Below are 57,671 nucleotides of genomic sequence, written 5' to 3' on the forward strand. Positions count from 1 at the left end.
GCATCTTCAATTGAAAATATTTATTTAAAATCAGATCCTTACAACAATACGCAAATAACAACCAATAAGAATGAACGCGCACCCCTTCGGGAAGGAGCCTAATCATGAGCCAGGAAACATTTGGCCGCCTGTTGAGCGCTTCAACCAAGGAAGAAGAGACACCCGAAATTGCCGCAATGAAAGCGGGCAAAGCGAAAGGTCTCTCCCCTGAAGCAATTGCAATGGCTGCAAGTCTTGCACATGACACCATCTCCCAAAGCGTTCTTATTGGCAGCGTCAGATTGACAGACGCGCTCATTATCGCGCTTTCCGGCTACATCGCGCTCTATTCGGTAACCTCAAATCTGGTTCCGGATATGATTGCCGCGCTCGCAATGTTCGCAGCGCTTCCCTTCACGATTATGCTCTTCCACATCAGTGAGATTTATGAGCCAAAGCGCCTCGCTCGCCCTAGCTCGCAGGCACTTCGTTTGTTTATGGGCTGGACGATCGTTTTTGCTGTCGGATCTTCGTTCTCCATGCTTGCAATTCCTAGCAGCAGCCTTCCACATGATGCGCTTTTGCGCTGGTACGGTCTCGGCTTTGTTTCGCTTGCAGTATTTCACGTTGTTCTCAGCCATTACACCAGCAAGTGGGTAAAGAACGGCCAGCTAACCCGCCGCGCTTTGCTCGTTGGTGGCGGCAATGCAGCAGCAGACCTCATCGCGGACCTTGAGCGCCAGCCAGACAACGATATTACCATCTGCGGTATCTTTGATGATCGCGGCAATGATCGCTCTCCTCCAAGCGTTGCGGGCTATCAAAAGCTTGGCTCTATCTCTGACCTTGTGGAATTTGCCCGCATCGCAAAAATCGACATTCTGCTGGTCACCATCCCAATGCGCGCTGAGAAGAGAATCCTAGAACTTCTTGAAAAGCTTTGGGTTTTACCAGTTGATATTCGCCTCTCCGCTCACTCCGAGAAGATGCGTTTCAGAAACCGTGCCTCATCTTTCGTCGGAACAATTCCCTTCGTGGATGTAATGCAGAAGCCGATTGCGGACTGGGATTACATCTCCAAGCGTATCTTTGACATCGTAATCGCCAGCGCGTCTTTGGTGGCCTTGTCTCCGGTTTTCCTCATCACTGCGCTGATGATCAAACTGGATAGCTCAGGCCCTGTGATCTTCCGCCAGAAGCGGTACGGCTTTAACAACGAGCTGATCGAGATCTACAAATTCCGTAGCATGTACCAAGACATGACGGATAAGAACGCTGCCAATCTGGTAACCAAGTCCGACCCTCGCGTTACCAAAGTCGGCCGCTTTATCCGCAAGTCCTCGATTGATGAGCTACCACAGCTCCTCAACGTGCTTCGCGGTGAACTTTCCCTCGTCGGTCCTCGCCCGCATGCGCTTTCTGCAAAGGCTGAAAACCACCTCTACGAGCAGGTTGTTGATGGCTATTTCGCCCGCCACAAGGTAAAGCCGGGTGTAACCGGATGGGCGCAGATTAACGGCTGGCGCGGGGAGACAGACACGCAGGAGAAAATCCAGAAGCGTGTTGAATACGACCTGTACTACATCGAGAACTGGTCGGTTCTGTTTGATCTCTACATCCTTATCAAAACACCGTTCAGCCTGCTGAATACCGAGAACGCCTACTAGGACCACCAGTGCAAGTTAACGTCACCAAACTGGCCGGATTAATGCCGCTTCGCATTCCCCTCTCGCGGGAAGCGTTTTTGTGCAGCTGCCTGTTTGCAACGCTTGCACTAAGCGGTCTTGTGATGTTCGAGCCCTCTCCATACGAGCTGATGATCGCCATCCTGCTTGTGGTAAGCGTGATTGTTGGCGTTAGCTTGCGGCGCGACCTTGTTCCGCTGATCGGCTTGATAAGCCTTTATAACGTCGGCGGGTTGATGACTATTGGTGTCGCCAACGACACAAAATACGCAATCACATTTGCAGCGATCAGCCTATTCCTCGCGGTCTCGGCGATTCTGTATGCGGCCATTCTCTCCGACAAGCCAGAGCGATGGAAAACCATTGAGACAGGCTACATCGCAGCGGCTGTGTGTTCGGCGTTTCTGGCCATTCTTGGATACTTCGATGCGTTTCCCGGCGCTTACGATCTCTTGACCCGTTATGGCCGCGCCAAGGCATTCTTCAAAGACCCGAACGTATTCGGTCCGTTCCTTGTTCTGCCTACCTGCTTCATCATCTACGATATTTTGAAGAAGCCTCTGGCAAGCTCTCTTGGCAAAATGGCCCTGCTAGCCGTTCTGGTGTTGGGTATCTTCCTCTCGTTTTCACGCGGTGCATGGGCGCTTTTGTTCATCTCTGCTGCAGCTGTTTACCTGCTGACATTCATCAATGAGCAGTCGGTAAAGGGACGCAACAAGATGCTAGGCCTGCTGCTGCTGGCAGCGTTCTCGCTTGTGGGCTTGTTGCTAGCTGCGCTGTCGGTAGAAAGCGTCTCATCCATGTTTTTTGAACGGGCCAAGCTCGTACAAAGCTATGACGCTGATCGCTTAGGCCGCTTTGCCCGCTATCTACTTGGTATTGAATTCATACTAGATAAGCCGTTTGGCGTTGGCCCCGGTGAGTTTGGCAAAGTCTTTACTGAGGATGAGCACAACGTCTACCTGAAGGGCTTCACCACCTATGGCTGGCTCGGTGGGCTCTCCTACATCACACTTGTAGGCCTTACGCTTATCAAGGCCGTTCCATTAGTGTTTAAGCCACGCCCTTACCAGAAGTACACAATCACGCTGCTCAGCGTCTTTGTTGGTCACATCGCTTTGGGCATGCTGATCGACACCGATCACTGGCGTCATTTCTATCTGCTTCTGGGCGGTCTATGGGCTATTATCGCAATGGAAACAGCCTACTCGCGGACCCACGCGTTTTCCACTAGAGGGGCAAACCCATCCTATCTTCAGGCTTGATAGACCAAATCGAACAAGGTACTTAAAATTATCAAGGGGTTGGCATGCCTATTTATGCAAGCCACTTTCCAGACTGAAGGAATTTCGGGCAGTAGCGCAGCCTGGTAGCGCACTACACTGGGGGTGTAGGGGTCGTGGGTTCGAATCCCGCCTGCCCGACCATTTCTTTCCAATGCACACGCCGACTGCCTGAGGCTTTTAAATGCCTCGGACGTCGATGCGCGGCCAGCTTCCCGACATATAAGTCTTTGCCCTGATTAGAATAACTCCTCCCTTCCTCTAGTCTTACCCTTTGAAGAAAGACATCAGGAAAGCTGGGAGGCTCCATTCCGTCATGTCCAAGCCATGCATAATCTGCGTTGCCATTACAGGCGCAGTACCGACGAAAAAAGATAACCCTGCCGTTCCAATCAGCGTTCCAGAGCAGATCGAAAGCACGCATGAGGCTTTTGAGGCTGGCGCGTCCATCGCCCACTTGCATGTGCGTGATGATGAGGGAAAACCAACTGCGGATCGGGACCGCTTTGCTCAGCTTAAAGAAGGCATAGAGAAGCACTGCCCTGGCATGATCATTCAGCTCTCGACGGGAGGCCGTACCGGTAACGGCAAAGACCGTGGTGCGATGCTGTCCCTAAAGCCGGACATGGCCTCTCTTGCAGTGGGATCAAACAACTTCCCCAACCGCGTCTACGAGAACCCGCCGGACCTAGTGGCATGGCTTGCAGATGAAATGCGCGAGCACAATATCACGCCGGAGATTGAGGCCTTCGACCTCAGCCATATCATTCACTCAGCTAGAATGAACAAGGAAGGCTTTCTGCCGGGCAAGCTCTATGTGCAGTTCGTTATGGGCGTGAAAAACGCCATGCCTGTCGATAAGCACGTCTTCGATTTCTACGTCGCAACGATGGAGCGCTTGGCACCTGACGCGAACTGGTGTGCAGCCGGTATTGGCGCAGGGCAGCTATTGGTCAACGAATGGTCCATCGCTGCTGGTGGCCATACCCGCACGGGGCTAGAGGACAACGTTCGCCTCAACAAAACCACCCTCGCCCCTTCCAATGCAGCGCTAGTGAAACTCACCGCTGATCTCTGCGAGAAGTACGAGCGCCCCGTCGCAACGTGGCAGCAGGCTAGAGAGATTCTCGGTATTCCATTCACAGGCTAACAAGCCTCACACCAATCAATAAAAAAGGCCGGTGAAGCACCTCAGCTCCACCGGCCTTTTTGAATCCTAGAACAAGGACTTGCGCTTAAACGCTCTCATGCCAGTTTAGGTATTTCTTCTCAATCAGCTCGATAACGAGCGAGAGAAGATAGCCGATGAGAGAAAGCAGCAGAACGGAGACCAGAACCATGGAAACGTCGGCAGTTTCCTGACCAAGGCTGAGAAGGTAACCGAGGCCACCACGCGCGCCCATCAACTCACCGATAACAGCAGCAGTCACAGCCAACGTTGCACCAACCTTCATGCCAGCAAACAGCAGTGGCAAAGACTGAGGCAGCTCAATGCGAATGAGGCGCTGCCAAGGGCTAAGACACAGGATCTGAGCCAGAGAGTTGAACTCAGGGTTCATGGAACGCAGCGCGCTGAGCATATTGGACAGAACCGGGAAGAAGGTAACAATCGCAACAAGCACAATCTTCGGCGTCATGTCGAGGCCAAGCCACAGCAGAAGCAGCGGCGCGATTGCAATCTTCGGAGCGGTCTGAATGAAAACGATAACAGGGTTGAGCAGCAGCTCAACAGCCGGAACGCGGAAGAACACCACAGAACCGAACACGCCTGCAAAGGTACCAATCACAAAGCCGATGAGAATTTCGGTAACGGTGATCGGAATATGGCTGAACAGGTCAGCTTTTGTCGTGAGGAACCAGAATTTCTCTACCAGCTCCAGTGGGTTTGGAACCAGATAGGACGGCACCTGAAACAGTTCGCAGGCCAAGGTCCATAGACCCAAAAACACAGCAAGAGAAATAACGGCACGAAGCATTGGCTAACTCGTTCTTATTTGTTTTTGAAAGCAGTAGCCGCCTCGCCAAGCTAGGCTCAAGCGAGGCGGCGCCAAACCAGTAACTGGCTTATTTCAGCTTGGAAGGCAGCTCGACAACCAGATCAGCTGCGTCGAAACCTTCTGGGATGGTTTCAAACTTCAGAGCGGTGTCGATGGATTCCTGCCATGCAGCGCGGTCGCCGTAGCCCAGTTCGAACTTACCGGTGTTTTCGGAGGTCCAGAGGGTTTTTGCGAAGATTTCTTCGATGATGGTGGTTACCATTTCTTCCTGACCAGCAAAGGTCGGGGTGTACTCAGCGATCACCAGTTCAACTTCCTTAGCAACGTCGCCTTCAACAATGTGGTTGATAGCTTTGTTGAGTGCTGCGATGAAGCCCGCAGCAACCTCAGGCTTTTCAGCAAGAAGAGCTTCGGAGGTTACGAGTACGTTGCCGTGGGAAGGCAGGTAGTCGTCAGAAGCGATCATGCCAGGGTTTACGCCTTCAGCCTGCAGAGCGAAGTAGCGCAGCATGGAGAACACGATTGCATCAACCTGATCAGACTTCAGAGCGTCAAGAATTGCACCGGTACCAACGATTTCAACGTTTACGTCGTCGATGGTCTTGCCTTCTTTAGCCATCATCACCTGAAGCTGGATGTAGTTCGGGCTACCGTAAGAAGTTACAGCAACTTTTTTCCCAGCCAGATCAGCTGCGGTTTTGATGCCGCTGTCCTGCTTGAACAGAACTGCACCAATACCCTGCTGGTAGGTGGAGTGAATTACCTTCACAGGCAGGCCGTTTGCGCGTGCTGCGATAACCGGATCACCGTTCGGGAAACCGAATTCAACGTTGCCAGCTGCAATGTTAGACAGAATGCTTGCGCCATCTGCGTAGAGGAATTCTACATCAAGGCCAGCTTCATCGAAGTAACCGTAGTGCTCTGCCACGAACATTGGCAGGTAATAAGGAACCGCAGCACCTTCGATCTGAATGGTAACTTTTTCGCTTGCGTTTGCCGCGCCAGCAAAAGCAACAGTTGCAGCAAGAGCTGCAGCAGCGCCAACCTTTTTAACTGCAGAAAGCAGGGACATTTCCATCTCCGTTTTTATTTGGATTATCGAGCACCAGTGCGTTTGCATTTGAAATTGGGGCCACTGCAAACGCGCCGGATGTCTGTCTGTTGTGTGCATTCCAGCCCGAAAGGCGCAAAACCTTTCGGGAATTATTTAAAAACCGGCAAGAACTGCGCGGGAGGCAGCTTCCGCACCAAGTCTGAGAACGTTCGTCTGGGTGCCTTCGTAGTCTTCCAGCCAGCCGTTGGAACGGCGATGGGCGTGTACCGCCATAACAGCGCTGGTGCACATGCCCAAAGCGCCGCCACAGGCGAAGACCACTTCAGCTTCCATTTCCGCGCCGTCTGCACCGCGCGCCATGAAGTCATCAAGAACAGATGGGTAAGCAGGACCGCCCGGCGTAGAAGGACGACCTTGTGCACGGTAGTAACCGTCAGCAGTCACGCATGTGCCAACACGGCCTGGCAGGCCAAGGGCTTCACGCGCCTCGTTCATGGTCTTGGTCATTTCCTCATGCGCCATCACAAACTCCCCTTCCGGAGCGTAGTGACGGGCCACACCGCTGTTTGCCAATGCGCGGCCAGCAATGAGAAAGTCGCCAAGGTTCAAATCATCCGCAAGCGCACCCATGCCGCCGGTACGCACCGCGTAGCGCACACCCATAGCGGCCAGTTCGACCATTGCGATTTCGGTAGATGCGCCGCCAATACCGGTGGAGCAGATGCCGATGAGAACACCATTATAGGTGCCTGTACCCATCCGATACTCACGGTTCTGACCGATAATCTGGAAATCGGAGAGAACCTTTTCAGCCTTGTCCACGCGGCCCGGATCACCCGGCAACAGGAAGGCTTTAGGCATAACATCAGGCTTCGGCAGATGTGGAGGCACATCGCCCTTCCACGGCCAGATTGCAGAGCGCTCAATCAACGCCATGACAGGAGCCACCTTTCAAGAGTACCAAGGAATTGGTAGATCAAAATGCCCAGAAGAGCGGTCACGATCACCATGGAGAACAGCAGCGGCGACTTATAGGTCGCGCCTGCATAGGTCATCAGATAACCAAGACCGATACTGCCGGAGAGCCATTCAGCAAGAATTGCGCCGATGGTCGCCTGAACGGAGGCCACTTTAAGACCTGCGAAGATTTCAGGCACAGCAGATGGCAGTTCAATGCGGGTAAGGCGCTGATAGGTGGTCAGCTTCAAAATGCGGGACAGGCTGATCATGTTCTCAGGAACAGAGCGCAGGCCCAGCATGGTGCCGATCATCACCGGGAAGAACACCAACGACACCACCAACACAAGCTTGGAAGCAAGACCAAGGCCGAACCACAAAATGAAAAGCGGAGCCAGAGCGATCTTTGGCGCTGTCTGGAAGAAGAAGATGTAAGGAGAAACGATCTTTTCTACCTTTGGCATCTTAGCCAGAATAAAACCAAGACCAAATCCGCTTGCAGAGCCGATAGCAAAACCGGTCGCGATAATGGAGAGCGTGTAGCCAAGGTGCTGCCACAGCGTTTTGCCAGCGTGTTTCACACTACCGGAAAACAGCTTTACCAGCTCTTCAGCCACCACAAGCGGTGATGGAAGAATGAAGCGCGGAACGTTTAGCAGCTCCACATAAGCCCACCACAGGCCAATAAGCGCAAAGGGCGTTACAAACGAAAACACCCAACGTTGCTGGGATTTCGTCATTTCAGTTCCTTACGCAGTACGGAGAGCCAGTGATGGAACTGAGGGTTGTCTTTCAGCGCCTCGCCGCGTTCCACATCATACTTGATGTCATGAATGGTGCGGATACGGCCCGGACGAGCACACATCACAGCCACACGGTCAGAAAGGTATGCGGCTTCTTCAATGGAGTGGGTCACGAACACGATAGTCGCGCCAACTTCCTGCTTGATACGCAGGAGCTCGTCGTTCATGCGGTCACGGGTCAAAAGATCCAGTGCGCCGAACGGTTCGTCCATAAGCACGATACGCGGACGGTAAACAAGTGCGCGGGCAATTGCTGCGCGCTGGCGCATACCGCCGGAAAGCTCTTTCGGAAGCGCGGAGCCAAAGTCGCCAAGACCTACCAGCTTCAGCATTTCCATAGCGCGTTCGTTACCTTCAGCTTTGGATACACCAAACGCATCCAGCGGGAAACGAACGTTGTCGCGAATGCTCAGCCACGGCAGAAGCACAGGCTCCTGAAACACAAAGCCAACATCAGAACCGGAGGTCGGAGCGCCGTCTTTCCAGATCAACTCGCCGCCGCTTGGCTCAATAAGACCGGAGAGAATACGCAGCAAAGTAGATTTACCGCAGCCAGACGGGCCGATAAGGCTGAGAAACTCGCCTTCTTGAATGCTCAAAGAGGTGGGAGACAGAGCCTGTACTTCCCCACCACTGCGAGTCGTGAACGTTTTGGTAATGCCCTCGGCGCGCACTAGTTCCATGCCAACTCCACTCGCTCGGGGCACTTATCCGCGCCCCGCTTAGGGCCACCGACGGCCCTTTGTAATTATCTCAAGCAGCGACCATTCCGAGCAAAGACGCCCCCTTCCCCATTGGGAAGTAAGCGTAAGAGAGTATTCTTGCTCTATGGAATGACACGCAAAATTTCAGTTGTCTTAGTCAATGGTACCCCAAATGAAACTCGGCAAGAATGCGTACTGACGTAGTTCACCACAAGAACATGCCCCTAGGAGATTTGGGATAAAGCAGACATATTTTTGATGTTACCTCAAAAGCACACTGCCGCCGCACTGTAGACGCAACGTAAAACTGCAAGCCCATAACGTATTGATGCAAACCAGCGATCGTTTGATTAGAAGGTTTTTTCTGTTGATCTAACGGGACGATCGTTTCCTAGCGAACTGACCAAGCGCAATTTAACAACCAATAATTGTGTTTATTGATAACTAAACCAATCGCCACCTTTTTTATTTAGGTTCGACCGACTCGCCCCTTGAAACTTGGATAAATGCAGTGGAACTGCATACATCCTCCCTCCGATCAGCTTCCACTCGGAGTCGGGAAACAAGCGCTATTTCGCCTTCACCACCAACGGATCTTGATCGAAAACAGACTTTAGCCGATCCGTTATCCATTGTGACGCAGGCCCGCGTGAACCAGATTTCGGTGTAATAAGCTCGGCCGCTGCAAGCCAAGGGTGGCGGTCAAACTTTACATCAAGGCGCTGCAACAGCCCTGCTTCAATATCCGGCTCAACCATGTGCAGTGGAACGTACCCCCAGCCAACACCCGCCTTCGTGAACTCCTTCAGCATGAAAAAGGTATTCGTACGCCAGACGCTAACCGATAGCTGCGGGAAGTGGGAAAGCTCTACCTCCTCAACGCCCTGAACGATAAGCTGTCGGTGCCGAACCAGATCATCTACGTCCGGCTTTTCCATCATTGCTAGCGGATGACTTGGCGCGACGGCGACCACAAATGGCAGTGAGCCTAGATATTCGATCCTATGCTCTCGCGGTATTCCCGGATTAGTGAAGCACATCCCAACCTGCGCCTGCCCCTCAACCACAAGCGGCTGCACATCAGGGCTGGCAACAATCTGCACCACAAGCTCGGTTACTGGAAAGTTCTCAGAAAACTCTAAAAACATCTGCTGCATCTGGGGCAACAGAAGCGCTTCATCAAGTGCGATCGTTAAACGGGTCTCATCCCCCTCGGATAGTGCCGCAGAAGACGCTTCTAAGTCATAGGCGAGCTGCACCATGGCTTCAGCCATCGGCAACAGCGCTCTTCCCTTTTTCGTAAGGACAGGAGAGCGAGAGGAACGATCAAAAAGCTGGCAGTCGAGATCAATCTCCAAACTGGCAATACCTTGGCTGACAGCAGACTGGGCTTTGCCAATTTTTCGCGCAGCGGCGGAAAACGAACCAGTACGCGCTGCCTCAACGAACATACGCAGATACTCAAGACTATACATATCAGCATCACTTATAGGTACTAACTAGATACAATCTAGATTACAGATATAAGTCGCGGCAAGTCCATTGCTCCAAGAGACAACAATGAAAACAAAAGAACGGATCTTCCACTCACTTGCATTTGAAGCACTGCTAATGGCAACGCTCGTGCCCCTAAGCTCCATCCTCACGGGTCACTCAGGCTCCGATATGCTGGTTGTTTCCGTAATTATGGCTGTAATCGCTATGATCTGGAACTACATCTACAACGTGGGTTTTGATCGCTTGTTTGGTGCTGAAAGAATTACGCGCGGCGTACGGCTTAGAGCGCTGCATGCTGGCGGTTTTGAAGCAGGCCTTGTGCTTATCACGATCCCGATGCTGATGTGGCGTTTGAAAATCGGCTTTATGGATGCCCTTATTCTGGACATCGGTATGGTGCTCTACGTCCTGTTCTACACCATGGTGTTCAACTGGGTTTATGACGTGGCCCGCCACAAAATCAAAACCCGCAAGCTGGAAACACAAACAGCAGCAAACTGAACAAATGACAATGGGCGCCGATGAGCGCCCATTTTCGTTGAACCTGCCATCATTTCACATGACGGCCAGTGCCATCTCCAGAGCGAACCCATTTTCGCTGCCTATTGATAGCCATCTTGGCATCCACCGCCTGCGAGAGGTCATGGCCATTTATATCGGCAAGCCTGTGAAGCAAAATCATAACATCTGCCGCTTCTGCCACGATCTCTCTAGAACTTTCATTGGCAACGATAGCTTCCTCAAGCTCGGCAAGCTCTTCCCTCGCCCGTTTGACGAGATCAACAGGATCACTCACTTCACCAAAAGCAGCGTCTGCCCAAGTGCGGATAGAGTGGCTTGTCTCATTCATGGCTATTCAATCCCTTCTCTTCCGCTGAAACGAAAAAAGGGCCGGAAACCCGACCCTCTCATACTTATGGGACTACACTCAGCTAGAGCGCGCCTGATCAAGCATTCGCTTACACTCAAGTAGCTCGAACAATGTGGCCTGAAGGTTCCGGACATCCTCTTTAGAAAGTCCTTTGCCGACAACCTCTGTCCGCTCGCCACCGCGAAGTCGCTCGATTAGGCCAAATGCCCCGCTGTGCTGCTGAGGTGCAGGGCGATAGTCATCATCATCCTCATTGTCTGGCAGAACCCCGTCCGGAAGCTCTCCTAGTTCATCGTCCTCTTCCGCATAGCGCACAGGCGCATAGCGCTCGTCATTATCCAGATCTTCTTCCAGAGCGTCGGCGAACTGTTCTTCCAGATCATTGTCATCATAGATGTCCTGATCATCACTATCGTCATAACCACGATAGTCGGAAGTATCCTCTTCAACAGCTCCAGAGCGACTTTGCGCCTTAGGAAGAACCGGCATAACGCCGCTTGCAGCAGACATCACGAACTTTACGCCTTGTTCGCGCAAAATCCGCTGTACGCCCTTGATGGTGTAGCCTTCTCCGTAAAGCAGATGACGAATACCCTTCAGAAGCTCAATATCTTCTGGTCGGTAATAACGCCGTCCCCCACCCCGTTTAAGGGGTCTGATCTGCGTAAAACGGGTTTCCCAAAAGCGCAGAACGTGTTGCGGCAGATCGAGATCAGCAGCAACCTCGCTAATGGTTCGAAAGGCGTCTTCGCTTTTAGTCACTTAAACCGCTTGTCTTTATTATATTAATTGGTTTTGTGCGGGTCTTAGGAACCGTCTACGAGCGCGTCGTTAATGCGTTGTTTTAGAACGTTGCTAGGTTTGAATACCATGACGCGGCGCGGAGAAATCGGAACTTCCTCACCAGTCTTCGGATTTCGGCCAATGCGTTCGCCCTTGGAGCGGACGACGAACGAACCGAATGATGAAAGCTTAACAGAATCGCCACTAACAAGGCTGTCGGAGATTTCCGAAAGTACTTTTTCCACCAGTTCCGCAGATTCGGTTCTGGAGAGGCCAACCTTTTGGTAGACGGCTTCACACAGATCCGCACGGGTTACGGTATGATTACCCATAGCTCACTCCTCAAGAAAGCCTTTTAAAGCCTTTTTCCCTAGAAATCAGGATTATTCTCAAGGGGATACGGTATTCACTTAAAGCTGATTGGTCAACAGGCATTGTGCAACAATTAAACCCAAGGTGACCTAACTGGAGTTTACCCTGAAAAGTAGAAGGCGGCTGTGGTAAAACCACAACCGCCACTAAAAGCTTTTATGCTAAGCCTTTGCAACCAGTAGATAAACCGGCCTGCCAATTACCAGCGAAGCAGCACTGCGCCCCATGTAAAGCCGCCGCCCATGGCTTCCAGCATAACCAGATCGCCTTTTTTGACTTTGCCTTCACGGACGATGCTGTCCAGCGCCAGAGGAATCGATGCTGCAGAGGTATTGCCGTGCAGCTGAACAGTGGTCACCACTTTCTCAGGGGCGATTCCCAGTTTCTTTGCGGAAGCATCGATAATGCGCTTGTTAGCCTGATGCGGCACGAACCAATCCAGATCATCGGCAGTTGTGCCGGTAGCTGCAAAGGCTGCTTTAATAACGTCGGTTACCATGCCAACTGCGTGCTTGAAGACTTCCTTGCCTTCCATACGCAAGTGACCGGCTGTCTGAGTAGTAGACGGACCGCCATCCACGAAGAGCTTGTCTTTGTGACGGCCATCAGAACGCAACTGGCTGGAAAGGACACCCTCACCCATTTCAGCCGCATCACCTTCACGCACTTCCATAACAACTGCACCAGCACCATCGCCGAACAAAACGCAGGTTGTGCGGTCTTCCCAGTCGAGAATGCGGGAGAATGTTTCTGCGCCGATAACCAGAGCACGCTTTGCAAGGCCGCCGCGCAGGTAAGCGTCAGCGGTCGCAACAGCATAAACAAAACCGGAGCACACAGCCTGCACGTCAAATGCAGCGCCATGGGTAATGCCAAGCTTTGCCTGAATGGTGGTGGCAGATGCCGGGAAAGTGTTATCCGGAGTGGATGTCGCCAGAATAATAAGGTCAATGCTGGAAGCATCTACACCTGCGTTTGCAAGCGCAGCCTGAGCAGCCTTAAGACCGAGATCAGACGTATACTCACCTTCCGCCGCAATGTGGCGCTCCTGAATGCCAGTACGCTGAACAATCCACTCGTCGGTGGTATCAACGATCTGCTCAAGATCCTTGTTGGTGAGCGTTTTCTCAGGCAGGTAGCTGCCGCAGCCGAGTACAACAGAACGAAGTGCGTTCACAATTAACCTTCCGATTTTTCATCGTTGAGGTTAAACCGTCCACGATGATAGTCCCCAAGATCTTGGGAGATTTTCTTAATAAGCTCGTTCTTTGCCATATCGTGGGCAAGCTCAACAGCAGAAGCAAAACCTTCCGCATCAGTGCCGCCATGGCTCTTGATAACGATGCCATTCAAACCAAGGAATACACCACCATTTACCTTACGTGGGTCCATTTTCTCACGAAGGCGATCAAATGCACCCTTTGCAAATAGGTAGCCAATTTTTGCCATCAAGGTGCGGCTCATCGCGGCGCGCAGGTAGCCGGCCAACTGCTTGGCGGTACCTTCGGCGGTCTTAAGCGCGATGTTACCTGCAAAACCTTCGGTCACAACAACGTCTACTGTACCCTTGCCGATATCGTCACCTTCGACGAAACCGGTGTACACGATGTTCGGAGGAGACATCTCGCGCAGCATCTTTGCAGCGGTACGCACTTCCTCGACACCTTTTACTTCTTCCACGCCGATATTCAACAGACCTACGGTTGGGGTCTGGATACCCTGCACAGAGCGCGCCATAGCACCGCCAAGGATCGCAAAGTCAATCAGTTGCTGCGCGTCAGCACCAACAGTCGCGCCAACGTCCAGCACGATGGACTCACCACGCATGGTTGGCCAAATTGCTGCGATGGCAGGACGCTCGATGCCCGGCATAGTGCGCAGGCAGAACTTGGACATAGCCATCAAGGCGCCGGTGTTACCTGCAGAAACAGCAACATCTGCACGGCCCTCTTTCACGGCAGCAATTGCCTGCCACATAGAGGACTTGCCACGACCTTTACGAAGGGCCTGACTCGGCTTCTCATCCATTTCAATGGAAACGTCCGTATGAACCAGCTCGGAAGCCGCCTTCAAACGAGGCAGTCTGTCGAGCATTGGCTCAAGGACTTTGCTGTCGCCGAACAGAATAAAATGGATATCAGGACACCGCGTAAGCACAAGGTCGGCACCTGGCAACACGGTCTGAGGACCGGTATCGCCGCCCATGGCGTCCAGAGAGATCGTTATTTTATTCGACATATGTATTCAAACCCTATTCTCTTTTCACCTTCCAGCTGGGCCGTACGCAAGTGTGCATCCAAATGCTGAAAAACGCAGGTGAAGATAAAGATTTCCCGCGTAGGATCAACACCCAGCTTCAGGTCAAAGGCGGAGCTTTAACTGTTTTTGTCTTTCTTGAGGGCTGCAAGCGCTGCAAACGGGTTAGGACGCTGTTCTTCCTCGTCCTCATCCTCGTCTTCAGTTGGTGCAAAGCTAGCGTCGATTTCAACGCCCTCAGCCCGTGGATATGGATCCAGCACCAAGGCTAGCTGCTCACAAAGCACTGAACCCAGATCAATTGCTTTCCCGTCAAAATGCTCTGGTGGGTCGATAGCGTCAAAGTCGATATCGACTTCAAGACCGTCATCCCTGTTTTTGCGGCGCTTGGAAGTATCTTCAGCAATGAACTTGCGGTCGATATCATCTTCAACGCTCACTTCAATCGGTTCCAGCGTCACAACACAGCGCTGAATTACTTTGCCGGAGAAACTCCCCTCAACTGCAACACCGGTTTTACGCCAAGGGCGCACAACCAAGTCAGCCTTAAGGGTCTCGACGGCAATCAGGCCATAAGCTTTCGCAATTGCGGCCCGATCAGCTTCGTTTAGATCCAGCGTTACGGTGCGGGCGCTATTTGCCAGTCGGCTCACATCCATCATATGGACATATGGATAGTCACTGTTTGACATGATCAGCAGTTTTCCTCTGCACTATCAGCTGGCACCTCGGCCCAAGAGACAGATCCGCTCATAATCTCTTGTACAGGTGTACGGCCTAATTTACTCAATGTAGCGTGCATGTATTCGACCAATGCGCTCGCTGCAAGAGTTTGCGTGGGTTCTGCGTATATATTTCTAAGAAATGCCTCAGCAAGAGCCTCGTCATTTCCATCGGCTAATGCTTGAGAATAGGCTTGGGAGCGTCCAAAAAAAGATTCGCTCATCTTGCGAATACGTCGGCGCACACCTTCATCGCCTATACCCTGCTCGCGCAGGCTCTGATCCATATCAACAAAAAACAGATCGAACACATCCTGAGCCAGTTTCGAGGCGCGATCATCTTCGCCTTGCAATCGGTGAAAGACGCAAAAAGCATGAAATACGATCATTTCAAACCGGCCTTCCACAGAATCCGGCACCCTCAACTGCGTATAAAACACAGGCTGCCGCGCCTGAGACACAATACTTTTATAAACGCGAAGCACCGACGAATCGTCTCTTCGACGAAAAAAGCGCAAGACCATGCCACCTCTTTTGTCATCTTTTGTTGCGTTGTTGCCTGTGACGCGGTAGGCACAAACTCAAGGATTTAGTTCAAACTGCTTGTTTCCGCAGGAGGGAGCCCTGCCTGCAAGCCAACGGGATATTCGGGATGTTTGCATTTGCACGCCGTACAGCGTTCCTCGTTTGCCTATCACTACCTCTAGGTGGCTGTTTTACACAGACCCTGAACCACGGTCACGTTATTTCTAACGAGACCCTATCGGAAATTCAGGTAGGGTCCAGCCGCGAACAGGTAGAGTTGCTGCTTGGCACACCGTCAACAACGTCGAACCTAAATGGCGAAGCCTACTACTATATTTCTCAGGTGACAGAGACCACCGCGTTCTTCAATCCGGATATCGTAGAGCAGCGCGTAGTTGCCGTTTACTTCGATAATGACGGCTTTGTACGCGATATGGGTAACTACACCATGGAAGATGGCCGCGTGGTTGACTACGTGACCCGCAAGACCCGCACAGGTGGTTCTGATTACAGCTTCCTGTCGCAGATCCTGCGCGGTGCACAGAACCCGGGCCTCAGCCTCTAAAAAGGCCATACTAAAGCGTTTCAGAAAGCCCCGCCACTGGCGGGGCTTTTTTATTGACCCAGCGCTCACAGCGCCCCTGAACTGCCCATACAACGCAAAAAGGGGAAGTGGACTGAACCACCTCCCCTTCTTGATGTCAGGAAAGCCCTGAAAGATAAGCCGCCCGCTTACCGGGTGGCTTTCCTTTATTAGTGAGCCAGAACAGCCAGCAGCAGCAGAGCTACAATGTTGGTGATCTTGATCATTGGGTTAACAGCAGGACCTGCGGTGTCTTTGTATGGATCACCTACGGTATCACCGGTAACAGCAGCTTTGTGAGCGTCGGAACCTTTACCGCCGAAGTTACCATCTTCGATGTACTTCTTCGCGTTGTCCCAAGCGCCACCACCTGCAGTCATGGACAGAGCCACGAACAGACCAGTGATGATTACACCCAGAAGCATTGCACCCAGTGCAGCAAATGCGTTTGCTTTGCCAGCGATCCAGAAGATCACGTAGTAGCAGACGATTGGAGACAGAACTGGAAGCATGGAAGGTACGATCATTTCGCGGATCGCAGCCTTAGTCAGCATGTCTACTGCGCGGCCATAATCTGGACGCTCAGTACCCTGCATGATGCCCGGCTTTTCCTTGAACTGACGGCGAACTTCTTCAACAACTGCACCAGCTGCACGGCCAACCGCAGTCATTGCGATACCGCCGAACAGGAATGGAAGCAGACCACCGAAGAACAGACCAACAACCACGTATGGGTTAGACAGGGAGAAGTCGAGACCGCCCTCTGCTACACCTGCGAAGTAAGGGAACTGTTCAGGGTTGGAAGCGAAGAACTTCAAGTCTTCGGTGTAAGCTGCGAACAGGACCAGAGCGCCGAGACCAGCAGAACCGATCGCGTAACCTTTGGTCACAGCTTTGGTGGTGTTACCAACAGCGTCCAGCGCATCGGTGGTGTCGCGAACTTCAGAAGGAAGCTCACACATTTCCGCAATACCGCCAGCGTTATCGGTTACAGGACCGAATGCGTCGAGCGCAACAACCATACCTGCAAGAGCCAGCATGGTGGTAACCGCAATAGCGATACCGAACAGGCCTGCAAGGTTAAAGGTTACGATGATGCCAGCAATGATGATCAGAGCTGGAACAGCAGTCGCTTCCATGGAGATCGCAAGACCCTGAATAACGTTGGTGCCGTGACCGGTTTCAGAAGCTGCCGCGATAGAGCGAACAGGACGGAAGCCAGTGCCGGTGTAGTATTCAGTGATCCAGATGATGAGACCGGTTACAACAAGACCGGAAACGCCGCACAGGAACAGGTCCATAGCGGTGAAGGTCATGCCGTTAGAGATGGTCAGCTGTGCGTCCATGCCGCCGAATACCCAGCTAGTAACAGGGTAAAGAACGATCAGGGAGATAACAGCAGTCGCGATGAAGCCCTTATAAAGAGCGCCCATGATGGAGTTGGACTGGCCAAGACGTACGAAGAACGCACCAGCGATAGATGCTACGGAGCACAGGCCGCAGATCACCATTGGGTAAACCATCGCAGCCTGCAACTCAGCAGTACCTGCAAAGTAGATCGCGCTCAGAACCATGGTTGCTACGAGGGTAACAGCATAGGTTTCGAACAAGTCAGCAGCCATACCAGCACAGTCACCAACGTTGTCGCCAACGTTATCTGCGATGGTAGCAGGGTTGCGTGGATCATCTTCAGGAATACCAGCTTCCACCTTACCTACAAGGTCGCCGCCTACGTCAGCACCTTTGGTGAAGATACCGCCGCCGAGACGGGCGAAGATGGAAATCAGGGATGCACCAAAACCGAGAGCAACCAGCGCGTCGATTACAACGCGGGAAGTTGCATCAAAGCCCATAACTTCGGTGAGGACGAAGTAATAGACAGCAACGCCAAGCAGAGCCAAACCAGCAACGAACATGCCGGTAACGGTACCGGAACGGAACGCGATGCTGAGACCCGCAGCCAAGCTCTGGCTAGCAGCCTGAGTTGTACGAACGTTAGCGCGTACAGAAACAAGCATGCCGATAAAGCCAGCAAGTGCAGACAAAATCGCACCTACAGCAAAGCCGATAGCTACGGTCATAGAAAGCAGGTAAGCAACGATAGCGAAGATCACAACGCCAACGATAGCAATAGTGGTGTACTGACGGGTGAGGTATGCGGTTGCACCCTCCTGAATAGCGCCAGCGATTTCCTGCATTCTTTCGCTGCCCTTATCGGCAGACATAACATTAAAAGTCGCCCAGATGGCGTAGGCAACAGCCAGCACGCCACAGGCGATGGTAACCAAAATCTCGGTCATACATCCTCCCCAAGAGTAAATCCCCGAAACACTCACCCTTTTATTAGCTATACTTTACGGCATGCTAATACCCATGAGTTATCAGGGAACGGTATATGGTCGTAACCATCCGTCAAGATAGAATTGGGGAACAGTCCCACCGATCACTTATGTATTGATACGGGCAGTCACTGATTTTTTATTAGAGATTACTCTCATATTTAGTCGTAAGTATAAGCCACAACAAAAGAATAAAGCTTAGACCGACGAAGGGGAAAATCACGACCGCTACGGCATCCCACCCGAAAAAATGCAAAAGGCTCCCTGAGGAAAACGAGGCTATCGCCACTGTTCCAAATACAAGTGAGTCGTTTATTGCTTGAACTATAGTTCGTTCTTCTGGCTGATAGACGTCTGTAAGCAGCGTAGTTGCTCCGACGAAAGAAAAATTCCAACCCAGACCAAGTAGAATGAGCACAGCCCAGAAAATCCATAGCTCAGTTCCTACGAGAGCCAGTGCGCCGCACAGCCCAAGAATTACAAATCCGGCAGCAATTACCCGTTCCCTACCATATTTAATGAGTAAATTGCCTGTGAAGAAACTCGGTGCGAACATGGCAAGCACGTGCCATTGGATACCTAGAGCCGCATCTGAGTGGCTCAAACCGCACCCGACCATAGCCAAAGGAGCCGACGTCATGACCAGATTCATGAGCGCATAGCTGATCATGGCGCAACCGACCGCTACGACAAATTTCGGCTGACGCAAAATCTGACCCAGAGGACGACGACGTTCTTTACTTTGCTTTACTTGCCGCTTTGGCATGTCCAAAAACGACACAACACAGAAGGTCAGCAGACAAATGACTGCCTGCGCGAGGTAAGTTCCCGCAAACAGGAAGGGTTCAAACCAGTCCTTGGTGAAAATTACCGTTTGCGGGCCGATGATAGCGGCGAAAATGCCGCCAGTCAGAACCCATGAAATCGCCTTGGGACGGAACGCATCACTCGCCGTATCGGCTGCAGCAAAACGAAACTGCTGAACGAAGGCAACCATCACCCCGCTGCCGAACGTGGACAGGCACAAAAGCGGAAAGCTACCCATGAAAGCTGCGTAACTGGCGAGCAGGCCAAAACACGCGCCGCACAACATGGCACCGCAGAACCCGAAGCGGCGCCCAAACCGGCCCATAATCAGGCCGGCGGGCATAGCTCCTAAAGCAGTGCCAAGAACGTAGGCTGTGATCGGCAAAGTTGCCAAGGCCTTATCTTCATCAAGAAGGGAGACAGACAAAATAGCCGTCGTTGAAAAGATGATTGTTCCGATAGAGCCACCCAACGACTGGGCTATCGCCAAAAGCAATGCGTTACGCCGCGCACGGCGATCGTCAGCGACTGGAACATTTTCAGAAATTACGGCCATTTCACTCCCCTAAACCTTGGGAGGAAACTAGCCGAAACAAGCAGCTTGCGACACTTGCGAAATTCTTAATTATTGAATTATTTCAATTATTTAAAAGTGCTGAAAGCCTTCATCACCACGAAGCAAAAAGGGTTCACCATCCTTAAACAGAATAACTTCCGTAGCGCCCGCTTGAGTTTCCCTCTCAAAAAGCTCGCCAATCTTGGCAAAAGGGACGCTCGCTTCCCTCAAAGACCCCTCGAAGCCACTACAGTTTTCCGACAAAACTGCACACAGAATTTCATAGTCATCACCGCCTGTGATGACGGTTCGCAGGACATCATCCCTTCCCTCAACCGCTACGCGGGCACCTTCACTAAGCGGGAGCTTGTCTAAATCTACTTGCGCACGAACGCCGGAGTTGCGGCACATGTGCCCCAAATCCGCAACAAGGCCGTCTGAAATGTCCATGGAGGCGCATGCAAACTGAAGAACAGCAGGAGCAGCAGCCACACGCGGCTGCGGCAAGAGATAACGATCAAGCAAGTGCTCACTCTGCTCCGCACTCAGCCCCCAATCGCTTTCCTTTTCACGATCAAGTCGAAGCTGCAGACCCAGAGCTGAATCGCCGATCGTTCCCGTCACATAAATTTGCGCGCCAGCCTGCGCGGTATGCCTGCGCACCAGTTGCCCTTTTGGAGCGCTTCCAAGAGCTGTCACAGAAAGCACAATTCGCTCCGGAGAGCGGATGGTATCACCGCCAAGTAGGGAAATACCAAAGACATCCTGATCGATTGCCAGTCCTTGCGAAAAGGCTGCGATCCAATTCTCGTCTATTGTCTTGGGAAAGCCGACGCCAAGCAGGTAACCAAGGGGTGTAGCCCCTTTTGCGGCAATGTCGGAAAGATTAACTCGGAGAGCTTTGCGGGCGACGGCCTGCGGATCATCCTCTTTGAAGAAGTGGATGTCGGCGGCAAGCATATCCTTGTTCAGAACAAGCTCATGCCCTTCAGGGATTTCCAGTGTGGCAACATCGTCAAGCAGACCAGCCGCACCGGAAGAGGTCGCAAGGGGCGCAAAGTACCGTTTGATTAAACCGAACTCGTCCATGCGCCCCCGCTTTAAATTTTAGTTTTCGAACTCGCTTGCGCGCAGCTCCCGTGCAAGACGGTTCATAATGCCGTTTACAAGACGGGTTTCGTCTTTTTCGTAAAAGGCTTTCGCAATTTCGATGTACTCGTTGATAATTACACGAGCTGGAACATCTTTTTTGCGCATCAGTTCAGCTGCACCCACACGCAAGATAGCACGAACGGTGCTATCGATGCGGCGCAGAGGCCAGTCTTCGGAAAGCGCAGCATGGATACGGGGATCAATCTGTCGCTGTTCTTCAAACACAGCCATTACAAGATCTGCAAACCAAGCAGGATCAGCGTCGCGATAAACTTCGCCGTCCAGTTCCTGACCTAGTCTGAAGAGTTTGAATTCGCCGATGACATCTTCCAATTCGGTACCGGCAAGCTCCATCTGGTAGAGAGCCTGTACCGCAGCCAGACGCGCAAGGCCCCGCTTGTTAGCAGGGCGCACTTCTGCTTCCTTCTTTTTGCTTGTTTCTTCGCTTGTCATCTCGACCTTAAACTCCGAAGTGATCTCGCACTTCAATCATTCTCAGACATGCTTCAGCCGCTGCGCCGCCTTTGTTTTTCTTATCTACGCTGGCGCGCGCCCAAGCCTGGGCTTCGTCTTCAACAGTCTGAATACCATTGCCTATGGCCACCGCTGCATCAATTGCCAATTCCATGATGGCACGAGCAGACTCATTTGCCACGATATCGTAATGGGTGGTTTCGCCGCGAATGACGACACCCAAAAGCACGAACCCGTCAAAATCGGCATCGCCGTTTTCCATCGCAGCAAGCGCCATGGAAAGTGCACTAGGGATTTCCAGAACACCTGGAACCTCCAGACGCGAAACCTTCGCGCCCGCATCCGTCAGCACAGCATTGGCACCTTCAAAAAGAGCGTCAGATAGCTCTTCATAAAAGCGTGCCTCAATGACGAGGATATGTGGAATGGCGGCCATGGCACTGTCTCTTTCATTCATTGAATTTGTGGCTCAGGAACCACGGACAGCCGCATTTGTCCAGCCTAAATCCGCAGTGTCCAAACAACAACGTACTTACTGTGAAAATTCGGCAAGGCGCGCTACATAGCGGGACATCATGTCAACTTCAAGGTTTACATCATCTCCAGCTTGGCGATCCGACCAAGTTGTTACAGATAGTGTATGCGGAATCAGGAAAACGGAGAAGGTGTTCCCTTCAGCTTCGTTAACTGTCAAAGACGTTCCGTCAAGCGCCACAGACCCCTTTTTAGGGATGAAACGGGCAAACTCTGGCGCACACTCAAATTTCAAATAGACGCTGTCTGGATGTTCGGTGCGCTCAATAATCTGCGCTTTGCCATCAACATGACCCAGAACCAGATGGCCACCCAGTTCATCACCCATCGCCAAGGAGCGCTCCAGGTTGATCCGGTCGCCCTCTTTCCAATTGGAAACAGTGGTGAGTTTGAGCGTCTCGGCAGCCGATTCAACTTCGAACCAGTTCTGCTCGCCATCGCGGCCTTTGGCAGTCACAGTATGGCATACGCCGCCACATGCGATAGACGCGCCAATCTCGATACCATCGGCATCATAAGAACAAGCGATACGCGAACGCTGACCTGCCGCAATTGGCTGAACAGAAACAAGACGACCTACGTCGCTCACAATACCGGTAAACACGCGTTTACTTCTCCTTTTTGCGGTAGCGCCACAACCAGTCCTCACCCACATGCCGCAGCAGTTGGCGGGTATATGCGCCACCGTAATCCAAGCGTTCAATACCATCGGTATTAAACGGCAAAATTCCATCCGGCCCTACGACCGTCTTACTTCTGAAAATCAGCGCTTCGTCAATCAGCCCATCGCGGAGCAAACTTGCAGCGATTGTCGACCCACCTTCAACCATGACAGTGGAGATACCGCGCAAATAAAGCGAGGACAACGCAGTTTCAAGGCAAACACGATCCCTGCGGGATTGGTCGCCAATGATAACCGTCACACCTTCCCGCTCCAGCGCACTTACCCGCTCATCATCGGCCCCTTCCTGCACAAGCACCCATACAGGCACGTCACGACAGGTTTTGACGAGCTTCGACGTCAGCGGCAATCGCGCTTGGGTATCCAGAACGATGCGAACCGGAGACCGGCCTTCCATGCCAGGCAAACGACATGTCAGCTCTGGATCATCCTCAAGCACCGTTCCGATACCAACAAGAATGCCATCAACCTCGGAGCGCAGTCCGTGAACCAACTTTTTGGAAAGCGTGCCGGAAATAGCAACCTGTCCGGCATCCTTGCGGCCGATAAATCCATCGGCTGAAACAGCCATCTTGAGTTGAACAAACGGGCGGTGCTTTTCAACACGGGTTATGTGCCCAATAACCGCCTCCCGGCAGGCATCAGCCAGAACGCCATAGTCGACAACGACACCCTCGTCTTCAAGAATCTGCTTTCCCTTGCCAGCAACATCAGGATTTGGGTCAAGCGCTCCGAAAACAACGCGCACCACACCAGCTGCTGCCAGTGCACGAGCACATGGTCCAGTCCGGCCGTAGTGAGCGCAAGGCTCCAATGTAACGTAGGCTGTTGCGCCACGGGCCAGCTCACCGGCCTCTCGCAGCGCAACCACTTCAGCATGAGATCCACCTGGAGGATTTGTTGCCCCCTGCCCGACGACGTAAGGCCCGAACCCATCGTCGCGAACCAGAAGAGCACCCACTGGAGGATTTGGCCATGTGCGCCCGCGTGCGCGGCGACTATAAGCAATCGCCGCTGCCATAAAACGCTCGTCGTACGACCTATCCATCAAAGTCTGCACAGAACCACCAGTAATACGCCCCTTTGGTCGCCGGTAGTTGAGCCTACCGATCGCTTGGGGCTAGAAGAGGATCATCGTCTTCATCGCTCAGCTCGTCAAGCAGAGCTTCAAAGTCTTTGGCCTCACGGAAGTTCTTGTAAACAGAGGCGAAGCGGACATACGCAACGTCATCCAGAGCACGCAGGCCTTCCATGACCAAGTGGCCGATATCTTCGGCAATAATCTCGCTTTCGCCGGAACTTTCCAGCTGACGCACAAGCCCGCTGACCATGCGCTCAAGGCGCTCAGGCTCAACAGGACGCTTGCGCGTTGCAATCAGGACAGAACGCATCAGCTTTTCGCGGTCAAATGGAACGCGACGGCCATTGCGTTTGATAACAGTCAGTTCGCGCAGCTGAACGCGTTCGAACGTAGTAAAACGCCCGCCGCAGGTCTGGCAAACGCGTCGGCGTCTGATTGCTGTATTGTCTTCGGTCGGACGGGAGTCCTTGACCTGTGTATCGTCACCACCGCAGTACGGACACCGCATTAAGGTGCGCCTCCTCAAAGCATTTCACCAAAAAGCCCAAGAGCTTCTTGGATAAGCATATGCGCAAAAAACATAAAATCCAGAGCGTTGGCAGGCTCTAGATCAAACCATCAACGCTCCGGAAAAAGATTGGGGCAGCAACCTGCCCCAATGCACTATTACTTGTAGATCGGGAAACGGCTCGTCAGTTTGAGCACTTTTTCCTTCACAGCAGCTTCTACCGCTGCATTACCTTCTTCAGAATTCGCAGAGCGAAGGCCTTCCAGAACCTCGGTGATCAGGAGACCAATTTCGCGGAACTCTTCACGACCGAAGCCGCGGGTTGTACCAGCAGGTGTACCCAGACGGATACCGGAGGTGATGGTTGGTTTCTGTGGGTCAAGCGGCACACCGTTTTTGTTGCAGGTGATGTTCGCACGGCCCAGAGCTTTTTCAGCAGCCTTACCGGTCAGGTTCATCGGACGCAGGTCAACGAGCATCAGGTGGGTGTCAGTACCACCAGATACGATGTCCAGACCGCCGTCTTTCAGGGTTTCAGCAAGCACCTGAGCGTTTTCTACAACGTCGTTTGCGTACTGCTTGAACTCTGGACGAAGCGCTTCATGGAATGCAACTGCCTTAGCTGCAATCACGTGCATCAGAGGACCACCCTGAAGACCAGGGAAGATCGCGGAATTGATCTTCTTGGCAATATCAGCGTCGTTGGTCAAAACCAGACCACCGCGAGGACCACGAAGGGTCTTGTGGGTGGTGGAGGTTGCGATATGCGCATGCGGGAATGGGCTTGGGTGCTTACCACCTGCGACCAGACCAGCAAAGTGAGCCATATCAACCCAAAGGAATGCGCCAACTTCGTCTGCGATCTTACGGAATGCAGCAAAGTCGATTTCGCGGGAGTATGCAGAACCACCAGCGATAATGATCGCAGGCTTGTGCTCACGAGCAAGGTTTGCAACCTGATCCATGTCGATCAAGCCAGTCGAAGTGTCCAGACCGTACTGGATTGCGTTGAACCATTTACCGGAAAGGTTAGGACGCGCACCGTGGGTCAGGTGACCACCTGCATCAAGGCTCATGCCGAGCAGAGTGTCGCCTGGCTTGGAAAGAGCCATAAGAACGGACTGGTTAGCCTGCGAACCGGAGTTAGCCTGCACGTTTGCAAACTCACAGCCGAACAGAGCTTTTGCGCGCTCGATTGCAAGCTGCTCAGCCACATCCACGTACTGACAGCCACCATAATACCTACGCCCGGGATAACCCTCGGCGTACTTGTTGGTCATGATGGAGCCCTGTGCTTCCAAGACTGCTTGGGAGACAATGTTTTCGGACGCGATCAGCTCGATCTCGTTCTGCTGACGAGAGAGCTCATTATCGATCGCCTGTTTCAACTCGGGATCAACTTCCCCAAGCGAACCAGAAAAGAAGTTCGGGTAAAGCGGGGTAGTCACCGGAGCATCCGTCAGGGACATGGTGTGGCCTCTTTTGTTGAGAAACAATTATCATCTAGAAGCACCCGGAAACGCCCGGGTACTACCGGAACTGTTAAAAGTAGCCCGGGCCTTCGCCTCTACCACATGCAGCGGCGCGAACCAAGAGGCCATACTCTACTTTGTCGCTACTGCGGCCGCCCTTTGCCCGAGTTTCAAAAGGCTAGACTTCGCCTTGTAACTGTAAAATGCGTCGCTCTAATTTGCGCCGTGCAAGCATCTTCAAATGAGTACGTGGCGCAGATGCAGGTCCGATCACAATAACTTCCACGTTTCGGACGGGGCAAACGGCAGAAACTTTCACGTGGCTTCCCACCACATGAAACTCAAAGAGCACTTCTTGAAGAATAGTTTGGCCTGACATGAACTTACCTTCCCGCCAGAAACGTCAGTGTTCCATCAAAAAATAAGGGAGCGCAAAAGCGCCCCCCAAAATATCTAGCTTCATCGAACCCGATCAACGCATTGTCAGGTTTACATTGCCTGATGCTGGCTGGTTCAAGCCATCCATGTCGTAGATGTCGCCACGGAAGTGAACTGCACCGTCACTGCTTGCCCATGCTGTAACATAGGACAGGAACAGTGGAATACGGGTCTTCAACTTGGCATCCAACCGTTCGCCAGAGCGAATTGATTCGTCAACGAGGGCACGGTCCCAACCATCAGTGGTAGAACCAAGCATCCAAGTTACAAGCTCGCGAACGTTCTGCACACGCACACAGCCTGATGAGTGGAAGCGGTTACCGCTGCCAAACAGAGACTGTTCCGGCGTATCATGCAGATAGACCTGATGCTTGTTATGGAAGTTGATGCGGATAGAACCCATGGAGTTCTTTTCGCCCGGATCCTGCGTAAAGCGGTACTGGGTCGCCTGCTGGGTGTTCCAGTCAATATCGTCCCATTCCAGCTTGTTGCCGCTCCAGTCGAAGATGCGGATGTTGTTTTTAGCAAGGTAGCTCGGATCTTTCTGCATACGCGGAATAAGATCCTTGCGAATAATGCTCACCGGAACGGTCCAGTAAGGGTTGAAGTTCACCTCATGGACGGCCGACGCAAGGATCGGAGTCTGGCGATCTTTCATACCCACAACGGCGGTATGACGGGAGCGGATGACACCATTCTCAACTGCCTCGATACGAGCAGCCGGAATGTTCACCATGATGTACTTACCCTTCATTTTGCCAGCGAGTTCCTTGACGCGGTCAAGGTTCATCTCAAGCTGACGAAGGCGGGTAACGGCAGGCACGTTCAACGCGTCCACGGTATCTTTGCCAACAACACCATCTGCGCTCAGGCCATGACGAAGCTGGAAACGGCGCACGGCTGCATCAACAAAACTATCGAAAGTCTTGGAAAGGCCAGCTTCCGGCAGAAGGTCACCAGAGGTGATAAGACGCTGGCGCAGTTCTACAACGCTGTCATGGTTTTGGCCAACACGAAGTGGACGGCCCGGATAGGTCACCTGATTCCAGCCACCTTGCGCAACGATCTGCTGGTAACCCGGAATGGCCTGTTCCATGAAGAAGCGAGTATTTTCGGAAATGATAGGCGACGCCATGTCCAGCTCGGTCAAGCTACGAACACCGCTGTCGAACCCGTCTTCCCATTCAGCTCCGGTCACGATCTGACCATCGAGAATTTCGGAGGTCTGTTCTCCGAACTGCGGATCAAGCGGGGCAAGCTGGGACTGATCCAGACCGCTACCCGGCTGCGCATTGATCTCACCAACCGGCGTCTGAGGTGCTGGGTTGAGAACCATCGGCCCCAAAGGTTTCACCTGAACCTGCGCAAAAGCATCAAAAGATGCGCTCACAACGGCGGCACCCATCACAAGCGCTGAAGAACAGCTAAGCAGAAGACGACTTTTTGCGCGCAATGACACGAATATTCCCCATAATTGACCAAGGCCCGATCCTGCCTAACGAGTTTAGGCGGGCAACTGGCGAAACTCTATAACAACATAGCATGGTGTCAGACAAACGCCTGCACGGCCGAAACCACCGAAAAGAACGATAAAGTCCCCAACTGAAACAGACCGGATAGAAGCGAACAACTGCCCAAGCTGTTGAATTCACGCCCCAGAATCCATCCACTGTCTGACCTCCTCCCGTTTTTCACGGCAATATGGCTGTTTCGTGTCTGGAAAAAGGACGCGGGGGAGTTTCACCAAAATTTGATTGATCGCGGGAAACGAGCGCCATTCACACGGAAAACACGAGGAAGGCGAATCATCGAAACACGCAAAAACGCCGCTCTGTATGGGGAGAGCGGCGTTTTTTGTTTCAGCTGACACTGGGGAATTTAGAGGCGATACAGGATCTGATCGGTCCAGAAACGCTCCAAACGGCGCAGGCTGCGGTTAAGATCGACGAGGTCATTTGCCGTGATCTCACCAACCTGCTCTACCGAGAGGATGTGACGGCTATAAAGTTCGTCAACGATCTGGGCCACTTCCCGGCCTTTTTCCGTGAGACTTACGCGGACAGAACGACGGTCCATTCTGGAACGCTCGTGGTTGATATAACCAGTCTCCACCAGCTTCTTCAGATTGTAGGAAACATTGGAGCCGAGGTAGTAACCGCGAGTGCGAAGTTCGCCAGCGGTCAGCTCGTTATCGCCAATGTTGAACAGAAGAAGAGCCTGTACACTGTTCACGTCAGAGCGACCCATACGGTCAAACTCGTCTTTGATCACATCCAGCAAACGTCTGTGAAGACGTTCGATGAGTGTGAGTGCCTCAAGATATGCAGGCTTGAGTTCTGCTTGTTCTTCTTCCTGCCCCAGGACTTCAACTGCCCTATTTTGATTGATCATCTGGTTGCGCCTCATGTCCATATAATCGTGCAAGTCGTATTTTTATTCCGCACTTGAAGCAAATTTACACTACTGCCTCTAAGAACAACTTAAGAGACAAGATGAATGATCCGTTAATAGCGAAGAAGAACTTTTATCGATCAGCAATTTTTCGTTTACTTTAATGATCGCAGGTAGTGGATAATACCTGAAAAATCGACCTTTTCCCCGTCACTGTTGCAAAACAGATCATACAGCTCCGCAGCTCGTGCCCCCATTGGCGTCGCGGCACCTGAAGAATCAGAGGCTTCCTGAGCAAGTTTCAGATCCTTGAGCATCATTGCCGCCGCGAAACCCGGTTTATATGAATTATTAGCGGGTGACGATGGGACAGGTCCGGGAATCGGGCAATAACTTGTTAACGACCAACATTGACCAGAAGATGTAGAGGAAATTTCGTAGAGTTTTTCCGGGTCCAAACCGAGTTTTTCAGCAAGAACAAATGCTTCGCAGGTGCCGATCATCGAGATTCCCAAAAGCATGTTGTTGCAGATCTTCGCTGCCTGCCCTGCTCCTGCATCTCCAGCGTGCACGATGGACTTACCCATGATGTCTAGAAACGGACGGGCAAGCGCCATCGCCTCATCACTGCCGCCGACCATGAATGTCAGCGTGCCAGCAGCCGCCCCAACGGCACCGCCAGAGACCGGCGCATCTACCATATGCATCCCCGCAGCGGTCGCATCAGCCGCAACAGCGCGAGAAGAATCCACGTCGATGGTGGAACTATCAATGAAGAGTGTGCCCGTATTTGCAGTAGAAACGAGGCCTTCATCGCCAAGGTAAATAGAACGTACGTGCTTACCGGCTGGCAGCATGGTAACAACCACATCTACATTGGTCGCCGCTTCGCGCGCTGAGGATGCTGCAACACCGCCCGCTGCAACGTGTCGCTCTACAGCTTCGGCCGAAAGATCAAAGCCCAGCACCTTGTGCCCTGCCTTCACAAGATTTGCCGCCATTGGGCCGCCCATATTTCCAAGACCGATAAAACCAATCGTCTTTGACGCTGTCATTGGTTTGCCTCCCTCACTTCAAATGCAACAATAGCGCACGAATAGGCACGCCCGGCACCGCCCCAGATGCCAATTAAAAACGAGACAAAGCTGCCGAGAATGCAGCTTCCTTTAAAAATCAAAGCCGCTAGTGGCGGCCTTCTCTTTCGGAAAAGTACAGGAGAATAAGATAGATCGCGATTGCACAGATGTAGAATACGTTTTCCAGCGGCGCTCGGCCAAAAGTGGAAGCGAATGCTGTGTGCATGACGACTTTACTGAGGGATAGAAACAGCCAGATAACCGTACCCCAGTTGGCAAGGAGCCAAAGACCGATACCGGCAACAAGATCCAGCACGCCGAAGAAGACAACGACGCACTGCCACTCCAGAGGCATTTCCAGAAAATGCAGCCCCTGCCAAGTTGAAAAGCCGATAATACGCGCCCACTGAAGCAAGCCGGAAATAATCGCCAAAACCGCAACAACGCGCAGAAAGCCATGCAGGATGCCGACAAACGGCAGTCCTTTTTTGACCATATCTCCAAGCGATTGCAGCATGCTCACCGACTTATGGCTCCATTTTCACCTGTGGCGCGGTGGGGCAACCATACCTCACCGCGATTGCAATAGCATCACCCCTGCAAAGACAAATCCCCACTTACTGGCTTGTCAAAGTATGCAGCGATATCTGCGTCACTCACAGCTTCCAGCGTAGCGGGTGACCATTTCGGAGAGTGATCCTTGTCTACCAGAACAGCGCGAACCCCCTCATAGAAGTCTACACCCTTCAAGGTTCGAGCCACCATACGGTATTCCATCACCATACACTCGTTCATGGGAAGGGATGCGCCTCTTGTAAGCTGCTCGTAGGTCAGCTTCATGGAGGTCGGTGAGCGGCTTGCAAGGGTTTTCAAGGTCTTTGCAGCGAATTCGGCATGCTCACTGCCCTGCTCTTCACCAAGGCGAGCAACAACTTCTTCAACCGTATCTGCGCCAAAGCACTTTTCTACAACAGACGCGATCTTCTTAACCGGCGCATCGCCTGCATCAATCGCAAATTTGGCAAGAACGCCATCAACATCTTCACTCTCGCAGAGCGCGGCTTCCAGAACAGACATGTCCTCGGACTTGACTGCATGCGTCAGAACACCGGTCCATAGACAATCAGCCTGCCTAAGGCGATCTGCGGTCAATGCACAGTAGTAACCAATGCGGTGCGGCATACGAGGAAGGAAGTAACTGCCCCCTACATCAGGAAAGAAGCCGATACCGGTTTCGGGCATTGCGAACATGGTCTTTTCAGTGCCCACACGGTATTTGCCATGCACGGAAATACCAACGCCGCCGCCCATTACGATGCCGTCGATCAACGCGATCAGCGGCTTAGGATAGGCTTTCATGTAGGCATTGAGGCGGTACTCATCCGCAAAGAACGTAATGCTTTCTTCAGAGCGTTCTGCACCCATGTCATGCACTTGACGAATATCGCCGCCAGCGCAAAACGCCCGCTCGCTCGCGCTATTGATGATCACATGCTTGACGGCCGGATCGCTTTCCCAAGCCTTCAACTGCTCGTAAAGCGCGGAAACCATGCCGTGGGACAGTGCGTTAAGGGCTTTAGGGCGGTTCAGCGTTGCAATACCTGCTTTACCGGAGACCTTGAAGAGAACCTCTTCGCTCTTAGTCATTTGTTACTCCCATTGGCTTTGCCAGCCCTGAACCGGACGATTCAGAGCCAGCCAAAAGCCGCTGTCTTTTATTAAAATCTTATTTGAACAGTTCACGCGCAATTATCAGGCGCATGATCTCGTTGGTGCCCTCAAGGATCTGGTGTACCCTTACGTCACGCAGATAACGCTCAATCGGATAGTCCTGCAAGTAGCCATAACCACCATGCAACTGCAGCGCATCATTCACCACTTTAAAGCCGGTGTCGGTGGCAAGGCGCTTTGCCATTGCCGCAAGCTTGGTTGCCTGAGGGTCTTTCTGGTCTTGCAAGAAGGCCGCTTTATGCAGCAGCAAGCGCGCTGCTTCCAACTCGGTTGCCATATCGGCAACTTTAAACTGGAGCGCTTGAAACTGGGCAAGGTTCTTGCCGAACTGCTTACGTTCTTGCATGTAGGTCATTGCCCGCTCAAGACAGGACTGAGCAGCACCCAAAGAGCATGCGCCAATATTTAGACGACCGCCATCAAGGCCAACCATTGCAATCTTGAAACCATCGCCCTCGCCGCCCACAAGGTTGGAAACTGGCACGCGGCAATCTTCAAAGGTCACAACAGCGGTCGGCTGGCTTTTCCAACCCAACTTGCGTTCGTTCGCGCCGAATGAAAGCCCCGGCGTTCCCTTCTCGACGACAATACAGCTGATGCCAGCTGCACCTTCTTCCCCTGTTCGGGCCATGACGAAGTAAAGATCAGAAACCCCGCCGCCAGAAATAAACGCTTTGGAACCGTTGAGAACGTACTCGCTGCCATCACGAACGGCTTTTGTGCGCAAAGACGCTGCATCTGAACCCGATCCCGGCTCTGTAAGACAGTAGCTGGCTATGAGGTCCATGGAGCACATCTGTGGCAAGAACCGCTGCTTGAGCTCATCATCACCAAAGCGGTCGAGCATACCGCCAGTCATATTATGAATGGAAAGGAAAGCTGCGGTTGATGTGCAGCCCTTTGCCAGTTCCTCAAAGATCATCGCCGCATCCAAGCGGCCAAGCTCGGTTCCGCCATAATCACCGGAAACATAAAGGCCAGCTAGGCCCAATTCAGCGGCTTGCTTCAAGGTTTCGACGGGAAAGACCGAATCTCTATCCCACTCCGCAGCATTCGGTTCTAGCGCATCAGCAGAAAAGCTGGCAGCCAGTTCAACAAATGCCCGTTGGTCCTCTGATAAATTGAAGTCCATTATTGTAGCCCTCCCAAACCACAAAATAGTTCGCAGGCCCGTTATTGCAGAGCTTGCTAAAACAACGTCCTGCCCTTTGCGTAACGCTGGTGTAATTCCGCGTCAATTAAACCAAGGGCAAAAGCCAAGGCGTAAACACTGCTCTTAACTGTAGATACGACCTGCGCGAAAAAAATGGTTCATCTTCAAGACAATTGCCCAGCAAAGAAGGTGTTTGTTCCTGCTCCTGCATGTTATGGGAGTAATAATTTGCATCAGAACGCAGTCCGGCCTATTGAGGCACGAGTCAAAAATGCAGGCGAACTGCTCGAACGAAATGGTGGGAACCAATGAGCGAGAAACGTTATTCCTCTGACAAACCTTTGATGCGCAGCATCCTGCAAGGGCGGCGTATGCGTCGTAACAGGGCGACAGATTGGTCCCGCCGCCTTGTTCGTGAAAACGCACTGTCAGTGGATGACCTCATTTGGCCTATCTTCCTCGTTGATGGCGAAAACGTTTGCCAGCCTGTTTCTTCTATGCCGGGCGTTAATCGCCTGAGTGTCGACCGCGCCGTCGAAGCCGCAGAAGAGGCTGCAGAGCTTGGCATTCCTGTTATCGCGCTGTTCCCCTACACTGATCCAGCAGCAAAAGACGAAACCGGCTCAGAAGCACTCAATCCGGAAAATCTGACTTGCCGCGCCCTTCGCGCAATCAAACAGCGCGGACTGCCGATTGGCCTCATGACCGACGTTGCGCTTGATCCTTATACGTCGCACGGACATGACGGTATTCTGGATGGTGAGACAATCCTCAACGATGAAACCGTTGCACAGCTCGCTCAGCAAGCTGTCCTTCAAGCACAAGCAGGTGCAGACATTATCGCCCCATCTGACATGATGGACGGGCGTATCGGTGCTATCCGTTCCGCGCTGGATGACAACGGTTTCGACAATCTGCAAATCATGGCCTACTCGGCCAAATATGCTTCTGCGTTTTATGGTCCATTCCGCGATGCTGTTGGTACATCCGCTGCTCTTCAGGGTGATAAGCGTACCTACCAAATGGATTCCGCCAATACAGATGAAGCCCTTCTGGAAGTCGAACTTGATATCGCAGAGGGCGCTGACATGGTTATGGTCAAGCCGGGCATGCCTTATCTCGATATTGTCCAGCGTATCAAATCCCAGTTCAGCATGCCGACCTTTGCCTATCAGGTCTCCGGCGAATACGCGATGATCTGCGCCGCTGCCCAAAACGGCTGGCTGGATGAAGAACGCTGCATGCTGGAAAGCCTGCTCGCATTCAAACGCGCTGGTGCTGACGGTGTATTGACCTACTTCGCTCCGCGTGTTGCAAAACTCTTGAAAGAGCGCGGCTAACTCAGCACTCAATTTTGCTCAAGCAAACAAGCCAGAAGACAATGACAAAAACCGAAGCACCACAAACAATCGGGCTTGAACACATTCAAAAAGCTGCACGCCAAATTGAAGGGGCGGTTCTGCGAACTCCCCTTTTGGCTGCACCTCGGCTGGAACCGCTGACAGGCACCCAGATTTTCGTAAAATACGAAAATATGCAGGTCACCAACGCGTTTAAGGAGCGCGGCGCGCTCAATAAGCTGCTTGCTCTCACACCAGAAGAAAGAAAAACCGGCGTTATCGCCATGTCTGCAGGCAACCATGCACAAGCAGTTGCCCGCCACGCAACACTTCTGGGTATTCCTGCAGTCATCGTAATGCCGGAAACTACACCCCATGTGAAAGTTGCAGCGACAGAAGGCTTCGGCGCTAAGGTTGTTCTCGCTGGCGAGTCTGTAGACCAAGCAAGAGAAGAAGCAGACCGTTTAGCCAAAGAGCACGGCTACACTTGGGTCCATCCGTTTGACGATCCGTACGTCATCGCAGGTCAAGGCACCATTGCCCTTGAAATGCTTGAGGACCAGCCGGATCTTGATGCCATTGTCATTCCAGTTGGCGGCGGCGGTATGATTGCCGGTATGGCAACAGCCATTAAAGCTCTGAGGCCAGACATTGAAGTGATCGGCGTGGAGACCGAGCTTTATCCGTCTATGTACAACGCCCTGAAAGGCGAAGCACTAAAGACGGGAGGCTCAACGCTCGCTGAGGGTATTGCCGTTCATAACGTAGGCACCCTCACCCGTGAACTCGTTCTGCAGCATGTCGATGACATTGTTCTGGTGACTGAAACCCAGATCGAGCAGGCTGTGAACGCCTATCTCACCTTGCAAAAGACCATTGCAGAGGGCGCAGGTGGCGCAGGCCTTGCGGCAGTGATGGCCAATAAAGGTCGCTTTGCAGGTAAAAAAGTCGGCCTCGTGCTGTGCGGCGGTAATATCGACCCTCGCCTTCTCACAAGCATCATGCTGCGTGAACTCGTCCGCGATGGGCATATCATCTCTATCCGTTGTACTATTCCTGACAGACCGGGCCTTTTGGGCGAAATCTCGACCCTCATTGGCCATCTGGGCGGAAACATCCTTGATGTATCCCACCACCGTCTGTTCTTGGAGGTACCGGCAAAAGGCGCAACGCTGGACGTAACAATCGAGACCCGCGGTATCGTCCACGCTGAAGAGATCGTTGAAGGCCTGCGCGAAAGAGGCATCGATGTGCAGTACCGCGCCAGCGCTGAACTGCGGAACTAATTTTCTATTTAACCCCTGCGTTGAAAACCGCACTCCCCATACCTACCTCTGGGGAAGTAAAAAGGAGGGGCAACAGTGAGCCACGACACAATACAAGTTCAACGGGAAGAACCGTGGTTTGACCCATATACCCATCCGCGCCTCTATGATGGCCTGCGGTTGAAGAGATTGTTCGCATTCTTCATTGATGCGATTGCAATTCTTATTCTGACAGCTCTCGCTTCGGTCGTGGTGTTCATTCTGGGCATTTTCACACTTGGCCTCGGCTTCCTGCTCCTGCCTATTTTGTGGCAGGCGGTAGCTCTGACTTACACAGCATTTACCCTTGGCGGCAAAGATGCAGCAACGCCGGGCATGAAAGCTATGGGCCTTGAGATGCGCCTTTCCCATGGCGGACGCCCTTACCCACTTCTTGCGGCCGTGCATGCGCTCTTCTTCTGGGTATCGGTGACTGTGCTCACACCGCTAATCGTGCTGGTTTCTCTGGTCAGCAGTAAAAAACGTCTGCTGCACGATATGGTCTTGGGAACCATTGTCATTAATCGTGATGCAATTTCATAAATCGTGGTGGGGACAGAGCCCAGTTTAATTGTTTATCATGTCTCGTAGTGCGTGACGGAACCTTCAAAAAGCAATAGGAAGGTGTAGTTTTTTAAAGGCAGTACGGGGCATTGATGGACTTCCTCAACATACCGATGGCGATGACCTTTCTTGTCATCGGTTCGACCATTGTTCTTTACGCGACAGAGCGCTTTTCTATTGAAATCATCGCTCTTGGCTCGGTCACCGCGCTGATGCTGCTTTTTCTGGCGTTTCCGCAAACCCTCCATGGGGATCCGGTAACGCCAACAGAATTGCTGGCAGGGTTTGCAAATCCGGCGCTCGTTACAGTTGTCTCGCTTCTAATTGTGGGACAGGCACTCTTCCAGACAGATGCATTGGAGAAGCCCGCGCAGTTCGTGCTGCGGGTATCCAGACAGCGCAAGTGGCTTGCCACAGGCCCGCTTCTCATTCTGGTGGCTGTAGTTTCGGCATTTCTCAACAACACACCAGTTGTGGTTATGGTGCTGCCAATCCTCACCGCTGTTGCCTCGGCCCACTCGCAATCGCCTGCCCGCTATTTGATGCCGCTCTCGTTCATCACCATTTTGGGCGGTATGACGACGATGATCGGCTCTTCCACCAACTTGCTGGTTGCCAATATCGCCAACGCAACAGGTGAAGTGAAAATTGAGTTCTTCACCTTCACCAAAATCGGCGCGATGGTCGCCGCTGTTGGTGCGATCTATGTGCTATTTGTGCTACCGCGCATCCTCAAGCCACGCAAAACGATGGCTGAAGAGTTTCAAGGGAGCGGCGGCAAGCAGTTTATCGCCCAGATCCAGCTTGGTTACGGCCATCCACTCGTCGGCGCTAAAGCAGTTGCCGGGCTTTTCCCTGATTTGAAGGATATGACCGTGCGCCTCATCCAGCGTGGTGAGCGCCCTCTCCTTCCACCGTTCGAGAACGTGGTCCTGAGCCCAGGCGATACCGTTATTGTCGCCGCAACCCGCTCAACCCTCACCAAAGCTCTGGCAAGTCGGCAGCCTTTGCTGACCGCAGAGAGCAACGAGGAAACAAGCAACGACGACGAACCGTCCATGATCACCGGACAGGTCACCTTGGCAGAGGCTGTTGTTGCTCCCGGTTCGCGCCTTATCGGCCGCACTATCGCCATGGCAGGTTTTCACGCAGATACCAACTGCGTTGTAACCGGCTTGCAGCGACGTAGCCGCATGCCGCGTATGGCGATGACTGAAATTCGCATGGAAGCCGGTGACGTACTTCTGATTGGCGGCAATAGAGAAGACATCGACAAACTGCGCGGAAACCGTGACGTTCTGCTGATGGACTGGTCTACCGCTGAAGTACCTCAGCGCCAATACGCCCGCCGTGCCCTCGGCATCTTTGCGGTTATGATCGCCGTAGCTGTTTCCGGTATCGTGCCAATCGTGGTTGCAGCGGTGTGCGCGTGCTTTGCGCTCATTGCCAGTGGGTGTCTGAATATTCGTCAGGCCCTGCGCACGGTAGACAGCCGTATCTTCATGCTCATTGGTGCCTCGATCGCTGCTTCTGTCGCGCTTGAAGCAACGGGGGGCGCAAGAGCGGTAGCCGCGACCATTCTCGATCTTGCGGAAGGGCAGTCTGTTCCGGTCATCATGTCGATTGTTTTTGCGCTGGTAGCGGTGCTCACAAACCTGCTTTCCAACAATGCAACAGCGGTGCTTTTTACACCGATTGTTATCGATCTGGCGCACAGCACTGGAACACCAATCGAACCGTTCATTGTATGTTTGATCATCGCTGCAAATTGTTCATTTGCAACGCCAATTGGCTATCAAACGAACCTGATCGTCATGGGTCCAGGCCACTACCGTTTCAGTGACTTCCTCATTGCCGGTACACCTTTGGCCATTATCATATGGTTGACCTTCTCATTCCTCGCTCCGTACTATTATAATTTGTAGAAGTATAAGTTCGCGTTGGAGTGATCGGTTTGACGAAGCAAACCTTTGAAAATCCTCAGTTCTATCTGACAGCGCCTTCAGAGTGCCCTTACCTTCCAGATCGTAAAGAACGCAAAATCTTTACGCATCTGGTGGGAGGTAGCGCTCCTGCACTTAATGATATTCTTACGCAAGGTGGCTTTCGTCGCTCGCAGAACATCGCTTATCGCCCAGCCTGCGAGGAATGCCGCGCCTGCGTGTCAGTGCGCGTGTGCGTTAGCGAATTTTTCTGGACGAAATCACTCAAGCGTCAATGGAAGCTGGGTCGCGATATTATCGGGACGGAATTGCCGCCGGGCCCATCGGCTGAACAGTATGACCTCTTCCACGAGTACCTGAACTCTCGCCATCAAGGCGGCGGAATGACGGAAATGAGCGTGATGGACTACACCATGATGGTGGAGGACACCCACGTTGATACGCTGCTGATCGAATACCGCAAGCGCAGCGCGGATAGCTTCATTACCGGCGTTGGTGAAGGGCCTCTTCTCGCAACAGCGCTCAGCGACCGCCTAAGCGATGGCCTATCCATGGTCTACTCTTTCTTCGATCCAAACCACCGCTCCCCCGCTCTTGGAACATTTATGATCCTCGATCATATCGTCCGCGCCCAGCAGCTGGGCCTGCCCTATCTGTATCTGGGATATTGGGTCGATGGTTCGCCTAAGATGGCCTATAAAGAGCGCTTCCAGCCGCAGGAGCACCTTGGCGAACAGGGGTGGCGCAGACCTCAGGATAAAGAAGAAGCGCAGATCTTACCGCGCTATTACGGTCAACCGTTCACAAGGCTCTGAAGATAACCCGCAACATCTTTGAACACGCCACAAAACTCTTCTTCCGTGATACGGCCAGTATTCACGTTGTAACGAGAGCAGTGATACGTGGCGAAGAGCTGACGTCCATCAGGCAGCACTACCTGCTTGTTGTGAGCAAAAGGCTCAGCGCGCACTGAGATGCCATAGCTCTTCAGCGTATTGTCGTAGGCGACGCGACCAATGGCCACTACAGCCCGCAATCTGTAACACTGGGAGAGTGTCTTCCCCAAGAATGGAAGGCAATTCTGCACTTCTACACCGTTCGGCTTGTTATCGGGAGGAAGGCAGCGCACCACGTTGGTGATCATTACATTGGTTGGCTCTATACCGAGCGAGGGCTCTTGGCAGTCCAAATAACTGGCAAACCCGTTTTCAACCAAAGCTCTGGAGAGAAGTTCACCGGAAAAGTCTCCTTGAAAGGGAATTCCGGTTCTATTGCCGCCCTTTAGTCCCGGGGCAAGACCAACAACCAGTAACTGCGCGTTGGCCGGGCCAAAATTGGCAACGGGCGCATTGTGCCAATCCGGCTGCGCCCGCTTCAATCGGGTTCTGTATCCACGCAGTCGTAAACACAGCCCGCAATTCGCTTTAGGATCCATAAGCAAAGCCCGAGAAGGCCAAGCGGATGCTCTTAGTATTCTTCACCTTCATCTTCGTTGTCATCCTCGTTCAAACGCTGCGGACGCTCATTAGGATCACGGCCAACGCGCTGCATCAAGGTAGCAAGCTCGATAAAGTGGTCAGCCTGACGGCGCAGATCGTCTGCAATCATCGGCGGCTGGGTCTGAAGAGTGGAAACGACGGAAACCTTACGGCCACGGCGCTGCAATGCTTCTACGAGAGAGCGGAAATCGCCATCGCCAGAGAAGAGTACAACGTGATCGACATGATCAACCATCTGCATGGCATCGACCGCGAGTTCGATATCCATGTTGCCTTTGACTTTACGGCGACCAGTGGAATCAACAAATTCCTTTACCGGCTTTGTAACGACCTTGTAGCCATTGTAATCAAGCCAATCGATGAGTGGACGGATGGAAGAGTATTCCTGCTCTTCTACTAGGGCTGTGTAATAATAGGCTCTGAGCAGATAGCCTTTAGACTGGAATTCCTTAAGCAGTCGCTTGTAGTCAATATCAAAGCCGATTGCTTTTGCGGTCGAATAAAGGTTTGCACCATCAATGAATAAAGCAACCTTTTCGCGGGGATCAAACATTATTTTAGTTACCTTTCCGCTGCACAGTATCGAATGTCTCTAGTTTGCAAGAAAAGTGATACAACCTGCCAAAACAACAATGCATTCTTGAGCTAAATGCTCTTTTCCGGTCTCTTACGATTCAGCTGGCCATAATGGACCGACACTTTCCTCGCGAATATCCGGCAAATCACTCTTATCTGGCGAACTCCGATGAACTCACTTGTAACCGCGTTACACCTGCAAATAATCTCTGCAACCTGTTAAAAAATCTAGAACGCCCTATTTCTCAAAGGTTAAGGCTGTTTTTGTTAAAGGTTCCAAACAAACTTTTTACAAAACCAGCCAATGAAATGTCCACAGGCAGAGATACATTTTAACGCAAAAATTAACACGTTTAACCAGTGTGTTAGCTTTACATTCGGCCGGATTTCGAGGTCCTTGGACCCCTACTCCATTAGTTTTCGGGTTATTATCACCCACGGTGTTGCGTTACATCTTGCAACTGATAATCTGTGCCACTCTAGGTCCTCTGTCAATTCACCTAGGAGAAATTCCCGAGAAGAGGGACTATTTTCTTTATGATTTGACTTGCGTTAAGTTTTGAAGCGCATTAATGGTGGCCGGATCAATTTCCAGAAACACGGAGAATTCGTATGGCGCGTGTGACCGTCGAAGATTGCATCGACAAGGTCGAAAACCGGTTCGAGCTGGTTCTGCTTGCCAGCCATCGCGCCCGGATGATTTCCAGTGGCTCGCCGCTGACCATAGACCGCGATAACGACAAGAACCCGGTGGTAGCTCTGCGCGAAATCGCAGATGAAACCATTAGCCCGGAAGACCTTAAAGAAGACCTGATCCATTCCCTTCAGAAATATGTTGAAGTGGATGAGCCAGAAGCAGAAGCCGCACCTATGGTTCCTTCGAATCCTAATGCGGTTCAGATCAGTGCCGTGGACGACAGCGAAGTGGAATTCGACCGTATTTCCGAAGAAGACCTGTTGAAAGGTCTCGAAGGACTGGTTCCACCTGAGCGCTCCGACGACTATTAATAATTCTTGATGTCGGCGCCGGCAGTGTCGGCGCCCGTCGAGAGCCGTGCCGGCCTGTTAACCTCTTAGAGTTACTGGAGCGGCCGCAAAATGATGCGCCAATATGAACTTGTTGAGCGGGTTACCCGTTATAACCCCAACGCCGATGAGGCGCTTCTCAACAAGGCTTACGTATACGCCATGCAAAAGCATGGTTCTCAAACCCGTGCCTCGGGTGACCCCTACTTCTCGCATCCGCTTGAAGTTGCAGCTCTCCTTACCGAATTAAAGCTAGACGACGCAACCATTGCCGTCGCCCTTCTCCATGACACTATAGAAGATACCGACGCCACCCGCGCCGAGATCGACGAACTGTTTGGCGAAGAAATCGGTAAACTCGTTGAGGGCCTAACAAAGATTAGCCGACTTGACCTTGTATCTCGCAAGGCCAAACAGGCAGAAAACTTCCGCAAGCTCCTTCTCGCAATTGCTGATGACGTTCGCGTGCTACTGGTGAAACTGGCAGACCGCCTTCACAACATGCGCACCCTGCACCACATGCCGGAAAGCAAACGTGGCCGCATTGCAGAAGAAACAATGGAGATCTATGCGCCGCTCGCCGGTCGCATGGGTATGCAAGAGCTGCGTGAAGAGCTGGAAGACCTCTCCTTCCGCACGCTTTATCCTGATGCTTGCCACACCATCACTGAACGCCTTGCGCAGATTCATGAAAAGAACGCGACGCTCATCAGCGACATTGAAGCGGATTTGACAGAGCGCCTTGCAGAGCGTGGCATCAACGCCGTTGTTTCCAGCCGCCGCAAGCGTCCATATTCTATCTTCAAGAAGATGCAGCAGAAGTCCTTGGGCTTTGAACAGCTCTCCGACATCTATGGCTTCCGCGTTATCTTGAACACGGTGGAATCCTGCTATCGCGTTCTTGGCATCATTCACACAATGTGGCCATGCGTGCCGGGACGCTTTAAGGACTACATTTCTACTCCGAAGCAGAACGATTACCGCTCCATTCACACCACAGTGGTTGGACCGAAACGCCAGCGCGTAGAGCTACAGATCCGTACCGCTGCGATGCACCGCATTGCAGAAAACGGCATTGCCGCACACGCGCTCTATAAAGATGGCGTTACAGGTGGTCGTAACATCTCCACCATGACATCAGACTCCCGCGCCTACGCATGGCTGCGTGGCACCATTGATCTGCTTGCTCATGGAGACACTCCAGAAGAATTCCTCGAACATACGAAGCTGGAACTCTTCCACGATCAGGTATTCTGCTTTACGCCGAAGGGACGCCTTATCGCGCTTCCACGCGGCGCTACGCCAATCGATTTCGCATACGCTGTTCACACGGACGTGGGTAACACCTGTGTTGGCTGTAAGGTCAATGGGCGCATCACATCCCTCGTAACCGAACTCCAAAACGGTGATGAGGTTGAAATTGTCCGCTCACAGGCGCAAACCCCTCCTCCGGCTTGGGAAGATATTGTTGTAACAGGTAAGGCCCGCGCAGCTATTCGCCGTGCAACGCGTGCTTCCGCCCGCCAGCAGTACGGCGATCTTGGCAGACACATCCTGCAACGCGCTTACCAGCGGGCTGAAAAGACTTTTGAAGAAGCTGCTCTGGAACCATATCTGGGCACATTTAACTGCCAGACCACGGCAGACCTTCTGGTTTCAGTTGGTCACGGGGAAGTCTCTGCAAACGATGTAATCAAAGCGGTCTATCCGGACTTTGTTTCCGTCGTCTCCGATCTGTCTACCAATACACTTCCGGCAGGCACTGCATCGGAAGGCTGGTTCGATCTAGACCAGAACGCCTCGGTTAAATTCAAGGTGCCGGGTGCATCGCCAGAAGACGCAACAGATGGCTGCCTGCCAATTCGCGGTATGTCTAGCAGCCTACCGGTGCGTTTTGCTCCAAATGGCGGCGCTGTTCCGGGCGACCGTATCGTTGGCATCCTCACTCCGGGTGTGGGCGTTACGATTTACCCGATCCAGTCGCCTGACCTTAAAGAGTTCGACGATGCACCAGACCGCTGGCTTGACGTCCGTTGGGACATTGATCCGGAGATGCCATCCCGCTTCCCGGCACAGATCAGCGTTTCTGCCGTCAACGAGCCCGGCTCCCTCGCTGCAATCACCGGCGTTGTGAGCGAATGCGACGGGAACATCGACAACTTGAAGATGATCCGCAAGGCGAACGACTTCCACGAAATGTTGATTGATGTTGAGGTATGGGACCTCAAACACCTCAACAGAATCTTGAACCAGCTCCGCGCTAAATCAAACGTTTCACAGGCAAAACGCGTAAACGGCTAAATTTACAGCGCATCACAACGTAAAAAAAGGGCTCTTCGTCATGGAAGAGCCCTTTTTTTGTCCTTCAATCAATCTATTAAGCTAGGGGAATTACCTGTGCGCTTAAGCGCATTCGCCCCTAAGGGAATATTTTGGTAATCGTTCACCAACTCAAAAACCGAGAGGCTTCCTAAGCGAAAAAACCTGACATAATTCTGTGTCTAAATGCCCGTGTTAACGTGCTGTCGGCTATTTTCAGGTTACAAGACGGGTGTCCATCCAACGTTGATGTTCCATGATTGCTTGCAACTCGATAGAATTAAGCCGTTGACGTAGAAAACCGCTTAAGGACAAAAGCCGCTCGAAAAAAACCGGGGTACCTTCCGGCACCAACAAAACCAAGAACGCTGAACGCAAACGGGACAGAATGCTCTTTAAACGTCGTCAGAAACCAAGTCACATTGAGCGGTTGCGGGTCGCTGTCTGGCCGCGTCGCAGCTGGGCTCGTTCCTATCGGTATCTGTCAAAGCGCGTTATCCGTCTGTCTGCAAGCCCGCATGTCGTTGCTGTCGGCTTTGCGTGTGGCGCTGCTGTTTCTTGCACGACGCTGCCGGGCTTTCACTTCATTCTGGCTGCCATCACTGCATACATCCTGCGCGGCAACCTGCTTGCTTCTGCTATTGGCACCGCTGTCGGCAACCCACTCACCTTTCCGTTCCTCTGGATGTCTACGCTCAAGCTGGGCAACCTGATCCTCGGAAAGCCGGTCCATAAGTCCACCCACGCGGTAGAAATGGGCGATCACATCTTCAACAAGTCGTTTGATGCGCTTTGGCCGATTATGAAGCCAATGCTCATTGGTTCGGTTCCAATCGGGATCGTGGTTGGACTTGTTTTTTATGTCATCGTTCGTGTTGGCGTTCAGGCTTACCAGAACACGCGTAATCACCGGCTTCAGCTGCGCCAGAAAGCTGCTGAAATCGCAGCAAGACAACGTGCACGCGTTCAAAAGAAACAGAACAGCGACAATCTCCTGTGATAGAGTGCACCTCAAAAGGCACGCCACCACAAGGGAACTGGACTGAATGATCATCGGAATTGGCAGCGATCTTTGCGACATTCGGCGCATTGAACAAACACTGGAACGATTTGCGGATCGTTTTACCAAACGCGTCTTTACCGAAATCGAACAGCAAAAGTCCGATAAGCGCGCTCAAAGAGCTGCTTCCTATGCCAAACGCTTTGCTGCAAAAGAGGCAATGTCCAAGGCACTTGGCACCGGTCTTCGCATGGGCGTTGCATGGAAGGAAATGGGGGTTGTGAACCTTCCTAGCGGCAAACCGACCATGCAGCTTACGGGCGGAGCAGCCGAGCGTTTGAAGTCCATGATACCGGATGGCTTTACCGCCAGAATTGACCTAACAATTACCGACGACTACCCGCTTGCCCAAGCATTTGTCGTCATTTCGGCCTGGCCTGCGGATTGGCCTATGAATCCCCTCGAAAACTAAAGGCTAACGCATTGCACGGCGCCTCATGAGAGGCTATGTGTTCACCAGAGCAATTTGTCTTGGCGGCAAAAGTGTTGATTCAGGCTGCCCGGGATCCAGAGGATCCGCGACACGTTTTGACATGAAGGATTGATATGAGCGTTTCCAACGAAAAAAAGGAACAGGAAGGCGGCATTTACGAGACCATTAAGGTCATCGCCCAAGCGCTGCTGCTTGCCCTGATTGTGCGCACGTTCCTCTTCCAGCCATTTTCTATCCCGTCCGGATCTATGAAGGACACGCTGCTGATCAACGACTATCTGTTCGTGTCCAAATACAGCTATGGCTACAGCCGCTACTCTTTCCCGTTTGGTCTGGCTCCTATTTCCGGCCGCATCTGGGGTGATGAGCCAGAGCGCGGCGATGTTGCCGTGTTCAAACTGCCAAGTGACAACTCTACAGATTACATCAAGCGCGTTATCGGCCTACCGGGCGATGAAGTGCAGATGATCGATGGCGTGCTCTTCCTTAATGGTAAGGCAGTCAAACGCGAACGTATCGATGACTTCATCGAAAAAGATCGCTATGGCAACGTTAACCGCGTACCTCGTTATGTTGAGACACTGCCAAACGGCGTAAGCTACCATACACTCGATCTCGTCCCGAACGGAGCACTTGACACAACACGTGTTTACAAAGTTCCTGAAGGTCACTACTTCATGATGGGCGACAACCGCGATAATTCCGCTGACAGTCGCGTATTGAACAGCGTGGGTTATGTGCCCTACGAGAACTTTGTCGGCCGCGCAGAGATCATTTTCTTCTCTGTAGAAGAAGGTCAGCCGGCATGGATGTTCTGGAAGTGGCCTTGGAGCATTCGTTGGAGCCGCTTGGGTGATCTCCTTTAAAAAAAGCCCTGCTCCACAAACCGCAGGCATGGATCTAGATTCATTTACATGAACGCAAAAAAAGTAAAAAAAGGTTCCGATGCAGCCCTGGAAGCACGCATCGGCTATGAGTTCAAAGACAAGACCCTGCTTGACAGGGCGCTTAGTCATGCAAGCGCTCTGCCTGCGAACAAGGCGCCGTTGAAGAGCTACCAGAGACTGGAGTTTCTTGGAGACCGTGTTCTGGGGCTCGCCGTCGCAACTATGCTTGAAAAAGCCTTTCCTGAAGCGGAAGAAGGCGAACTTGCACGCCGTCTCAACCAGCTTGTAAAGCGTGAGACCTGTGCGCAAGTCGCAAACGAGCTGAAGGTTGGCGAACATATGCGCCTTGGCGAAGCCGAGGCACAAAGCGGTGGCCGTAAAAAAGCCGCCCTGCTCTCCGATATGTGCGAGAGTATCATTGCCGCAATTTATCTGGATGCTGGCTACGAGGTAGCCGCAGACTTTGTAGAACGTTTCTTCAAGAAGCGGATGCTGTCATACAAAGGGCCGCTGCGCGATGCAAAGACCACTCTTCAAGAGTGGGCCCAGTCCAAAGGTCGTCCAACACCGACCTATGAGCTGGTTGAGCGCACAGGACCTGACCACGCCCCTAACTTTACAATAAAAGTTATGGTGGTTGGCGTGGACCCGGGCGTCGCCGCTGGCGCGTCCAAACGTATTGCCGAGCAAGCCGCTGCCGAAGCAATCCTGCGCCGCGAAGGCGTATGGAGCGAGTAAAAATATGACAAACGAAAACGAAAACGACCACGACACCGAGAACAACGAAGAGCTTCAGGGCATCCACATTTCCGGTGGGATCATCGGGACTGGTGAAGATACCCGCGCAGGCTTTGTTGCCCTCATCGGTGCGCCAAACGCCGGTAAATCGACCTTGCTCAACCAGCTGGTCGGCATCAAGGTTTCCATCGTCACCCATAAGGTGCAGACCACCCGCGCCCTCATTCGCGGTGTGGCTATGGAAGACAAGAGCCAGATCATCTTCGTTGATACTCCAGGTATCTTCAAACCTAAGCGCCGTCTTGACCGCGCAATGGTTGACAGTGCTTGGGGCGGCGCAAAAGATGCCGATCTGATCGCCGTACTCATCGACGCCAAAAAAGGCATCGACGAAGAAGTTGAGAAGATCCTCGTTGAACTGCAGAACATCAAACTTCCTAAGGTTCTGATCCTCAACAAGGTAGACATCACCAAGCGTGAAAAGCTGCTCGACCTTGCTGCAAAAGCAAACGAGTACACTCGCTTTGACAAAACCTTCATGGTTTCCGCGCTGAACGGCTCCGGTACCAAAGACATCCTGCGTTACTTCGGTGAGCATGTACCGGAAGGTCCATGGCTCTATCCGGAAGATCAGGCGTCTGACGTGCCGCTGCGCATGCTGGCTGCTGAAATCACCCGCGAGAAGCTGTATCTGCGCCTCCATCAGGAGCTGCCGTACATCTCCACCGTGGAAACTGACCGCTGGGAAGAAAAGAAAGACGGCTCTGTTCGCATCGAGCAGACCATCTTCGTAGAGCGTGACAGCCAGAAGAGCATTGTGCTGGGCAACAAAGGCCAGACCATCAAAGCGATCTCCCAAAGAGCACGTGAAGAGATGGAAGAGGCTTTCGAAACCCGCATCCACCTCTTCGTGTTTGTGAAGGTACGCGAGAACTGGTCCGACGATCCTGAGCGCTACCGCAACATGGGTCTGGACTTCCCGCGCTAAACCGGAAGACAAAACAGTAAATGCAATGGAGCAGCGAAGGCATCGTTATAGGTTCCAGAAAACAGGGTGATTCAAACCTGCTTCTGGAGGTGCTAACCCCCGATAGGGGGCGCTGCTACGGCCTTGTGCGCGGCGGGCGTTCCCGCCGCCAGCAGCCCGCTCTTCAACTGGGCAACCAGCTTACCCTCACTTGGCGAGCACGCCTTGAAGAGCATTTGGGCAACTTCTCTATTGAGCCTATGAACCTACGCGCTGCAAACTTGATGCAAAGCGCCTTTGGCATTCATGGCCTGCAAACCCTCTGCGCTCTTCTGCACCTTTTACCAGAACGTGATCCGCACCCCGCCCTTTATCATGCCCTTGATGTGATCCTTGATCATATGGAAGCGCCGGAAATTGCCAGCGTGCTGATGGTTCGTTTCGAGCTGCAATTGCTTAACGAACTGGGTTTCGGGCTGGATCTGAAGAAATGTGCTGCGACAGGAACGCAAGAAGAGTTGATCTGGGTGTCGCCCCGCTCTGGCCGCGCCGTTTGCCGTCAGGCTGGGCAACCATACGCAGCCAAGCTCCTTCCCCTACCCCCGTTTATGAAGAACACGCAGCTCACAGCAACTGCAAATGCACAGGACTTGAAGAACGCGTTCGAGCTGACAGGCTTCTTCCTGTTCAAATACATCTTCGAGCCGCGCAACATCATCTGGCCAAGCGCCAGAGACAGCTTCCTTTTCGAGCTGACGCGCATTGCAGCAGCGACCGAAGAAAAAGCTGATTAATCCATTACTCTATCGGAGCTTTCAGGCACACCAGCACCGTGGGCTGTGCTTGCCTTCTCGCTTGCTGCATCATCAGCTGCAACAGGTTTTGCACCTGACTGATCATTGCTGGAACGCTCTGTAGTACCTTCCAAAGACTTCGGCTGCGATATAGATGGCAAGACAGGCGCGCTTTGCTGCCCGTCACTATCTTCTGCGCCCAGTGGCTGCTGATCGGTATGCTGGGCCGCCTGAAAACCTCTTATGGGATCCAGAGAATCATCTTGCTCCGCCACGCTGACAGAGCCCATATGGCCACTTCCAAGCAGAAGTGGCAGAAGCAAAAGAGGAAGTGCGAACACTAGTAAAGCGGTTGGAACTACAAACGATAGCTGGCCACGATCTTCTGTCATACGCGTCCCCTTTTCGGGTTATTCTTCGCAAACTCATATCTTTCCCTAGCGTAATTTCACCAAAATAGAATAAAGATCCAAAAAATTAAGCCCCCTATTTATAAGGGTTACCGTTTCATTAAGAGGGGTAAAGCAAGAACAGAGAGTGGCGAGCGTTCCACGCACAAACACGTTTGCAAACCACCTAATCCGCGGAAAACCGTGGGTATCCTGAGGATTATGACGCCACAATCACCTGCGCCGCATTGCCTGCCTAGCGCCTTTAGGGGTAACCAAGACCTATGGGAAAAGAACTGATCGGCCAGGACGGCCCGGAGTCCGTAAATCTTAAAGATGCGTTGGAAGAGCGTTACCTCAGTTACGCCCTGACGACCATCATGCATCGTGCGCTGCCGGATGTGCGCGACGGCTTGAAACCTGTTCACCGGCGCATTCTATACGGAATGCGACTGTTGAAGCTCGACCCGGGCCAAGGCTTCAAGAAGTGCGCGCGTGTAGTCGGTGACGTGATGGGTAAATATCACCCTCACGGTGATGCCGCGATTTACGACGCTCTTGTTCGTTTGGCTCAGGACTTCTCCGTTCGCTACCCGATGGTGGATGGTCAGGGCAACTTCGGTAACATCGACGGTGATAGCGCCGCTGCGATGCGTTACACCGAAGCGCGCATGACTGACATCGCCAAGCGCGTACTGGACGGGCTGGACGAGAACGCGATTGACTTCCGCGAGACCTACGACGGCCTCGATAAGGAGCCTGTCGTTCTTCCGGGCAACTTCCCTAACCTGCTGGCTAACGGCTCCACCGGTATTGCGGTGGGTATGGCAACCTCCATTCCTCCGCACAACGCGTTCGAGCTATGCGAGGCCAGCCGTCACCTGATTGCCAACCCGCAGGCAGAAAACAAAGATCTTCTTCAGTTCATCAAGGGGCCGGATTTTCCCACCGGCGGCGTCATCGTCAACGATGAAGCCAGTATCCTTGAGGCTTACGAGACTGGTCGTGGCAGCTTCCGCACCCGTGCCAAATGGCACAAGGAAGAAGGCCAGCGCGGCTCCTACCAGATCGTTGTCACCGAGATCCCATATCAGGTTCAAAAGTCCCGCTTGATCGAGAAGACCGCTGAGTTGCTTATGGCGCGCAAGCTGCCTCTGCTCGACGATATTCGCGATGAATCGGCAGAAGACGTTCGCGTCGTTTTGGTACCGCGTAACAAGAACGTTGATCCTGACCTTCTGATGGCATCGCTCTTCAAGCTCACCGAGTTTGAAAGCCGCTTCTCCCTCAACATGAACGTGCTGTCTCAAGGCCGCATTCCAAAGGTTATGAGCCTGCGGGACGTTCTTAAAGAGTGGCTGGAGCACCAGAAGGAAACGCTGATCCGCCGTTCCAACCACCGTTTGGACCAGATCAACCACCGCCTTGAAGTTCTTGAAGGCTACCTGATCGCGTTCTTGAACCTTGATGAAGTGATCCGCATCATCCGCGAAGAAGATGATGCGAAGGCAGAACTCATTCGTGCGTTCTCTCTCACCGAGGTGCAGGCGGAAGCCATTCTCAACATGCGCCTGCGCTCCTTGCGCAAGCTGGAAGAAATGGAAATCCGCAAAGAGCACGACAAGCTTTCTAAAGAGCGTGACGGTCTGATTGCCCTTCTGGGTTCTGACACCAAACTCTGGAACCGTGTATCCAACCAGATTGCTGAAATCGGCAAGGCATACGGCCCGGAGACGGAACTCGGCAAGCGCCGCACCCAGTTCGGCACTATCGAAGATCACGACCTTGGCGATATTCAGCAGGCGATGATCGAGAAAGAACCGATCACCGTTATTGTCTCCGACAAGGGCTGGATACGTGCGCTGAAGGGCCATGTACAGGACGTTAGCAACCTCACCTTCAAGCAGGGTGACAAGCTGAAACTATCCTTCCATGCAGAGACCACAGACAAGCTGATCGTCTTCACCACAGGCGGCAAGTTCTTCACCATGGGCGCGGACAAACTGCCGGGTGGCCGTGGTCACGGCGAACCAATCCGCCTGATGTTCGATATGGAAGAAGGCCACGATATTCTCAAGGTCTTCGTACATAAACCGGACCGTAAGCTGCTTTTGACGTCAACCGAAGCTCGCGGCTTTGTGGTGAACGAAGCGGACGTTATCGCCAACACCCGTAAGGGCAAGCAGGTGCTCAATGTTACAGCACCGGCTGAGGCGCGCCTTTGTGTTCCTGCTGACGGCGATTACGTTGCTGTGATCGGTGAAAACCGTAAGCTTCTGCTGTTCCCGTTCTCGCAGATCGCTGTGATGACCCGCGGGCGCGGTGTGCGCTTGCAGCGTTACCGCGATGGCGGCATTTCCGATGCAAAGGTCTTTGCAAAAGATGCAGGCTTTACTTGGACAGACAGCTCCGGCCGCACATTCAACCGCACCATGGAAGAAATGAGCGACTGGACCGGCGACCGTGGACAGGCAGGACGCCTGCCTCCAAACGGCTTCCCACGTTCCAACAAATTCGGAGGCGGCGGCCTCTAGCTGCTCCCCAAACCCAAATGGAAAAGCCTGCCCTCATCGGCAGGCTTTTTTTGTATCCTGCTAAAGCAGAATGAACAGCACAACAGGCAGCGATAGAAGCGCGAACATGGTCGAGAACAACACGACGCTCGCAACCTCGCCTGCGTACTCGTTGGCATAGCGTTCTGCCATTAGGTATGCAAAGACGGAGCTGGGCATCACCGCCTCCAAAATGAAAGCGCCCCGAGCCACCCCTTCAAAAGCAAAGACATGCGCCAAACCAAACGCGACGATCAACGCGCTACCGAGATGGAAAAGCGCAATCAACGCCCCGCGCACCAGCATCTTGTATTGAAGCTCTGCGATTGAATAGCCAAGCGTCATAAGCATAAGCGGAATGCACGCACCGCCAATCAGTTCAAGACCATTTTGCAGGGGCAGAGGAAGTTTCGTCTGCGTAGCAATAAGAACAACACCAATCACCACGCCATAGATGTTCGGCGTTGTAACCAGCCTGCGAAAGCTGATAGAGCCCTGCGGCACCCATATGCCGATGGTGAACAATCCAACAACGATGACAATCCAGAACGCCAGCGCATAAGCCATCCCCTCCGCACCGAAAGCGAAGAACACAATAGGCAAACCCACATTGCCGACGTTACCAAAGCACAGTGCGTTGAGATAAACCCGAGGCTTCAACCCAAACACCCAGCAGAACACCAGCGCGATAGCAATGAAGCAGGCAACAACGGCTACAGCGCCATAAACCATCTTAGAAAATGCGAGAAAGCTGATGTGCTGGGCGGCAAGATGGGAAATCACCAGCGATGGCATCGCCACATTGGCAACAACGCTGTTGATCACACGGGGTTCAAAGGGCAAGCCACGTTTGGCGAAGAAGAAACCGCAAGAGGCTGCTAGAATAACCGGAAACATCACGGCTAAAACCTGCAGTGCGTTCCCTTCCATGCCTTGCCTTCTCCATCCAGTAGGTACAAAGGCAAAGCATGACAGAGAGGTTTTAAGGAACCACGCCCCTTACCCGTTAGGCTTTATAGGCAGGGTTAACAAACGGCAGCAAAGTGCAAACCAACGTATCTGTGTAAACAGACTGGCGAGTGATGTAATTGTCGGAAAGCAGACCAAAGGCACCGCCCTGATGCTTGATGTTTGTGGTGGCAAACACCTCATCCAGCGCATAGCCAAGCTCGGTGCCCGCCTTAACCAACTCCAGAACGCGGTCCGGTAATGGCAAGCTCAACGAGCGACCAGTTTCCAACTGGCCATCCTTGCTGACAATCGCCATCCAAGCGAACGTAAAGGCTTTGCCGCCGACTTCATCTATACCGCCTTCAAGACCAACCCAAAAGTCAGCCTCCGGCATGGCAGCGCGAGCGTTTTGGGCGCGGTTGACCGCCCCATCGCTAGTTTCACTATCACCCATCGGCTGGTCAGGAACGCCGGACGGTACATTAACGCTCTCAAAGGAGAGCGCATCACCTTCAAACTTCAGTTCGAACGCTGCTTTCACAGCGCCAACTTTAACCGGATTTCCCGAAGCTACGACAACGCGCATTTAGGCTTCCCCTCAAAAAATAAGCGGGCCATTGGCCCGCTTTAATAACGACGGATTACTTATCCGCTTGTTTTCAAAAGACGCTGCTTCTCGCGGTTCCAGTCACGAGATTTCTCGGTCTGGCGCTTGTCATGTAGCTTTTTACCACGAGCCAGAGCCACTTCCATTTTCGCACGTCCCTTGTCATTGAAGTACACCTTCAAAGGAACGATTGTTTTGCCTTCCTTGGCAATAGCTGCCGCAAGCTTGTCGATTTGACGACGGTGCAACAGCAGCTTGCGCGGACGGCGCGGCTCATGATTGAAACGATTGCCTTGCAGATATTCAGGAATATAGAAATTGAAAATGCGCATCTCACCGTTTTCTACGGCAGCGTAGGATTCAGCGACATTGGCCTTACCCTCGCGCAAAGACTTAACCTCGGTACCTTTCAGCTCGATACCGGCTTCGTACACATCTTCGATTTCATAGTTGAAACGGGCTTTCCTATTGTCCGCAACAACTTTTGGACCGGTAGAACTACCCTTTTTGGCAGCCATTTCTTTTCCTTAGATAAAGAGAAGCGGGGCGGTCCCCGCCTCTATCTGTTTTATTAGTTTATCAGACCTGCATGCACCATTGCAGCGCGGATTTTCTCTTCAGTTTCCGGCGCAATGGAGACAAGTGGCATACGCACATTGTTTTGCATCTTACCAAGCAAGGACAGAGCAAATTTCGCGCCTGTCGGGTTTGGTTCGATGAACAGTGCATTATGAAGTGGTGCCAAACGGTCCTGAATTTCAAGAGCAGTCGCATAATCACCTGCGATGCACGCTTCTTGAAACTGGCTGCAAAGTGCTGGTGCAACGTTTGCAGTAACAGAAATGCAGCCATGGCCACCGTGTGCCATAAAGCCAAGTGCGGTGATGTCTTCACCAGAAAGCTGGATGAAGTCTTTACCGCACAGACGGCGCTGCTCGGAAACGCGGGACATGTTTGCAGTCGCATCTTTCACGCCCACAATATTGGAATGCGCTTCGGACAGTTCCGCCATGGTCTGGCTGGTCATGTCGATCACGGAGCGGCCCGGAATATTGTAGATGAAGAGCGGCAGATCGGTAGACTGTGCGATGGCAGAGTAATGCGCCTTCAAGCCAGCCTGATTAGGCTTGTTGTAGTAAGGCGTTACGATAAGCAAACCATCTGCGCCAGCCTTTTGCGCATGCTGTACAAAATCAAGCGCTTCAACAGTGTTATTGGAACCGGCACCAGCCATAACTGGTACGCGACCGGCAGCAACCTCGATGCACAGCTCGATAACGCGCTTGTGCTCATCATGGGTCAAGGTTGGAGACTCGCCGGTGGTTCCCACGGGCACCAACCCGTGGGTGCCCTGTTTTATCTGCCAATCCACGAATTCCTGGAAGGCTTTCACGTCCACTTGTCCATCCTTAAAAGGAGTGACGAGTGCGGTGATTGATCCCTTAAACATTTCCAAGTTCCTCGTTGGATTACAGCAAAACAAAACACACCCATAAAAACAAAGGGGGTGCGGAGCGTCACAATAGTTATGAATGGCCGCCGCTTCAACGGTCATTACACTGATATCTAAAAGATTCGCCTAAAATACAACGACAAAATTCGGCCCCCATTTCTGGATAGGCTTCCAGCTCAATTATAGGCTTCACTATAGGGTACTTAAGGTTTCATTTACCAGTTTTATGGCATTCAAACCCTAGGAAAAACCTCTAAACTAAAAGAAGCCGTCGCACATTACCCCGACCCTACGAGTAACGGGACCCTGTTTGTATCATGCGTATTTCCCAAGCATTTCTCGCCGGTGCCAGCCTATTTTCCATAGTTATTGCTGTGAGCACCTCACCCGTTACAGCCGCCTATAGCGCGAGCACGCCCCAGCCAAAGCCTTTTTCTGCATCTTCTAACCCTGTCGATGTTGTAAGCAGCGTTGTCTCCCATGCACCACGCGCCAAGCCTTTTAGCGGCGGCACGGTAGCTAGCGCGCCACAAAGCGCAAGCCCGCAACCTGCCAAGCCTCTTGCTTATGCAAATGCTGGAGACCCGTTAGCGGGCCAGAGCAAGCTGCAAAACCACGTTGCTGCCGTTGCCCAGTACACCGTTATGGGTGACAGCATTCCAAGTTCCAATGCGCCTGTCAGCCAGCTGAAGGAAGCACTGACCTTGATGAAAAAAGGGCAGATTTCAGAAGCTATTGCCATGCGCAATGCGATGCCAGCAAACCTTGACCGCCGCATTATGGACTGGCAGTTGATGGTAAGGGGCGGACCTGAAGTACCAACCCATCTCATTACCGGTTTTGCAGCTTCTGCGCCTCATTGGCCAAGCCCAAAAATTGCCCGCGCCCGTGCTGAGGCAACACTGGCAAAAGCGAACCTGACACCGCATCAGATCATCGGTGCATTCGGTTCTTCCCCTCCAGAAAGCCTTGAGGGAAAAATAGCGCTCGCAACCGCTTATGTAAAAACGGGCAACAATTCAAAAGCTCGTGCCCTCGCTGCGCCAATCTGGCATACCGAGCTGCTTGAGGGCCGTGAGAACTCATTCCTCTCCACCTTCTCCAAAGTGCTTTCACAAGAAGACCACCGTCTGCGCACGGAGATGTTCCTCTATCGTGATCGCTCGCGTTCAGCAGAACGACTTCTGCCGAGGCTCTCGCGTAATCATCAGGCTTATGTGAAGGCTCGCATCGCACAAATCCGCGGCGCGAAAAACGCTGACAAGTTGTTGGCGAGTGTTCCCCGCTCCATGCGCAACGAACCAGGTTTGATTTTCGCAAAGGTCAAACAGGCTCGTAAAGCCTCTGACTATAAGACCGCTGCAGCGCTTCTTGAAAAAGCACCGCGCGATGCAAAAGCACTCGTTAATCCCGATGAGTGGTGGGTACAGCGGCGCGTTGTCTCCCGCATGCTTATTGAGCTAGGTGATCCAAAGCGCGCCTACAAGATTGCAGCAGGTCACGCGGCTGAAAGCCCAGCCGAATACACAGAGGCTGAATGGCACGCTGGTTTCTACGCCCTTCGCTTCCTCAACGATCCGCGAAGAGCCGAACCACATTTTCGCAATATCTTGAAGATTGCGCAGACGCCAATCACCCTTTCCAAAGCGCACTACTGGATCGGCCGCTCCAAGGAAGTAGCTGGTGATGCAAATGGTGCATTAGGTGCATACAGGAATGCTGCCCAGTACTCGACGGCGTACTACGGCCAGCTCGCTCTGACCAAACTCGGTTACACCAGCCTGCCATTACAGCCACTGCCAAAGGTAACAAGCGCAACGCGGCAGGCATTTAACAGTAACGACATGGTACGTGCCATTCGCCGGTTAGACGAAGCGGGCATGCATTCCGATACACTGCTGCTTTATCGCCAACTTGCGGAGAAGTTTTCTACCAACGCCGAGCTTCGTCTGCTCACGCAAATGGCTGAAGAAAAAGACCTCTACCAGTGGTCGCTCATGGCGGGCAAGGTGGCCCAAAAAGGACGCCTTGATGCAAGCACACTTGCCTACCCGACAGCTGCAATTCCGGCAAAGACGAAGATCACCAAAGGCGTAGAAAAGCCAATGGTTTACGCGATTGCTCGTCAGGAGAGCGCGTTTAACCCTGTCGCTAAAAGCCACGCAGGTGCTCTGGGCCTTCTCCAGCTCATGCCGGCCACTGCGCGCGCCACTGCCCGCAATATCGGCGTGCCTTACAGCACACGTAAACTCACCGCAGATCCGGCCTACAACGCAACACTAGGCGCGGCCCATCTTGGTGAACTCGTTGAAGAATTCAACGGCTCGTACATCCTGACATTTGCAGCTTATAACGCAGGCAAGAACAAGGTTTATGAGTGGATTGAACGTTTTGGCGATCCGCGCAGCGGCAAGATCGATCCAGTAGATTGGATTGAAATGATCCCTTACGGCGAGACCAGAAGCTACGTTCAGCGCATCACCGAAAACCTGCAGGTCTACAGGCACAAGATTGATGGAAAGCCTCTTGCAATCGCCAGAGACATAACCCGTTAATCATTATACATCAGCAACTTAGGCAAGTTACTTGAATCATTTTTCGAGCGACTTAAACCAACAAAAAGGGCGGAAGTTTCCGCCCTTTTTCGTCTCAACATATCGAAATGGAAGCTTAGAAAGTACGCTGTACACGCACCGTTGCACTTGCTTCGCTAAAGTCGTCTTCACCCTTCACGAATGTCTCTGCATATGCTGCATCGAAGCCAATTTCGAGCCCTGCAACTGGCGTCCACGCCACATCCCAATCCACCGCAAAGCGTGAAAAGTCATTGTGGTAGTTGTTGCTTGGCACTTCAACATTCATGAAACTGGTGTCAAAGTCGGTGCGGACCTCGGGTGTGAAGTAATGAGTGTAACCCGCTGAAATCGAATACGCATTGGTGTTCTTTGTCTTATTCCCGTCGGAATATGCATCATAAACATCATCTGCGTTCAAATAGCCAACGGCACCGTTGGTGTATTGGGCTTGCAACGCAATTGCATCGCCATCACCAAGCTCTGGCATATTGAAAATCGCACCAAGTCCAAGCGCCCATCCAAGCGTTGTGTCAGCACCTGAATCCAATGGACGAACCTCTTGGAATGCAGCTGAGAACTTTGCCGTTCCCCAGCCCTGATCAATCCGAGCCGTCACGATTGCCGAAGGTAGTCTATTTCCCCCTGCTCCGCTCCAAGTATGATCGGGCTGGTAATAGACACCCTCTACTCTGCTTGCAGGGTCTTCCAGAGAGGCAGAAACTGAAATACCGTTTTGAAGAACAGCGGTGTAAGCCGCCACCCATGTTTTATCATCTGCCCAGTTGCGGTTCAGCGAGCCATAGGTTGCGCCGGTGAAGAAATCAAAGAACGACTGCGTACGGCCAAAGGTGAATCCGTTGAACTGGATGTATGCTTGGTTCAATGTAAGATCAGGCCCGCGGGAGACATTCGTGCTATCCGAAGTCACGATCATCTCTGAATACGCCTTGATCAAACCAAACTCACTGTCGGTGTAAGCGTCCAGCGTAAGATAAGAGCGCGCACGATAGCGCATTCCTTCGTATTGACGCTCGGACCAGTTGCTCGGCGGACTACCAAAGTTCAGCGCCTGCGCATCCACACGCACACGCCCGCCAATACCTAGACAAGTGGTAGTGCCGGGAACGACAAAATATCCAGCACCATAAGCATCACAAATTTTAACGTAGTTTAGTGGCTCGGCGTAAACCGGAAGGGTTGGCTTTTCAGGCAAATCAGCTGCCTTAGC

The 57,671-nt window shown here is 52.6% G+C and carries 56 protein-coding genes, 1 tRNA gene and 1 pseudogene (1 of these 58 only partly in view); 21 read left to right on the plus strand and 37 right to left on the minus strand.

The features are described from left to right. The first annotated feature begins 104 nt into the window (after positions 1-104). The 4 genes from E1162_RS08870 to E1162_RS08885 all read left to right on the plus strand — a co-directional run bounded on the left by E1162_RS08870 (position 105) and on the right by E1162_RS08885 (position 4,097). Positions 105-1,646, plus strand: a complete 1,542-nt coding sequence (locus E1162_RS08870; protein ID WP_257098874.1) for an undecaprenyl-phosphate glucose phosphotransferase — start codon at positions 105-107, stop codon at positions 1,644-1,646. 8 nt (positions 1,647-1,654) lie between these two features. Continuing rightward, positions 1,655-2,929 (plus strand): O-antigen ligase family protein, encoded by a 1,275-nt coding sequence (locus E1162_RS08875; RefSeq protein ID WP_371311868.1) that lies wholly within the window; start codon positions 1,655-1,657, stop codon positions 2,927-2,929. Between the two features lie 85 nt (positions 2,930-3,014). Further along, a tRNA-Pro gene (locus E1162_RS08880) sits at positions 3,015-3,091 on the plus strand. Positions 3,092-3,263: 172 nt separating this feature from the next. Then, positions 3,264-4,097 carry a 3-oxoadipate:acetyl-CoA acetyltransferase gene (locus E1162_RS08885; RefSeq protein ID WP_155129640.1) on the plus strand — a complete coding sequence of 278 codons (834 nt, stop codon included), beginning with the start codon at positions 3,264-3,266 and terminating at the stop codon, positions 4,095-4,097. A gap of 85 nt (positions 4,098-4,182) precedes the next feature. Here the strand turns inward: E1162_RS08885 and E1162_RS08890 are convergent, their stop codons facing one another. The 6 genes from E1162_RS08890 to E1162_RS08915 all read right to left on the minus strand — a co-directional run bounded on the left by E1162_RS08890 (position 4,183) and on the right by E1162_RS08915 (position 9,937). Beyond that, positions 4,183-4,923 (minus strand): ABC transporter permease, encoded by a 741-nt coding sequence (locus E1162_RS08890; protein ID WP_155129643.1) that lies wholly within the window; start codon positions 4,921-4,923, stop codon positions 4,183-4,185. A gap of 88 nt (positions 4,924-5,011) precedes the next feature. Beyond that, positions 5,012-6,016 (minus strand): ABC transporter substrate-binding protein, encoded by a 1,005-nt coding sequence (locus E1162_RS08895; protein ID WP_155129646.1) that lies wholly within the window; start codon positions 6,014-6,016, stop codon positions 5,012-5,014. 135 nt (positions 6,017-6,151) lie between these two features. After that, positions 6,152-6,934 (minus strand): nucleoside phosphorylase, encoded by a 783-nt coding sequence (locus E1162_RS08900; RefSeq protein ID WP_155129649.1) that lies wholly within the window; start codon positions 6,932-6,934, stop codon positions 6,152-6,154. Continuing rightward, positions 6,925-7,695: an ABC transporter permease gene (locus tag E1162_RS08905; RefSeq protein WP_155129652.1), complete on the minus strand. Its 771-nt coding sequence runs from the start codon at positions 7,693-7,695 to the stop codon at positions 6,925-6,927. Before E1162_RS08905 ends, E1162_RS08900 begins: the two co-directional genes overlap by 10 nt. Continuing rightward, entirely contained in the window at positions 7,692-8,441 is a 750-nt protein-coding gene (locus tag E1162_RS08910; protein WP_155129655.1) for an ABC transporter ATP-binding protein, read from the minus strand. The genes E1162_RS08905 and E1162_RS08910 overlap by 4 nt, the downstream gene beginning before the upstream one ends. 590 nt (positions 8,442-9,031) lie before the next feature. Beyond that, complete coding sequence (locus tag E1162_RS08915; RefSeq protein WP_155129658.1) at positions 9,032-9,937, minus strand: LysR family transcriptional regulator; 906 nt, start codon at positions 9,935-9,937, stop codon at positions 9,032-9,034. A gap of 85 nt (positions 9,938-10,022) precedes the next feature. Between E1162_RS08915 and E1162_RS08920 the strand changes: the two genes are divergently transcribed. After that, complete coding sequence (locus tag E1162_RS08920; protein WP_155129661.1) at positions 10,023-10,460, plus strand: PACE efflux transporter; 438 nt, start codon at positions 10,023-10,025, stop codon at positions 10,458-10,460. 49 nt (positions 10,461-10,509) lie between these two features. Here E1162_RS08920 and E1162_RS08925 read toward each other — a convergent pair whose 3' ends face one another. The 7 genes and pseudogenes from E1162_RS08925 to E1162_RS08955 all read right to left on the minus strand — a co-directional run bounded on the left by E1162_RS08925 (position 10,510) and on the right by E1162_RS08955 (position 15,487). Then, positions 10,510-10,809, minus strand: a complete 300-nt coding sequence (locus tag E1162_RS08925) for a dATP/dGTP pyrophosphohydrolase domain-containing protein (RefSeq protein WP_155129664.1) — start codon at positions 10,807-10,809, stop codon at positions 10,510-10,512. Positions 10,810-11,322: 513 nt separating this feature from the next. Then, a pseudogene (locus E1162_RS19770) lies at positions 11,323-11,592 on the minus strand (MerR family transcriptional regulator); the annotation flags it as partial. Between the two features lie 44 nt (positions 11,593-11,636). After that, positions 11,637-11,945 (minus strand): integration host factor subunit alpha, encoded by a 309-nt coding sequence (locus tag E1162_RS08935; RefSeq protein WP_155129667.1) that lies wholly within the window; start codon positions 11,943-11,945, stop codon positions 11,637-11,639. 239 nt (positions 11,946-12,184) lie between these two features. Continuing rightward, positions 12,185-13,162, minus strand: coding sequence for a beta-ketoacyl-ACP synthase III (locus E1162_RS08940; protein ID WP_371311869.1), 978 nt, complete (start codon positions 13,160-13,162; stop codon positions 12,185-12,187). 2 nt (positions 13,163-13,164) lie between these two features. After that, positions 13,165-14,223, minus strand: coding sequence for a phosphate acyltransferase PlsX (gene plsX / locus E1162_RS08945; RefSeq protein ID WP_155129670.1), 1,059 nt, complete (start codon positions 14,221-14,223; stop codon positions 13,165-13,167). 137 nt (positions 14,224-14,360) lie between these two features. Then, a complete protein-coding gene (locus E1162_RS08950) occupies positions 14,361-14,933 on the minus strand; it encodes a YceD family protein (protein WP_155129673.1) in 573 nt (190 codons plus the stop codon). Between the two features lie 2 nt (positions 14,934-14,935). Next, on the minus strand, positions 14,936-15,487 hold the full coding sequence (locus E1162_RS08955; RefSeq protein ID WP_155129676.1) for a ubiquinol-cytochrome C chaperone family protein: 552 nt from the start codon (positions 15,485-15,487) through the stop codon (positions 14,936-14,938). 128 nt (positions 15,488-15,615) lie between these two features. Between E1162_RS08955 and E1162_RS08960 the strand changes: the two genes are divergently transcribed. Beyond that, a complete protein-coding gene (locus E1162_RS08960) occupies positions 15,616-16,053 on the plus strand; it encodes an outer membrane protein assembly factor BamE (protein WP_155129679.1) in 438 nt (145 codons plus the stop codon). A 188-nt stretch (positions 16,054-16,241) separates the two neighbouring features. Here E1162_RS08960 and E1162_RS08965 read toward each other — a convergent pair whose 3' ends face one another. The 16 genes from E1162_RS08965 to E1162_RS09035 all read right to left on the minus strand — a co-directional run bounded on the left by E1162_RS08965 (position 16,242) and on the right by E1162_RS09035 (position 32,444). Beyond that, complete coding sequence (locus tag E1162_RS08965) at positions 16,242-18,371, minus strand: sodium-translocating pyrophosphatase (protein ID WP_155129682.1); 2,130 nt, start codon at positions 18,369-18,371, stop codon at positions 16,242-16,244. A 181-nt stretch (positions 18,372-18,552) separates the two neighbouring features. Next, positions 18,553-19,713 (minus strand): MFS transporter, encoded by a 1,161-nt coding sequence (locus E1162_RS08970; protein WP_306455021.1) that lies wholly within the window; start codon positions 19,711-19,713, stop codon positions 18,553-18,555. Positions 19,714-19,863: 150 nt separating this feature from the next. Continuing rightward, positions 19,864-20,862 carry a thiamine-phosphate kinase gene (gene thiL, locus E1162_RS08975; RefSeq protein WP_155129688.1) on the minus strand — a complete coding sequence of 333 codons (999 nt, stop codon included), beginning with the start codon at positions 20,860-20,862 and terminating at the stop codon, positions 19,864-19,866. An 18-nt stretch (positions 20,863-20,880) separates the two neighbouring features. Further along, on the minus strand, positions 20,881-21,378 hold the full coding sequence (nusB, locus tag E1162_RS08980) for a transcription antitermination factor NusB (RefSeq protein WP_155129691.1): 498 nt from the start codon (positions 21,376-21,378) through the stop codon (positions 20,881-20,883). Between the two features lie 7 nt (positions 21,379-21,385). Next, entirely contained in the window at positions 21,386-21,835 is a 450-nt protein-coding gene (gene ribH / locus E1162_RS08985) for a 6,7-dimethyl-8-ribityllumazine synthase (RefSeq protein WP_155129694.1), read from the minus strand. 96 nt (positions 21,836-21,931) lie between these two features. Further along, a complete protein-coding gene (locus tag E1162_RS08990; protein WP_371311870.1) occupies positions 21,932-22,537 on the minus strand; it encodes a riboflavin synthase in 606 nt (201 codons plus the stop codon). A 4-nt stretch (positions 22,538-22,541) separates the two neighbouring features. Beyond that, positions 22,542-23,663 carry a bifunctional diaminohydroxyphosphoribosylaminopyrimidine deaminase/5-amino-6-(5-phosphoribosylamino)uracil reductase RibD gene (gene ribD, locus E1162_RS08995; protein WP_155129700.1) on the minus strand — a complete coding sequence of 374 codons (1,122 nt, stop codon included), beginning with the start codon at positions 23,661-23,663 and terminating at the stop codon, positions 22,542-22,544. A 55-nt stretch (positions 23,664-23,718) separates the two neighbouring features. Further along, positions 23,719-24,204 carry a transcriptional regulator NrdR gene (gene nrdR, locus E1162_RS09000; RefSeq protein ID WP_155129703.1) on the minus strand — a complete coding sequence of 162 codons (486 nt, stop codon included), beginning with the start codon at positions 24,202-24,204 and terminating at the stop codon, positions 23,719-23,721. A 158-nt stretch (positions 24,205-24,362) separates the two neighbouring features. After that, entirely contained in the window at positions 24,363-25,673 is a 1,311-nt protein-coding gene (glyA, locus tag E1162_RS09005; RefSeq protein ID WP_155129706.1) for a serine hydroxymethyltransferase, read from the minus strand. Between the two features lie 181 nt (positions 25,674-25,854). Further along, on the minus strand, positions 25,855-26,055 hold the full coding sequence (locus tag E1162_RS19775) for a DUF6898 family protein (RefSeq protein ID WP_371311871.1): 201 nt from the start codon (positions 26,053-26,055) through the stop codon (positions 25,855-25,857). Between the two features lie 93 nt (positions 26,056-26,148). Then, positions 26,149-27,573, minus strand: a complete 1,425-nt coding sequence (locus E1162_RS09010; RefSeq protein WP_371311872.1) for a L,D-transpeptidase family protein — start codon at positions 27,571-27,573, stop codon at positions 26,149-26,151. A 419-nt stretch (positions 27,574-27,992) separates the two neighbouring features. Next, a complete protein-coding gene (gene ldtR, locus E1162_RS09015; RefSeq protein WP_155129709.1) occupies positions 27,993-28,505 on the minus strand; it encodes a transcriptional regulator LdtR in 513 nt (170 codons plus the stop codon). A gap of 155 nt (positions 28,506-28,660) precedes the next feature. Beyond that, on the minus strand, positions 28,661-29,560 hold the full coding sequence (gene mmsB / locus E1162_RS09020) for a 3-hydroxyisobutyrate dehydrogenase (protein ID WP_155129711.1): 900 nt from the start codon (positions 29,558-29,560) through the stop codon (positions 28,661-28,663). A gap of 127 nt (positions 29,561-29,687) precedes the next feature. After that, positions 29,688-30,098, minus strand: coding sequence for a DUF6163 family protein (locus tag E1162_RS09025; RefSeq protein WP_155129868.1), 411 nt, complete (start codon positions 30,096-30,098; stop codon positions 29,688-29,690). Positions 30,099-30,172: 74 nt separating this feature from the next. Continuing rightward, on the minus strand, positions 30,173-31,228 hold the full coding sequence (locus E1162_RS09030) for an enoyl-CoA hydratase/isomerase family protein (protein WP_155129714.1): 1,056 nt from the start codon (positions 31,226-31,228) through the stop codon (positions 30,173-30,175). Between the two features lie 79 nt (positions 31,229-31,307). Continuing rightward, positions 31,308-32,444, minus strand: coding sequence for an acyl-CoA dehydrogenase family protein (locus E1162_RS09035; protein WP_155129717.1), 1,137 nt, complete (start codon positions 32,442-32,444; stop codon positions 31,308-31,310). A gap of 329 nt (positions 32,445-32,773) precedes the next feature. Here E1162_RS09035 and hemB point away from each other — a divergent pair, with 329 nt between their 5' ends. From hemB to E1162_RS09060, 5 genes are all read left to right on the plus strand, one after another. Next, on the plus strand, positions 32,774-33,805 hold the full coding sequence (gene hemB / locus E1162_RS09040; RefSeq protein ID WP_257098875.1) for a porphobilinogen synthase: 1,032 nt from the start codon (positions 32,774-32,776) through the stop codon (positions 33,803-33,805). A 41-nt stretch (positions 33,806-33,846) separates the two neighbouring features. Next, a complete protein-coding gene (locus E1162_RS09045; RefSeq protein WP_155129720.1) occupies positions 33,847-35,091 on the plus strand; it encodes a threonine ammonia-lyase in 1,245 nt (414 codons plus the stop codon). 75 nt (positions 35,092-35,166) lie between these two features. Next, on the plus strand, positions 35,167-35,652 hold the full coding sequence (locus E1162_RS09050) for an RDD family protein (protein ID WP_371311873.1): 486 nt from the start codon (positions 35,167-35,169) through the stop codon (positions 35,650-35,652). A 113-nt stretch (positions 35,653-35,765) separates the two neighbouring features. Beyond that, complete coding sequence (locus E1162_RS09055) at positions 35,766-37,598, plus strand: SLC13 family permease (protein ID WP_155129723.1); 1,833 nt, start codon at positions 35,766-35,768, stop codon at positions 37,596-37,598. 29 nt (positions 37,599-37,627) lie between these two features. Continuing rightward, positions 37,628-38,431 carry an arginyltransferase gene (locus E1162_RS09060; RefSeq protein ID WP_155129726.1) on the plus strand — a complete coding sequence of 268 codons (804 nt, stop codon included), beginning with the start codon at positions 37,628-37,630 and terminating at the stop codon, positions 38,429-38,431. Here the strand turns inward: E1162_RS09060 and E1162_RS09065 are convergent. Next, the gene (locus tag E1162_RS09065) at positions 38,410-38,994 is read right to left on the minus strand and encodes a uracil-DNA glycosylase (protein WP_155129729.1); all 585 of its coding nucleotides are present in this window, start codon (positions 38,992-38,994) and stop codon (positions 38,410-38,412) included. The two genes, E1162_RS09060 and E1162_RS09065, sit on opposite strands and share 22 nt — an antisense overlap. A gap of 89 nt (positions 38,995-39,083) precedes the next feature. Next, positions 39,084-39,668, minus strand: coding sequence for a LabA-like NYN domain-containing protein (locus E1162_RS09070; RefSeq protein ID WP_155129731.1), 585 nt, complete (start codon positions 39,666-39,668; stop codon positions 39,084-39,086). Positions 39,669-40,303: 635 nt separating this feature from the next. On the opposite strand from E1162_RS09070, the gene rpoZ reads away from it, so the two are divergent. From rpoZ to recO, 8 genes are all read left to right on the plus strand, one after another. Next, complete coding sequence (gene rpoZ, locus E1162_RS09075) at positions 40,304-40,699, plus strand: DNA-directed RNA polymerase subunit omega (protein ID WP_155129734.1); 396 nt, start codon at positions 40,304-40,306, stop codon at positions 40,697-40,699. 90 nt (positions 40,700-40,789) lie between these two features. Continuing rightward, positions 40,790-43,018 carry a RelA/SpoT family protein gene (locus E1162_RS09080; protein ID WP_155129737.1) on the plus strand — a complete coding sequence of 743 codons (2,229 nt, stop codon included), beginning with the start codon at positions 40,790-40,792 and terminating at the stop codon, positions 43,016-43,018. A 406-nt stretch (positions 43,019-43,424) separates the two neighbouring features. After that, positions 43,425-44,036: a DUF2062 domain-containing protein gene (locus E1162_RS09085; RefSeq protein WP_155129740.1), complete on the plus strand. Its 612-nt coding sequence runs from the start codon at positions 43,425-43,427 to the stop codon at positions 44,034-44,036. A 46-nt stretch (positions 44,037-44,082) separates the two neighbouring features. Continuing rightward, entirely contained in the window at positions 44,083-44,508 is a 426-nt protein-coding gene (gene acpS / locus E1162_RS09090) for a holo-ACP synthase (protein WP_155129743.1), read from the plus strand. 134 nt (positions 44,509-44,642) lie between these two features. After that, positions 44,643-45,395: a signal peptidase I gene (lepB, locus tag E1162_RS09095; RefSeq protein WP_155129746.1), complete on the plus strand. Its 753-nt coding sequence runs from the start codon at positions 44,643-44,645 to the stop codon at positions 45,393-45,395. A gap of 48 nt (positions 45,396-45,443) precedes the next feature. Continuing rightward, positions 45,444-46,154, plus strand: coding sequence for a ribonuclease III (rnc, locus tag E1162_RS09100; protein WP_155129749.1), 711 nt, complete (start codon positions 45,444-45,446; stop codon positions 46,152-46,154). Positions 46,155-46,158: 4 nt separating this feature from the next. Next, positions 46,159-47,142 (plus strand): GTPase Era, encoded by a 984-nt coding sequence (gene era, locus E1162_RS09105; protein ID WP_155129751.1) that lies wholly within the window; start codon positions 46,159-46,161, stop codon positions 47,140-47,142. Between the two features lie 20 nt (positions 47,143-47,162). Then, complete coding sequence (recO, locus tag E1162_RS09110; protein ID WP_155129754.1) at positions 47,163-47,915, plus strand: DNA repair protein RecO; 753 nt, start codon at positions 47,163-47,165, stop codon at positions 47,913-47,915. On the opposite strand, the gene E1162_RS09115 is transcribed toward recO, so the two are convergent. Further along, positions 47,912-48,307 carry a hypothetical protein gene (locus E1162_RS09115; protein WP_155129757.1) on the minus strand — a complete coding sequence of 132 codons (396 nt, stop codon included), beginning with the start codon at positions 48,305-48,307 and terminating at the stop codon, positions 47,912-47,914. The genes recO and E1162_RS09115 overlap by 4 nt on opposite strands. Positions 48,308-48,588: 281 nt before the next feature. Between E1162_RS09115 and parC the strand changes: the two genes are divergently transcribed. Beyond that, complete coding sequence (gene parC, locus E1162_RS09120; RefSeq protein ID WP_155129761.1) at positions 48,589-50,838, plus strand: DNA topoisomerase IV subunit A; 2,250 nt, start codon at positions 48,589-48,591, stop codon at positions 50,836-50,838. Positions 50,839-50,898: 60 nt separating this feature from the next. Here the strand turns inward: parC and E1162_RS09125 are convergent, their stop codons facing one another. From E1162_RS09125 to dapA, 4 genes are all read right to left on the minus strand, one after another. After that, complete coding sequence (locus E1162_RS09125; RefSeq protein WP_155129764.1) at positions 50,899-51,786, minus strand: AEC family transporter; 888 nt, start codon at positions 51,784-51,786, stop codon at positions 50,899-50,901. Positions 51,787-51,862: 76 nt separating this feature from the next. Next, positions 51,863-52,393 carry an inosine/xanthosine triphosphatase gene (gene yjjX / locus E1162_RS09130; RefSeq protein WP_155129767.1) on the minus strand — a complete coding sequence of 177 codons (531 nt, stop codon included), beginning with the start codon at positions 52,391-52,393 and terminating at the stop codon, positions 51,863-51,865. Between the two features lie 59 nt (positions 52,394-52,452). Further along, entirely contained in the window at positions 52,453-52,932 is a 480-nt protein-coding gene (gene smpB / locus E1162_RS09135; RefSeq protein ID WP_155129770.1) for an SsrA-binding protein SmpB, read from the minus strand. Positions 52,933-52,985: 53 nt separating this feature from the next. After that, a complete protein-coding gene (gene dapA, locus E1162_RS09140; RefSeq protein ID WP_155129773.1) occupies positions 52,986-53,864 on the minus strand; it encodes a 4-hydroxy-tetrahydrodipicolinate synthase in 879 nt (292 codons plus the stop codon). Positions 53,865-54,184: 320 nt separating this feature from the next. Between dapA and E1162_RS09145 the strand changes: the two genes are divergently transcribed. After that, positions 54,185-56,422, plus strand: coding sequence for a lytic transglycosylase domain-containing protein (locus E1162_RS09145; protein WP_155129776.1), 2,238 nt, complete (start codon positions 54,185-54,187; stop codon positions 56,420-56,422). Positions 56,423-56,537: 115 nt separating this feature from the next. Here E1162_RS09145 and E1162_RS09150 read toward each other — a convergent pair whose 3' ends face one another. Further along, a protein-coding gene (locus E1162_RS09150) for a porin (RefSeq protein ID WP_155129779.1) crosses the window boundary here: on the minus strand, positions 56,538-57,671 show its 3' portion. 60 nt of this gene lie beyond the right edge of the window; 1,134 of the gene's 1,194 nt are visible here — the last part of the coding sequence; the start codon falls outside the window, past its right edge; the stop codon is at positions 56,538-56,540.

Source organism: Pseudovibrio flavus (assembly GCF_009711345.1).
In the GTDB taxonomy this organism is placed as follows: domain Bacteria; phylum Pseudomonadota; class Alphaproteobacteria; order Rhizobiales; family Stappiaceae; genus Pseudovibrio; species Pseudovibrio flavus.

What these genes read in the sequence shown, in the direction of transcription:
- E1162_RS09080 (WP_155129737.1), top strand. Translation starts at nt 40,790, where the DNA reads ATGATGCGCCAATATGAACTTGTTGAGCGGGTTACCCGTTATAACCCC.
- recO (WP_155129754.1), top strand. Translation starts at nt 47,163, where the DNA reads ATGCAATGGAGCAGCGAAGGCATCGTTATAGGTTCCAGAAAACAGGGT.
- nrdR (WP_155129703.1), bottom strand. Translation starts at nt 24,204, where the DNA reads ATGCGGTGTCCGTACTGCGGTGGTGACGATACACAGGTCAAGGACTCC.
- acpS (WP_155129743.1), top strand. Translation starts at nt 44,083, where the DNA reads ATGATCATCGGAATTGGCAGCGATCTTTGCGACATTCGGCGCATTGAA.
- E1162_RS08935 (WP_155129667.1), bottom strand. Translation starts at nt 11,945, where the DNA reads ATGGGTAATCATACCGTAACCCGTGCGGATCTGTGTGAAGCCGTCTAC.
- E1162_RS09025 (WP_155129868.1), bottom strand. Translation starts at nt 30,098, where the DNA reads ATGCTGCAATCGCTTGGAGATATGGTCAAAAAAGGACTGCCGTTTGTC.
- E1162_RS08910 (WP_155129655.1), bottom strand. Translation starts at nt 8,441, where the DNA reads ATGGAACTAGTGCGCGCCGAGGGCATTACCAAAACGTTCACGACTCGC.
- E1162_RS09085 (WP_155129740.1), top strand. Translation starts at nt 43,425, where the DNA reads ATGCTCTTTAAACGTCGTCAGAAACCAAGTCACATTGAGCGGTTGCGG.
- mmsB (WP_155129711.1), bottom strand. Translation starts at nt 29,560, where the DNA reads ATGACAGCGTCAAAGACGATTGGTTTTATCGGTCTTGGAAATATGGGC.
- smpB (WP_155129770.1), bottom strand. Translation starts at nt 52,932, where the DNA reads ATGGCTGCCAAAAAGGGTAGTTCTACCGGTCCAAAAGTTGTTGCGGAC.
- E1162_RS08890 (WP_155129643.1), bottom strand. Translation starts at nt 4,923, where the DNA reads ATGCTTCGTGCCGTTATTTCTCTTGCTGTGTTTTTGGGTCTATGGACC.
- E1162_RS09145 (WP_155129776.1), top strand. Translation starts at nt 54,185, where the DNA reads ATGCGTATTTCCCAAGCATTTCTCGCCGGTGCCAGCCTATTTTCCATA.
- E1162_RS08905 (WP_155129652.1), bottom strand. Translation starts at nt 7,695, where the DNA reads ATGACGAAATCCCAGCAACGTTGGGTGTTTTCGTTTGTAACGCCCTTT.
- E1162_RS09055 (WP_155129723.1), top strand. Translation starts at nt 35,766, where the DNA reads ATGGACTTCCTCAACATACCGATGGCGATGACCTTTCTTGTCATCGGT.
- thiL (WP_155129688.1), bottom strand. Translation starts at nt 20,862, where the DNA reads ATGGACGAGTTCGGTTTAATCAAACGGTACTTTGCGCCCCTTGCGACC.
- dapA (WP_155129773.1), bottom strand. Translation starts at nt 53,864, where the DNA reads ATGTTTAAGGGATCAATCACCGCACTCGTCACTCCTTTTAAGGATGGA.
- ldtR (WP_155129709.1), bottom strand. Translation starts at nt 28,505, where the DNA reads ATGATCAATCAAAATAGGGCAGTTGAAGTCCTGGGGCAGGAAGAAGAA.
- E1162_RS08895 (WP_155129646.1), bottom strand. Translation starts at nt 6,016, where the DNA reads ATGTCCCTGCTTTCTGCAGTTAAAAAGGTTGGCGCTGCTGCAGCTCTT.
- nusB (WP_155129691.1), bottom strand. Translation starts at nt 21,378, where the DNA reads ATGACAAGCGAAGAAACAAGCAAAAAGAAGGAAGCAGAAGTGCGCCCT.
- parC (WP_155129761.1), top strand. Translation starts at nt 48,589, where the DNA reads ATGGGAAAAGAACTGATCGGCCAGGACGGCCCGGAGTCCGTAAATCTT.
- ribH (WP_155129694.1), bottom strand. Translation starts at nt 21,835, where the DNA reads ATGGCCGCCATTCCACATATCCTCGTCATTGAGGCACGCTTTTATGAA.
- yjjX (WP_155129767.1), bottom strand. Translation starts at nt 52,393, where the DNA reads ATGCGCGTTGTCGTAGCTTCGGGAAATCCGGTTAAAGTTGGCGCTGTG.
- E1162_RS08870 (WP_257098874.1), top strand. Translation starts at nt 105, where the DNA reads ATGAGCCAGGAAACATTTGGCCGCCTGTTGAGCGCTTCAACCAAGGAA.
- E1162_RS09070 (WP_155129731.1), bottom strand. Translation starts at nt 39,668, where the DNA reads ATGTTTGATCCCCGCGAAAAGGTTGCTTTATTCATTGATGGTGCAAAC.
- E1162_RS08965 (WP_155129682.1), bottom strand. Translation starts at nt 18,371, where the DNA reads ATGACCGAGATTTTGGTTACCATCGCCTGTGGCGTGCTGGCTGTTGCC.
- rnc (WP_155129749.1), top strand. Translation starts at nt 45,444, where the DNA reads ATGAACGCAAAAAAAGTAAAAAAAGGTTCCGATGCAGCCCTGGAAGCA.
- E1162_RS09045 (WP_155129720.1), top strand. Translation starts at nt 33,847, where the DNA reads ATGACAAAAACCGAAGCACCACAAACAATCGGGCTTGAACACATTCAA.
- E1162_RS08950 (WP_155129673.1), bottom strand. Translation starts at nt 14,933, where the DNA reads ATGTCAAACAGTGACTATCCATATGTCCATATGATGGATGTGAGCCGA.
- rpoZ (WP_155129734.1), top strand. Translation starts at nt 40,304, where the DNA reads ATGGCGCGTGTGACCGTCGAAGATTGCATCGACAAGGTCGAAAACCGG.
- E1162_RS19775 (WP_371311871.1), bottom strand. Translation starts at nt 26,055, where the DNA reads ATGTCAGGCCAAACTATTCTTCAAGAAGTGCTCTTTGAGTTTCATGTG.
- hemB (WP_257098875.1), top strand. Translation starts at nt 32,774, where the DNA reads ATGAGCGAGAAACGTTATTCCTCTGACAAACCTTTGATGCGCAGCATC.
- E1162_RS09035 (WP_155129717.1), bottom strand. Translation starts at nt 32,444, where the DNA reads ATGGACTTCAATTTATCAGAGGACCAACGGGCATTTGTTGAACTGGCT.
- E1162_RS09125 (WP_155129764.1), bottom strand. Translation starts at nt 51,786, where the DNA reads ATGGAAGGGAACGCACTGCAGGTTTTAGCCGTGATGTTTCCGGTTATT.
- E1162_RS08885 (WP_155129640.1), top strand. Translation starts at nt 3,264, where the DNA reads ATGTCCAAGCCATGCATAATCTGCGTTGCCATTACAGGCGCAGTACCG.
- E1162_RS08915 (WP_155129658.1), bottom strand. Translation starts at nt 9,937, where the DNA reads ATGTATAGTCTTGAGTATCTGCGTATGTTCGTTGAGGCAGCGCGTACT.
- E1162_RS08955 (WP_155129676.1), bottom strand. Translation starts at nt 15,487, where the DNA reads ATGGTCTTGCGCTTTTTTCGTCGAAGAGACGATTCGTCGGTGCTTCGC.
- E1162_RS09030 (WP_155129714.1), bottom strand. Translation starts at nt 31,228, where the DNA reads ATGACTAAGAGCGAAGAGGTTCTCTTCAAGGTCTCCGGTAAAGCAGGT.
- E1162_RS08925 (WP_155129664.1), bottom strand. Translation starts at nt 10,809, where the DNA reads ATGAATGAGACAAGCCACTCTATCCGCACTTGGGCAGACGCTGCTTTT.
- glyA (WP_155129706.1), bottom strand. Translation starts at nt 25,673, where the DNA reads ATGTCCCTGACGGATGCTCCGGTGACTACCCCGCTTTACCCGAACTTC.
- E1162_RS08920 (WP_155129661.1), top strand. Translation starts at nt 10,023, where the DNA reads ATGAAAACAAAAGAACGGATCTTCCACTCACTTGCATTTGAAGCACTG.
- E1162_RS09115 (WP_155129757.1), bottom strand. Translation starts at nt 48,307, where the DNA reads ATGACAGAAGATCGTGGCCAGCTATCGTTTGTAGTTCCAACCGCTTTA.
- plsX (WP_155129670.1), bottom strand. Translation starts at nt 14,223, where the DNA reads ATGTCGAATAAAATAACGATCTCTCTGGACGCCATGGGCGGCGATACC.
- E1162_RS08960 (WP_155129679.1), top strand. Translation starts at nt 15,616, where the DNA reads ATGTTTGCATTTGCACGCCGTACAGCGTTCCTCGTTTGCCTATCACTA.
- lepB (WP_155129746.1), top strand. Translation starts at nt 44,643, where the DNA reads ATGAGCGTTTCCAACGAAAAAAAGGAACAGGAAGGCGGCATTTACGAG.
- E1162_RS08900 (WP_155129649.1), bottom strand. Translation starts at nt 6,934, where the DNA reads ATGGCGTTGATTGAGCGCTCTGCAATCTGGCCGTGGAAGGGCGATGTG.
- ribD (WP_155129700.1), bottom strand. Translation starts at nt 23,663, where the DNA reads ATGGATAGGTCGTACGACGAGCGTTTTATGGCAGCGGCGATTGCTTAT.
- era (WP_155129751.1), top strand. Translation starts at nt 46,159, where the DNA reads ATGACAAACGAAAACGAAAACGACCACGACACCGAGAACAACGAAGAG.